General features: G+C 72.0%; 50 protein-coding genes and 2 pseudogenes (2 of these 52 running past the window's edge). 26 read left to right on the top strand and 26 right to left on the bottom strand.

Annotated features, from left to right (window positions below):
• Both ACQEWB_RS03605 and ACQEWB_RS03600 read left to right on the top strand, forming a co-directional pair.
• Positions 1-800 carry the 3' portion of a ketol-acid reductoisomerase gene (locus ACQEWB_RS03605; protein ID WP_432826937.1) on the top strand. The gene continues 670 nt to the left of window position 1, outside the view, so only the last 800 of its 1470 coding nucleotides appear in the window; its start codon lies beyond the left edge, outside the window; the stop codon is at positions 798-800.
• 47 nt (positions 801-847) lie between these two features.
• A complete protein-coding gene (locus ACQEWB_RS03600) occupies positions 848-1375 on the top strand; it encodes an SMI1/KNR4 family protein (RefSeq protein ID WP_432826935.1) in 528 nt (175 codons plus the stop codon).
• A gap of 13 nt (positions 1376-1388) precedes the next feature.
• On the opposite strand, the gene ACQEWB_RS03595 is transcribed toward ACQEWB_RS03600, so the two are convergent.
• The 4 genes from ACQEWB_RS03595 to ACQEWB_RS03580 are packed head-to-tail and all read right to left on the bottom strand — an operon-like array spanning position 1389 to position 3869.
• Positions 1389-2297: a phosphotriesterase family protein gene (locus ACQEWB_RS03595; RefSeq protein WP_432826933.1), complete on the bottom strand. Its 909-nt coding sequence runs from the start codon at positions 2295-2297 to the stop codon at positions 1389-1391.
• Positions 2294-2878, bottom strand: a complete 585-nt coding sequence (locus tag ACQEWB_RS03590) for a DUF4865 family protein (RefSeq protein WP_432826931.1) — start codon at positions 2876-2878, stop codon at positions 2294-2296. The genes ACQEWB_RS03595 and ACQEWB_RS03590 overlap by 4 nt, the downstream gene beginning before the upstream one ends.
• A gap of 11 nt (positions 2879-2889) precedes the next feature.
• On the bottom strand, positions 2890-3285 hold the full coding sequence (locus ACQEWB_RS03585) for a (R)-mandelonitrile lyase (RefSeq protein WP_432826930.1): 396 nt from the start codon (positions 3283-3285) through the stop codon (positions 2890-2892).
• A gap of 11 nt (positions 3286-3296) precedes the next feature.
• Positions 3297-3869, bottom strand: a complete 573-nt coding sequence (locus tag ACQEWB_RS03580) for a TetR/AcrR family transcriptional regulator (protein ID WP_432826928.1) — start codon at positions 3867-3869, stop codon at positions 3297-3299.
• A gap of 161 nt (positions 3870-4030) precedes the next feature.
• On the opposite strand from ACQEWB_RS03580, the gene ACQEWB_RS03575 reads away from it, so the two are divergent.
• The 3 genes and pseudogenes from ACQEWB_RS03575 to ACQEWB_RS03565 all read left to right on the top strand — a co-directional run bounded on the left by ACQEWB_RS03575 (position 4031) and on the right by ACQEWB_RS03565 (position 7624).
• Complete coding sequence (locus ACQEWB_RS03575) at positions 4031-4324, top strand: SHOCT domain-containing protein (RefSeq protein WP_432826926.1); 294 nt, start codon at positions 4031-4033, stop codon at positions 4322-4324.
• The gene (locus tag ACQEWB_RS03570; RefSeq protein ID WP_432826924.1) at positions 4321-5067 is read left to right on the top strand and encodes an ABC transporter ATP-binding protein; all 747 of its coding nucleotides are present in this window, start codon (positions 4321-4323) and stop codon (positions 5065-5067) included. Before ACQEWB_RS03575 ends, ACQEWB_RS03570 begins: the two co-directional genes overlap by 4 nt.
• A pseudogene (locus tag ACQEWB_RS03565) lies at positions 5064-7624 on the top strand (ABC transporter permease). The gene ACQEWB_RS03570 and the pseudogene ACQEWB_RS03565 overlap by 4 nt, the downstream one beginning before the upstream one ends.
• Before the next feature lie 71 nt (positions 7625-7695).
• Here ACQEWB_RS03565 and ACQEWB_RS03560 read toward each other — a convergent pair.
• The gene (locus ACQEWB_RS03560) at positions 7696-8226 is read right to left on the bottom strand and encodes an ATP-binding protein (RefSeq protein ID WP_432826922.1); all 531 of its coding nucleotides are present in this window, start codon (positions 8224-8226) and stop codon (positions 7696-7698) included.
• 228 nt (positions 8227-8454) lie between these two features.
• Complete coding sequence (locus ACQEWB_RS03555) at positions 8455-8778, bottom strand: hypothetical protein (RefSeq protein ID WP_432826920.1); 324 nt, start codon at positions 8776-8778, stop codon at positions 8455-8457.
• A gap of 332 nt (positions 8779-9110) precedes the next feature.
• Between ACQEWB_RS03555 and ACQEWB_RS03550 the strand changes: the two genes are divergently transcribed.
• Positions 9111-10235: a PLP-dependent cysteine synthase family protein gene (locus ACQEWB_RS03550; RefSeq protein ID WP_432826918.1), complete on the top strand. Its 1125-nt coding sequence runs from the start codon at positions 9111-9113 to the stop codon at positions 10233-10235.
• A 21-nt stretch (positions 10236-10256) separates the two neighbouring features.
• On the opposite strand, the gene ACQEWB_RS03545 is transcribed toward ACQEWB_RS03550, so the two are convergent.
• Positions 10257-10736 (bottom strand): SRPBCC family protein, encoded by a 480-nt coding sequence (locus tag ACQEWB_RS03545; protein WP_432826916.1) that lies wholly within the window; start codon positions 10734-10736, stop codon positions 10257-10259.
• A gap of 93 nt (positions 10737-10829) precedes the next feature.
• On the bottom strand, positions 10830-11648 hold the full coding sequence (locus tag ACQEWB_RS03540; RefSeq protein ID WP_432826914.1) for a DeoR/GlpR family DNA-binding transcription regulator: 819 nt from the start codon (positions 11646-11648) through the stop codon (positions 10830-10832).
• 290 nt (positions 11649-11938) lie between these two features.
• Here ACQEWB_RS03540 and ACQEWB_RS03535 point away from each other — a divergent pair, with 290 nt between their 5' ends.
• A complete protein-coding gene (locus ACQEWB_RS03535; protein ID WP_432826912.1) occupies positions 11939-14299 on the top strand; it encodes a hypothetical protein in 2361 nt (786 codons plus the stop codon).
• On the opposite strand, the gene ACQEWB_RS03530 is transcribed toward ACQEWB_RS03535, so the two are convergent.
• The 4 genes from ACQEWB_RS03530 to ACQEWB_RS03515 all read right to left on the bottom strand — a co-directional run bounded on the left by ACQEWB_RS03530 (position 14269) and on the right by ACQEWB_RS03515 (position 18897).
• Positions 14269-16707 carry a right-handed parallel beta-helix repeat-containing protein gene (locus tag ACQEWB_RS03530; protein ID WP_432826910.1) on the bottom strand — a complete coding sequence of 813 codons (2439 nt, stop codon included), beginning with the start codon at positions 16705-16707 and terminating at the stop codon, positions 14269-14271. The genes ACQEWB_RS03535 and ACQEWB_RS03530 overlap by 31 nt on opposite strands.
• Before the next feature lie 108 nt (positions 16708-16815).
• Positions 16816-17421, bottom strand: coding sequence for an Rv1733c family protein (locus ACQEWB_RS03525; protein WP_432826908.1), 606 nt, complete (start codon positions 17419-17421; stop codon positions 16816-16818).
• Positions 17422-17588: 167 nt separating this feature from the next.
• Positions 17589-18416 carry an MOSC domain-containing protein gene (locus ACQEWB_RS03520; protein WP_432826906.1) on the bottom strand — a complete coding sequence of 276 codons (828 nt, stop codon included), beginning with the start codon at positions 18414-18416 and terminating at the stop codon, positions 17589-17591.
• Between the two features lie 43 nt (positions 18417-18459).
• Entirely contained in the window at positions 18460-18897 is a 438-nt protein-coding gene (locus ACQEWB_RS03515; protein WP_432826904.1) for a DUF6643 family protein, read from the bottom strand.
• A 300-nt stretch (positions 18898-19197) separates the two neighbouring features.
• On the opposite strand from ACQEWB_RS03515, the gene ACQEWB_RS03510 reads away from it, so the two are divergent.
• A complete protein-coding gene (locus ACQEWB_RS03510; RefSeq protein ID WP_432843627.1) occupies positions 19198-20517 on the top strand; it encodes a TerD family protein in 1320 nt (439 codons plus the stop codon).
• 4 nt (positions 20518-20521) lie between these two features.
• Here the strand turns inward: ACQEWB_RS03510 and ACQEWB_RS03505 are convergent, their stop codons facing one another.
• Entirely contained in the window at positions 20522-21697 is a 1176-nt protein-coding gene (locus ACQEWB_RS03505) for a glycosyltransferase (RefSeq protein WP_432826902.1), read from the bottom strand.
• 57 nt (positions 21698-21754) lie between these two features.
• On the opposite strand from ACQEWB_RS03505, the gene ACQEWB_RS03500 reads away from it, so the two are divergent.
• Together ACQEWB_RS03500 and ACQEWB_RS03495 are read left to right on the top strand one after the other, a co-directional pair.
• Entirely contained in the window at positions 21755-22540 is a 786-nt protein-coding gene (locus ACQEWB_RS03500; RefSeq protein WP_432826900.1) for a glutamate racemase, read from the top strand.
• A 106-nt stretch (positions 22541-22646) separates the two neighbouring features.
• Positions 22647-23192, top strand: a complete 546-nt coding sequence (locus ACQEWB_RS03495) for a hypothetical protein (protein WP_432826898.1) — start codon at positions 22647-22649, stop codon at positions 23190-23192.
• A gap of 9 nt (positions 23193-23201) precedes the next feature.
• Here ACQEWB_RS03495 and ACQEWB_RS03490 read toward each other — a convergent pair whose 3' ends face one another.
• Positions 23202-24269 carry an O-antigen ligase family protein gene (locus ACQEWB_RS03490; protein WP_432826896.1) on the bottom strand — a complete coding sequence of 356 codons (1068 nt, stop codon included), beginning with the start codon at positions 24267-24269 and terminating at the stop codon, positions 23202-23204.
• Between the two features lie 245 nt (positions 24270-24514).
• Between ACQEWB_RS03490 and lnt the strand changes: the two genes are divergently transcribed.
• From lnt to ACQEWB_RS03470, 4 genes are all read left to right on the top strand, one after another.
• Positions 24515-26125: an apolipoprotein N-acyltransferase gene (gene lnt, locus ACQEWB_RS03485; protein ID WP_432826894.1), complete on the top strand. Its 1611-nt coding sequence runs from the start codon at positions 24515-24517 to the stop codon at positions 26123-26125.
• A gap of 68 nt (positions 26126-26193) precedes the next feature.
• Positions 26194-26673 (top strand): NUDIX hydrolase, encoded by a 480-nt coding sequence (locus tag ACQEWB_RS03480; protein WP_432826892.1) that lies wholly within the window; start codon positions 26194-26196, stop codon positions 26671-26673.
• 54 nt (positions 26674-26727) lie between these two features.
• The gene (locus tag ACQEWB_RS03475) at positions 26728-27528 is read left to right on the top strand and encodes a 3-hydroxybutyrate dehydrogenase (RefSeq protein WP_432826890.1); all 801 of its coding nucleotides are present in this window, start codon (positions 26728-26730) and stop codon (positions 27526-27528) included.
• Positions 27529-27604: 76 nt separating this feature from the next.
• Positions 27605-29656, top strand: coding sequence for a helix-turn-helix domain-containing protein (locus ACQEWB_RS03470; RefSeq protein ID WP_432826888.1), 2052 nt, complete (start codon positions 27605-27607; stop codon positions 29654-29656).
• A 40-nt stretch (positions 29657-29696) separates the two neighbouring features.
• Here the strand turns inward: ACQEWB_RS03470 and ACQEWB_RS03465 are convergent, their stop codons facing one another.
• Positions 29697-31085: an MFS transporter gene (locus ACQEWB_RS03465; RefSeq protein ID WP_432826886.1), complete on the bottom strand. Its 1389-nt coding sequence runs from the start codon at positions 31083-31085 to the stop codon at positions 29697-29699.
• A 229-nt stretch (positions 31086-31314) separates the two neighbouring features.
• Here ACQEWB_RS03465 and ACQEWB_RS03460 point away from each other — a divergent pair, with 229 nt between their 5' ends.
• A complete protein-coding gene (locus ACQEWB_RS03460; RefSeq protein ID WP_432826884.1) occupies positions 31315-33036 on the top strand; it encodes a hypothetical protein in 1722 nt (573 codons plus the stop codon).
• A 62-nt stretch (positions 33037-33098) separates the two neighbouring features.
• On the opposite strand, the gene ACQEWB_RS03455 is transcribed toward ACQEWB_RS03460, so the two are convergent.
• The 8 genes and pseudogenes from ACQEWB_RS03455 to ACQEWB_RS03420 all read right to left on the bottom strand — a co-directional run bounded on the left by ACQEWB_RS03455 (position 33099) and on the right by ACQEWB_RS03420 (position 46593).
• A complete protein-coding gene (locus ACQEWB_RS03455; RefSeq protein ID WP_432826882.1) occupies positions 33099-33740 on the bottom strand; it encodes a cutinase family protein in 642 nt (213 codons plus the stop codon).
• 81 nt (positions 33741-33821) lie between these two features.
• Positions 33822-35069: a PucR family transcriptional regulator gene (locus ACQEWB_RS03450; protein ID WP_432826880.1), complete on the bottom strand. Its 1248-nt coding sequence runs from the start codon at positions 35067-35069 to the stop codon at positions 33822-33824.
• Positions 35070-35191: 122 nt separating this feature from the next.
• Positions 35192-36136 (bottom strand): alpha/beta hydrolase, encoded by a 945-nt coding sequence (locus ACQEWB_RS03445; protein WP_432826878.1) that lies wholly within the window; start codon positions 36134-36136, stop codon positions 35192-35194.
• A gap of 455 nt (positions 36137-36591) precedes the next feature.
• Positions 36592-40017: pseudogene (locus ACQEWB_RS03440) on the bottom strand (acyltransferase domain-containing protein); the annotation flags it as partial.
• An 83-nt stretch (positions 40018-40100) separates the two neighbouring features.
• Positions 40101-41819 (bottom strand): fatty acyl-AMP ligase, encoded by a 1719-nt coding sequence (locus ACQEWB_RS03435; RefSeq protein WP_432826876.1) that lies wholly within the window; start codon positions 41817-41819, stop codon positions 40101-40103.
• A 63-nt stretch (positions 41820-41882) separates the two neighbouring features.
• Complete coding sequence (locus ACQEWB_RS03430) at positions 41883-43457, bottom strand: acyl-CoA carboxylase subunit beta (protein ID WP_432826874.1); 1575 nt, start codon at positions 43455-43457, stop codon at positions 41883-41885.
• Between the two features lie 126 nt (positions 43458-43583).
• Positions 43584-45035 carry a purine-cytosine permease family protein gene (locus tag ACQEWB_RS03425; RefSeq protein WP_432826872.1) on the bottom strand — a complete coding sequence of 484 codons (1452 nt, stop codon included), beginning with the start codon at positions 45033-45035 and terminating at the stop codon, positions 43584-43586.
• Positions 45036-45138: 103 nt separating this feature from the next.
• Positions 45139-46593, bottom strand: coding sequence for a glyceraldehyde-3-phosphate dehydrogenase (locus ACQEWB_RS03420; RefSeq protein ID WP_432826870.1), 1455 nt, complete (start codon positions 46591-46593; stop codon positions 45139-45141).
• A 182-nt stretch (positions 46594-46775) separates the two neighbouring features.
• On the opposite strand from ACQEWB_RS03420, the gene gndA reads away from it, so the two are divergent.
• Both gndA and ACQEWB_RS03410 read left to right on the top strand, forming a co-directional pair.
• Positions 46776-48215, top strand: coding sequence for an NADP-dependent phosphogluconate dehydrogenase (gene gndA / locus ACQEWB_RS03415; protein ID WP_432826868.1), 1440 nt, complete (start codon positions 46776-46778; stop codon positions 48213-48215).
• Between the two features lie 47 nt (positions 48216-48262).
• Positions 48263-48745 carry a hypothetical protein gene (locus tag ACQEWB_RS03410; protein WP_432826866.1) on the top strand — a complete coding sequence of 161 codons (483 nt, stop codon included), beginning with the start codon at positions 48263-48265 and terminating at the stop codon, positions 48743-48745.
• On the opposite strand, the gene ACQEWB_RS03405 is transcribed toward ACQEWB_RS03410, so the two are convergent.
• Positions 48697-48942, bottom strand: a complete 246-nt coding sequence (locus ACQEWB_RS03405) for a PLDc N-terminal domain-containing protein (protein WP_432826864.1) — start codon at positions 48940-48942, stop codon at positions 48697-48699. The genes ACQEWB_RS03410 and ACQEWB_RS03405 overlap by 49 nt on opposite strands.
• A gap of 165 nt (positions 48943-49107) precedes the next feature.
• Between ACQEWB_RS03405 and ACQEWB_RS03400 the strand changes: the two genes are divergently transcribed.
• From ACQEWB_RS03400 to ACQEWB_RS03365, 8 genes are all read left to right on the top strand, one after another.
• Positions 49108-50571, top strand: a complete 1464-nt coding sequence (locus ACQEWB_RS03400; protein WP_432826862.1) for a purine-cytosine permease family protein — start codon at positions 49108-49110, stop codon at positions 50569-50571.
• Complete coding sequence (locus tag ACQEWB_RS03395) at positions 50568-51116, top strand: cysteine hydrolase family protein (protein ID WP_432826860.1); 549 nt, start codon at positions 50568-50570, stop codon at positions 51114-51116. The genes ACQEWB_RS03400 and ACQEWB_RS03395 overlap by 4 nt, the downstream gene beginning before the upstream one ends.
• Positions 51113-51520: a GntR family transcriptional regulator gene (locus ACQEWB_RS03390; RefSeq protein ID WP_432826858.1), complete on the top strand. Its 408-nt coding sequence runs from the start codon at positions 51113-51115 to the stop codon at positions 51518-51520. Before ACQEWB_RS03395 ends, ACQEWB_RS03390 begins: the two co-directional genes overlap by 4 nt.
• Positions 51412-51819, top strand: a complete 408-nt coding sequence (locus ACQEWB_RS03385) for a UTRA domain-containing protein (RefSeq protein ID WP_432826856.1) — start codon at positions 51412-51414, stop codon at positions 51817-51819. Before ACQEWB_RS03390 ends, ACQEWB_RS03385 begins: the two co-directional genes overlap by 109 nt.
• Positions 51820-51916: 97 nt before the next feature.
• The gene (locus ACQEWB_RS03380; protein WP_432826854.1) at positions 51917-53158 is read left to right on the top strand and encodes an acyl-CoA dehydrogenase family protein; all 1242 of its coding nucleotides are present in this window, start codon (positions 51917-51919) and stop codon (positions 53156-53158) included.
• Between the two features lie 127 nt (positions 53159-53285).
• Positions 53286-53684: an SseB family protein gene (locus tag ACQEWB_RS03375; RefSeq protein ID WP_432826853.1), complete on the top strand. Its 399-nt coding sequence runs from the start codon at positions 53286-53288 to the stop codon at positions 53682-53684.
• Positions 53685-54138: 454 nt separating this feature from the next.
• Positions 54139-54576, top strand: coding sequence for a VOC family protein (locus ACQEWB_RS03370; protein WP_432826851.1), 438 nt, complete (start codon positions 54139-54141; stop codon positions 54574-54576).
• Between the two features lie 90 nt (positions 54577-54666).
• On the top strand, positions 54667-55080 hold the full coding sequence (locus ACQEWB_RS03365; RefSeq protein WP_432826849.1) for a nitroreductase family deazaflavin-dependent oxidoreductase: 414 nt from the start codon (positions 54667-54669) through the stop codon (positions 55078-55080).
• A gap of 31 nt (positions 55081-55111) precedes the next feature.
• On the opposite strand, the gene ACQEWB_RS03360 is transcribed toward ACQEWB_RS03365, so the two are convergent.
• A complete protein-coding gene (locus tag ACQEWB_RS03360) occupies positions 55112-56026 on the bottom strand; it encodes an oxidoreductase (RefSeq protein ID WP_432826847.1) in 915 nt (304 codons plus the stop codon).
• Positions 56027-56125: 99 nt separating this feature from the next.
• Between ACQEWB_RS03360 and ACQEWB_RS03355 the strand changes: the two genes are divergently transcribed.
• On the top strand, positions 56126-56725 hold the full coding sequence (locus ACQEWB_RS03355; protein ID WP_432826845.1) for a TetR/AcrR family transcriptional regulator: 600 nt from the start codon (positions 56126-56128) through the stop codon (positions 56723-56725).
• Positions 56726-56738: 13 nt separating this feature from the next.
• Here the strand turns inward: ACQEWB_RS03355 and ACQEWB_RS03350 are convergent, their stop codons facing one another.
• Positions 56739-56792 carry the 3' portion of a MarR family winged helix-turn-helix transcriptional regulator gene (locus ACQEWB_RS03350; RefSeq protein WP_432826843.1) on the bottom strand. The gene runs 336 nt beyond the window's last position, so the window shows 54 of its 390 coding nt (coding positions 337-390); its start codon lies beyond the right edge, outside the window; the stop codon is at positions 56739-56741.

The raw sequence follows: 56792 nt of genomic DNA, 5'->3' as shown, positions 1-56792 counted from the left end.
TCGACAGCGAGTACCTCTCCGACATCGTCGGCGAACGCGCCATCCTGCTCGGTGCCGTCCACGGCATCGTCGAGAGCCTCTGCACGCGCTTCCGCCTCGGCGGGGACGACGAGGTCACGGCGTACGAGCGGTCCTGCGAGAACATCACCGGGCCGATCGCCCGCACCGTCTCGCGCTCGGGGCTGCGCGCGGTGCGCGAGGGCCTCGACGCGGCCGGCCGGGACGTCTTCGACCGGGCGTACACGGCCACGTACGGGCCCGCGCGCGAGATCGTCGCCGAGATCTACGACGAGGTGGCCGACGGCACCGAACTGCGCAGCGTCATCCTTGCCGAACGGCGCCTGGGCGACCGGCCGATGAGCGAGATCGGAGGCTCGCCGATGTGGGCCGTCAGTGACCGTGCGCACGGTCGGCGCGGCGAACACGAGTTGCCCGTCGACCCGTTCACCGCCGGCGTGTTCATCGCCACCATGACCGCGCAGATCGACGAGTTCGCCGAGCGCGGCCACCCCTGGTCGGAGATCGTCAACGAGTCCGTCATCGAAGCCGTCGACTCGCTGCTGCCCTACATGCACGCCCGCGACGTCGCCTACATGGTCGACAACTGCTCCCGCACCGCCCGCCTCGGCACCCGCCGCTGGGGCCCGCGCTTCCAGGCGGCGTACGAGCAGATCGCGTACCCGGCCGCCGAACACCCGGCGGACGAGGCCCTGTTGACGGCCTTCGACACCCACCCCGTGCACGAGGCCCTGGCCGCGGCGGCGAAACTGCGTCCCTCCGTGGACATCTCCGTCGCCTGAGACGGTCCCCCAAGGCCGTTGTCAGTGGCGGGCGCTAGCCTGCGGGCATGATCGAGACGACCGGCGACGACCGCACCTTCCCGCCCGCTCTGGCCGAGGTGGCCCGAGTGGAGTTCGAGTACGACGAGGACGGGGGCGTCGACTTCGAACCCTACGAGGCCTTCGACTCCGCCGAGGAGACCACCGACTGGCTGCGCAACTGGACCGGCAACCACGAACTGGACGGCGACGCCTACCGGGTGTTCGCACAGGACGGCACCGGCGGTCTCGTCGCGCTCTGGATGGCCCGGCCGGGGCGACCGCTCGCCGAGCAGCCCGTGGTGTTCCTGGGCTCGGAGGGCGAGCGCGGCGTCGTGGCCGGGAGCCTCTCCGACTTCCTGTGGGTGCTGGCCGACGGCGTCGGGCCGCTGGAGATCGTGGAGTTCGAGCAGTTCGAGGGTCGCCCGAACACGGCACTGACCGACCTCGCCCAGCGGCACGCCACCACCCCGCGCCGCACCGCCCGCGAGATCGTCACCGAGGCACAGACCGAGTTCCCGGCCTTCTCCGACGACATCGACGCGCTCTGCCGCTGAACATCCGGCCGTCTCACCGCCAGTCGGCGGCGAACGCCCGGCCGGGGTTCTCGGTGAGGACACGGTCCATCAGCTCCTCACTCAGCTCCAGCACGAGCCGCGGGCGGATGCGGCGCAGCAGATACGGCATCCCGGGTCCGCCGTCGACCGAACGGGCCCCGGCGACCACGGTGTCTCCGCCGAGCAGCAGCCGGTGTCCGTAACCCGCCTCGGCCAGTGCACGCACGGCGTCCGGCATCCGCCAGTCGGTGGCGTGGTTGGCCCGCGACGGGCCGTCGAACGCCAGATAGGCACCCGCCTCGGCGGCCTGCCGCTGGACCACCAGGTCGGGGGAGCGGTTGAGATGCCCGAGCACCACCCGCCGCGGTTCCACCCCCAACCGGCCGCACAGCAGGTCGAGTACGTCGAGCGCGCCCGTCCCCAGCTCCAGATGGACGGCGATGGTCGCGCCCGTCGCATGATGGGCCTCGGCCGCGGCGGTCATCGTCCAACGGGCGTGCGCGTCCAGGGCGTGGAAGCCGCCCGCGACCTTGATCAGCCCGGCCCGGACCCCCGACGTCCCGATTCCTTCGGTGAGCTCCGAGACGAACACCTCGGCGAGCTTGCCGCGCACCTCTTCGAGCAACTCCGCGGTGTAGTGGGCCGCTTGGTGCAGCCCGGTCGCGCAGACGAGATGCACTCCGGAGGTCCGGGACAGGGCGGGCAGATCGGCGGCCCGTCGTCCCATCCCGTACGGCGTCCACTGGACGACACTCCCGCCGCCCACCGCACGGAACGCGGCCAGCTCCGCCCGCGCGGCCGACGCGTCGTTCAGCTCCTGCCCGGGCAACTGCGGGCTGCGGATGAAGAGATGGTCGTGCGCGTCGCACACACCCAGCTCCTCCGACCGAACATCCCCCAGCACCGTACGGACGGCGCTCACCACTGCCGACCCCGCGGCAGCCGGCCCAGCCCCGGCGCGGACAGGTGCAGCACCTGGAACACATCCCCCTCGGCCTTCGGCGCGTCCTGCTCCCAGAGCGAGAAGTGCACCAGCTCCCAGCGGCTCGTGTCCACGGCGGCCGCGGCGAGCACGGCACCGTCGGCACCGGCCAGCCGCTCGGTCTCGCCCACCACCCCGGCCATGACGTCGGCCAACTCCACGCCGTCCGGGACGGGTTCGCGTCGCCGCACCGCGAACCGCGCCGAACCGCCGACGGCGCCGCCCTCCTCGTAAGCCAGTCCCGTCCACTGCCGTACCGCCGGCCGCCCGAAGTCGTTGCTGAGCCTCTGGAAGGCGCCTCCCCAAAGAAAGGTGTTCATGCCCTCCATGGTGTTCCAGAGGTAGAACGGCGCGTACTGGTTCACCGGCGACCCGAACCGCCCGCGCTCGCGCAGCAGATACGCCTTGACGCCGAGGCCCTCCCAGTCGTCCAGCAGATGCCCGACGCGGGCGACCCGCTCGCGGACGACGGTCGTGTCGTAGTCGGCGGGCAGGGTCAGCTCGTACTGCATGGCGTGCATCCGATGCCTCCTCAGGCGGGATAGTCCTCGGCGCCGACGTGCGCGTCCCACTCGGCGGTGGTGCCGTCCTCGGCGGCCTCGACGACCGCGAGATGCGTCATGAAGGTGCGCGGCCCGGCGCCGTGCCAGTGCCACTCGCCCGGCTCGATCCACACCGTGTCGCCGGCCCGGATCGCCTCCACGGCACCGCCCTTGCGCTGCACCAGCCCCTCGCCCTCCGTGACGTACAGCACCTGGCCGTGCGGATGCCGGTGCCAGGCGGTGTGCCCGCCGGGCGCGAAGTGGACGTTGAACATGCGCAGCCTGGACGGCGCCGGGGGCGCGGCCATCTCGTCCAGCCACACCTGCCCGGTGAAGTTCTCCGCCGGGCCCTGCCGGGTGTCGGGGCGCTTCCTGGTGATGTGCATCTACGGGGCTCCTAACGTGGGGCAAGCAGGGAGAGCAGTCCGCGGACACCGGCGTCGAAGGCGGCGGGGGAGCCGGAGGCGCGCGCGAGGACGTAACCGCCCTGCACGGTCGCCAGAACAGTCGCGGCGATCTCCTCACCGTCCAGCAAGGGCGCGAACTGGCCCTGCTCCTTGCCCTCTTCGACGATCCCGGCGATCAACTCGCGGATCGCGTCGAGCGTCTCGTCGACCGGTGCACGCAGCTCGTCGCTCGCGATGACGTCCGGGTCCATCGTCAGCCGGCCGACCGGGCAGCCGCGCAGTACGTCGCGCTCGCGCAGCAGATACGCCTCGATGCGTTCGTACGGCGTCCCCGGCCCGGTGAGTACTCCCTCGGCGGTGGCCCGCAACTCCTCGGCCGTACGCCGGATCGCCGCCAGCGCGAGTTCGGGCTTGCCCTTGAAGTGGTGGTACATGCTGCCCTGCCCGGCACCCGCCCGCTCCAGGATCGCCTTGGGGCTGGTGCCCACGTAACCGCGCTCCCACAGCAGCTCACGGGTGGACTCGATGAGTCGGTCGGAAGTGCTCATGAACCAACTGTACATACTAGTAGTTACAGAAGTCGAGCCCCTGAGGAGCAGCCCAGACGACCCCGCGTACTCCCCGCGCGGTACGCGCACTGCCGCTGGCCGTACGACGCCCCGGACCCCTCCCCGGCGCGAGTCTCGAACCATCACCACCGGACCCGACTCAGGAGATGACCGAGATGCAGACCCTCGCAGACTGGAACGGCGGCCCCGGCCCGTGGATCCTCTTCTTCCCGCTGATCTGGGCGGCCGTCGTGATCGGCGTCGCGACCGTGCTGCGGCGCACCGTCCGGCGCGGCCGCCGCGGACCGTGGCGCGCCATGGACGACCCCCGCCCGTCCGGCGACTCGCCCCTCGCCGTGCTCGGCCGCCGCTTCGCCTCCGGCGAGATCGACGAGGACGAGTACTGGCGCCGGCTCTCCGTCCTGGACGAGCAGTTCGGCCGCACCGTGGGCAAGGGCGGTGCGGCATGACCGCCACCACCGTGCGGACGGCCGCGCGGGTCGTCGACGCCGTGAAGGTGTACGGCCGAGGCGACACCGAGGTGAGGGCCCTGGACGGGGTGAGCGTCGACTTCCCGGTCGGCCGCTTCACCGCGATCATGGGGCCCTCGGGCTCCGGCAAGTCCACCCTGATGCACTGCGCGGCCGGCCTCGACACGCTCACCTCGGGGACCGCCGCCATCGGCGACACCGACCTGGGTGCCCTCGACGACCGCCGCCTCACCCTGCTGCGCCGGGACCGGGTCGGCTTCGTCTTCCAGGCCTTCAACCTGGTGCCGACCCTCACCGTCGCCGAGAACATCACGCTGCCCCTCGACCTCGCGGGCGGCAAGGGTGAGCCGGAGTGGCTCGACGCCCTGGTCGACGTCGTTGGCCTGCGCGACCGTCTGCACCACCGCCCCTCCGAACTCTCCGGCGGCCAGCAGCAACGCGTCGCCGTGGCAAGGGCGTTCGCCGGGCAGCCGGACGTCGTCTTCGCCGACGAGCCCACCGGCAACCTCGACTCGCGCTCCGGCGAGGAGGTCCTCGGCCTGCTCGGCCGCGCCGTGCGCCAGACGTCCCGCACGGTCGTCATGGTCACCCACGACCCGGTGGCCGCCGCCCACGCGGACGAGGTCGTCTTCCTGGCCGACGGGCGCCTGGTCGACCGGATGGCATCCCCGACCGCCGACCGGGTCCTGGACCGCATGAAAGCCTTCGAGGTGCCCTCATGAACGCCGCCGTACGCCTGAGCGTGTCCTCCCTGCGCGCCCACAAGCGCCGCTTCGCCGGTACGTTCCTCGCGGTCTTCCTCGGCGTGGCGTTCCTGGCCGGCACCCTCGTCATGGGCGACACCCTGCGTGCGAGCTTCGACACCATGTTCGGCAACGCGACCAGCGGCACCGATGCCGTCGTCCGCAGCGCCGACACCATCACCGCGCCGGGCGAGAGCCAGGGCGTACGCCAGCCGGTCCCCACGGCCCTCGCCGGCACCCTCGACAAGGTGCCGGGCGTCGCCGCCGCCGAGCCCGACATCGAGGGCGCCGGCCAACTCGTCGGCAAGAACGGCAAGCCGATCGGCGGCCAGGGCCCGCCCACCCTCGCCGGCAACTGGATCACCGACCCCGAGCTCAACCCGTATCGACTCGCCGAGGGCCGGGCCCCGCAGAAGTCCGGTGAGGTCGTCGTCAACCGGGGCGCGGCCAAGAAGGGCGACCTCCAGCTCGGCGACACCACGACCCTGCGCACGCCCGACCCGGTCAAGGTGACGGTCGTCGGCCTCGCGACCTTCGGCGGCGAGGACGGCATGGCCCAGGTGACCTTCACCGGCATGACCCGCGCCGACGCCGAGAAGTACCTCACGGCACGCCCCGGCGAGGCGGCGAGCATCAAGGTGCGGGCAGGCCCCGGCGTCGGCCAGAAGGAACTCGTCGACCGCCTGACCCCCGTACTCCCCAAGGGAGTCGAAGCCATCACCGGCCAGGAGTCGGCCCAGGAGAACACCGACATGATCTCCAGCCAGTTCCTGAGCATCTTCACCACCCTCCTCCTGGTCTTCTCCGGCATCGCCCTCCTGGTCGCCACCTTCTCCATCCACAACACCTTCGCGATCGTCGTGGCCCAACGGACCCGCGAGAACGCCCTGTTGCGCGCCCTCGGCGCCTCCCGCCGCCAGGTCACCGCGACGACCCTCGTCGAGGCCACCGCCGTGGCCGTGACCGCCTCCGCGGCGGGCCTGGCGGGCGGCATCGGCATCGCGGCCGGCCTGCAGGCACTCTTCCCGGCGATCGGATTCCCGTTCCCCGGCGGCGACTTGGTGGTCAGTGCCCTGTCGATGGCACTCCCGCTGGCCGTAGGCATCGTGGTCTGCCTTGGCTCGGCCCTCCTCCCCGCCGTACGCGCAGGCCGCACCGCCCCCCTGGCGGCCCTCCGCGAAACGGCCGTGGACACCTCCGCCGCCTCCCGCCCCCGCGCGGTCACCGGCATGGGCATCGCGGCCCTCGCCGTCGCGACGACACTCAGCGGCGTCCTGGTCTCACCGTCCCTGTGGATGGCGGCACTTGGCGCCGGGCTGGCACTGGTGGCGTTCGTGGTCCTCGGCCCGGTCGCCTCCACGACCGCGGTACGCGTCCTCGGCGGCCCCCTCGACAAACTCCGCGGCGTCACCGGCGGGCTGGCCCGGCGCAACGCCCTGCGCAGCCCCAAGCGAACCGCCGCCACGGCGAGCGCCCTGATGATCGGCGTGGCCGTCGTCTCGCTCTTCACCGTCTTCGGCGCCTCCCTGAAGGCGACGATGGACCAGACGGTCTCCCGTTCCTTCGCGGGGGACGTGGCAGTGAGCACCCCGTCCTTCGGAGCGGGCGGCAGCGGCCTGAGCCCCCGTCTCGCCGGAGCGATCCAACGACTGCCCGAGGTCGACACGGCAGTGGGCCTCGGCCGCGGAGTCGCCGAAGTCGACGGCAAGGGCGGGCGTTGACGGTCACCGACCCCGTCGCCCTGGACCGCACCTTCGACCTCGGCAAGGTCGACGGCTCACTGCGCGACCTCGGCACGGACGGCATCGCGATCACCCGCACCGAGGCGGCGAAACAACACCTCGCCACCGGCTCCGAAGCCCGCCTCACCTTCACCGACGGCAAGCAGCGGACCTTCACGGTCCGTGCGATCTACGGACAGTCCGAACTCGCCGGCGACTACGTCATCACCCGCGCGGCCTGGGCCCCGCACCGTACGCAGGACTCCGACACCCTGGTCGCGGTCTCCTTCAAGGACGGCGTCGACACGGCCACGGGCAAGGCGGCGGTGCAGAAGGTCGCGGCGCAGTACGGCAACCCCGAAGTCCAGACCCGGGACGAGTACGCGCAGTCCTCGGCCGGCGGCATCGACATGATGCTGACCCTGATCTACGCGCTCCTCGCGCTCGCGGTCCTGATCGCGCTCCTCGGCATCGCCAACACCCTGACCCTGGCGGTCCACGAACGCACCCGCGAACTGGGCCTGTTGCGCGCGGTGGGCCAGACCCGCCCCCAACTGCGCGCCATGGTCCGCTGGGAGTCGATCCTGGTCGCCGCCTTCGGCACCACAGGCGGCCTGGGCCTGGGCGCCTTCCTGGGCTGGGTCCTGGTCAAGGCCTCGGACGGCGCCGGCGACACGGCCTTCGCCTTCGCGATCCCACCGGTACAACTCCTGATCGTCGCCCTGGTGGGAGTGACCGCCGGCGCCCTCGCGGGCCTACGCCCGGCAAGTCGAGCGGCCCGCCTGGACGTACTGCGGGCGATCGCCACGGAGTGAGCAACCGGATGGTCGACGCGGGTCAGGACGCCCCCGAGGACGACCGATCCGTCAGTACCGTCACCGCCCGGTCAGCCTGCGACGGCCGACCGGGCGGGAGCGTGCGCGGACCTGTGGGCGTCGACCCCGTGGTCGACGTCCACGAAGCGATGCGCGGGCTTCTCCGTCGTCCGGCGCAGCGGCCGGGCCGGCGGTGCGGTGGCCGGCGAGGTCGCCGGCAGGGTGAACCACACGACCTTCCCCGACTCCCCGTCCGGCCGTACCCCCCAGCTCTCGCTCACCGCGGCCACCATGGCGAGCCCACGGCCGCTGGTCGCCGAGGTCTCCACGTCCCGCACCTCGGGGAGGCGGGGGTCGTGGTCGTGCACCGAGACCGTGAGCCGGTCCAGCAGGAGCTCGATCTCCACGGTGCACGTCTTGTCGGGCTGGGCGTGCCGGTGGACGTTGGTCAACAACTCCGTCACACCGAGCGCCGCCCGGTCTATGAGGGGGTCCAGATGCCAGTAGCGCAACTGCGCTGAAAGGATTCTGCGGACCTGGCCGATCCGCGACGGCAGGGCTTGGAGCTCCACCGTGCAGTGCCTGCTCGGGTGACTGATCACTGCTGCGACTCCCCGACTTGAGGTCCGGAAGAACACGGAGTTCGGATCCAGCGGCGTGCCGGTCGGAAAACGGGCGCCTGCTGTCGTGCCCGGCGGGCTGGTTCGCAGCGTTATCGCCGGTAAACCCAGAGTGACGTGGGACCAGCGTGACCCAGGGGGTCCGGCACCGCAACTCGCAGTCGCTCGCGTCGGCCCCGGATCGGCCCGCCCCGCCGTCCGCGACGCCCCTCAGCCGCCGCGCCCCGCGGCCTTCCGCACGGCCTCGATGAACCGGCGCGCCGCCGGCGGCCCCGGCTCACCCGGCGCCGGGTCGTGCTCGCCCAGGGTCAGCGTGTACCGCTTGCCGTTGAGGTCCGCCAACGCCCGGTCCTCCGGCGCGAACCAGGGCTTCGACGCGCGCACCGCCTGCACCGGCGCGCTGTCGATCTCGGTGCCGTAACTGGTGAGCAACGCAAGCCTGCCGTCACTGATCCGGACCTGCCCGGCCCGGGTGAGCGAACGCAGTCGTTTCCCGATCCGGACACCCTTCGCCGTGAACTCCGGCTCCGCCATGCCGCCCCGCCCCCTCGTGCGCTTCCGGTGCGCCGGGCCGTGCTCCCACCTGGGGTCGTCGTCCGGCGCGTCTCGTGATCCAGTGTGCGCCCCCGTGTCGGTGCAGTCTGCCCGCCCCCGGCGTCGAGCACCAGTACGCATGCCACCCGGAGCGCGGCCGCCCGAAGCACTCCGCGAATGCGCCCCCACGCTCCTGCGCACCCCGTCCCCAGGCCCCGCTTTGAGTCGCTCAAAGTGGTGTTTATGCAGGTGAGAAGCGTGCGCTTGGTGTTTATGATCGGTGCTACGGCCGCGCCTGCCGACGACTGCGGCCCATCGTGAGGAGCACCGCCGTGAGCACTTCCCAGCAGACCCCGACCGGCGTGACCCTCGACGTCGACCACACCGACGCCACGTACCGCGACTGGCTGAAAGAGGCCGTCCGCAAGGTCCAGGCCGACGCCAACCGCTCGGCCGACACCCACCTGCTCCGCTTCCCGCTGCCCGAGAAATGGGGCATCGACCTGTACCTCAAGGACGAGTCGACCCACCCGACCGGCAGCCTCAAGCACCGCCTCGCGCGCTCGCTCTTCCTCTACGGACTGTGCAACGGCTGGATCCGGCCGGGCCGCCCGGTGATCGAGGCGTCCAGCGGCTCGACGGCCGTCTCCGAGGCGTACTTCGCGAAGCTGATCGGTGTGCCCTTCATCGCCGTCATGCCGCGCACGACGAGCGCCGAGAAGTGCCGTCTCATCGAGTTCCACGGCGGCCAGTGCCACTTCGTGGACGACTCGCGGAAGATGTACGAGGAGTCGGCCCGCCTCGCGGTGGAGACCGGCGGCCACTACATGGACCAGTTCACCTACGCGGAACGGGCCACGGACTGGCGCGGGAACAACAACATCGCCGAATCCGTCTTCCGTCAGCTGGAGTTGGAAAGGTTCCCGGAGCCCGCGTGGATCGTGGCCACGGCCGGCACCGGCGGCACCTCGGCGACCATCGCCCGCTACGTCCACTACACCCAGCGCGACACCCGCATCTGTGTGGCCGACCCGGAGAACTCCTGTTTCTTCGAGGGCTGGACCACCGGCGATCCGGACGTCACCTGCGACTGCGGCTCCCGTATCGAGGGCATCGGCCGGCCCCGCATGGAACCCAGCTTCGTTCCGGGCGCGATCGACCGGATGATGAAGGTCCCCGACGCGGCCAGCGTCGCGGCCGTCCGGGCACTGGAACAGGCCATCGGCCGCAAGGCGGGCGGCTCGACCGGCACCGGGCTGTGGAGCGCGCTGAAGATCGTCGCCGAGATGGTGGCCGAGGGACGGCAGGGGAGCGTGGTGACGCTGCTCTGCGACCCGGGCGACCGCTACCTCGACAAGTACTACTCGGACGCGTGGCTGGCCGAGCAGGGTCTGGACATCGAGCCGTACACGACGGCGATCGAGACCCTCCTGGAGACGGGCATCTGGCCCTGCTGAACCGCCGCTCCCGCCATGGAGCTACTGCCGCTGTCCCGCCAGCCGCCGGTCCAGCGTGACCACCGCGTCCCGGAAGGCCCGCCCGAGCCCCGCCCGCGCCGCCTTCACGGCGAGCCGGAACGGTGCCGTCCCGTCCGCGGCGAACGTCCACCGCACGCGCGTGCCGGTCCCGGCCGGGATGAGCCGCCACTCCTCGGCGAGGGCGCGGGCGCCCGGCGCGTTGGTCTCGTCGACCCGGTAGGCGTAGACCTCCGCTTCCTTGGCCGCGATGACCGTCTCCAGGAAGTGCCCGCCGCCCTTGAGCCGGATGTCGCGCCCGGCACCGTCGTCCACCGGCCGGGCCCGCGTCACGGCGGCGAACCACTCCGCCCAGCCGGGAACGTCGTCGTTGAGGGCGTGGAAGACCGCGGCGGGTGGCGCGGCGATCTCCTGCGCGAAGACCAGCCGTACGGGCGCGATGTCGATGAAGTCGAGTCCGACGGGACGCAGACGGTGGGCCATGGACGTGAACCCCCTTGACGGAGAAGGGTGGTTGACCGGGGCAACGTCACGATAACTGGCGACCCGTCAGATGTCAGCACCGCCTCCCCGCGCTCAGTCCTCCGGCTCGCCCGCCACCATCAGCCGGCGCAGATGCTCCGAGATCTCCGACCGCGCGTCCTTCGGCAGACCCGCATCGGTGACCAGCGTGTCGACCTGCTCCAGCGCGGCGAACGAACTCAGGCCCACCACACCCCACTTGGTGTGGTCGGCGACCACCACGACCCGCCGCGCGGACTGCACCAGACGCCGGTTGGTCTCGGCCTCCGCGAGGTTCGGCGTGGACAGACCGGCCTCGACCGATATGCCGTGCACACCGAGGAACAGCACGTCGAAGTGGAGCGCTCCGATCGCCTGGTCGGCCACCGGCCCCACCAGCGAGTCGGACGGCGTGCGCACCCCGCCGGTCAGCACGACCGTGGCCGCGCCCTGCCGGGGGCCGGAGTTGCGCTGGGCCGCGTGGAACACGTCGGCCACCCGCACCGAGTTGGTCACGACGGTCAGATCGGGCACGTCGATCAGCTGGTGCGCCAGCGCGTACGTCGTCGTACCGCCCGAGAGCGCGATCGCGGTGCCCGGCGCGACCAACTGGGCCGCGGAGCGCGCGATGTCCTCCTTGGCCGTCAGCTCCAGGCCCGACTTGGCCTCGAAGCCCGGCTCGTGGGTGCTCGCCTCGACCACCGGGACCGCACCGCCGTGCACCTTCTCCAGCACGCCCTGGCGGGCCAGCGCGTCGAGATCGCGGCGCACGGTCATGTCCGACACGCCGAGCTTGCGGGTCAGCTCGTTGACGCGGACCCCGCCCCGGCGCCGCACCTCGTCCAGGATCAGGGCGCGCCGCTGCTCCGCGAGGAGGTTCTGATTCTCACTCACGTACGCTCCGGTCCTTTCGCCTCAAGCAGTCCGACAGGCCGCCGCACCCTCTCCGACATGGAGATTCTCCGCCGGCCCCGGTGCGCGGACGTCCCATCCTCGCACGGGTCGGTGCAGGTTACGCCACCGACGGTCACCACGCGCTCATGTCACGTACACCTCATGCGTTCCCCGCTTGTCACACGTCTCGGGGAGATTCCGTGAGGAGAGGTGTACACCACCGCGCCGGCGGAGATCCTTGAGCCCGCACGGGCACGAGCGGAGCAGGCGTCACGGGGGAAGTGCGAACAGTGGAACGTGTGCAGGAACCGGCCTCGACCGACCGGCCCGCCGCAGGTCCGGACGGATCCGGAACCGCCCTGGAACTCCTGGTCCACGGCGTGGGCGGCACCACGCCCGAGGCGATGCTCGACGATCCGCGCACGGTGCGGGTCACCGGCGACGAGACGGCCGCGGTCTTCCGGCGCTCCGAGGACGTCGACGCGGAGTCCAGGCCGCAGGACTACCAGGACAAGCCGGTGCAGGAGGCGTACGTCTGGTGCAACCTCACCTCCGGCAACAGCGCCCGCGCCCTCTGGCTCCTGCTGCTGCCGTTCATGGTCGTCAACCTCGCCCACTGGATGCGCCCCACCGCCCGTGGCCGCAGCCGCACGGTCCGCTTCTACGGGCTGCTGGTGCGGCTCGCCGGGCTGACCCTGACGGTGCTGCTGGTCGCGGCCGCCTGTGAGGTCGCCCTCGACCTGGCGGCCTGGCAGTGCGCGGGCACGCACGCGTGCGCCGACCGGCACTCCTGGCTGGGCTTCCTCTCGCCCCGGGTGACGCAGGACGGCTGGTGGAGCCAGCCGGGCCGCCGGCTCGCCGTCGCCGCCCTGGTGCCGACCGCCCTCACCACCCTGCTCTGGTACCTGTCCCGCCGTACCTGGAGCGCCTACGAGTCCCAGCGGCCGCTCTCCCACGAGCCCGAGCCCGACGAGGACACCGCCCGCACCTCGCTCGGCCGCCCCGGCTTCTGGTACGGCCGTCGCCTGGTCGCCCGGCTGCGCGCCGCGCACACCGCCGCCGGCCTGCTCACGGTCGCAGCGGCCGTCGCCTCCTCCGCGGCCCGCTTCGACCACCGGCCGGGCGGCCCCGCCGTACTCGACACCCTGAGCCGGCTCCTCTACGCGGCACTCGCCGCCACCGCCGCCGTCGTGCTGTGGGTGGTCTGCCGCCGGGGACGCACCGAGAACCGCCTCGACCAGGAACTCGACCAGCACCTCGTACGACGCCTGCCGCTCGCCGCCCTCGCCCTGCTGCTGTTCGCCGCCGTCTACGCCGGCTGGGAGCGACCGGGGTGGGAATCCACGGGCCGGCTGGCCGGCGGCGGCACCACCTTCGGCGGCCTCGCCCTGGTCCAGGGCCTGCTCGTGATCACCCTGGCCGTGGTCGCCCGCGTGCTGTACCGCACCCATCCCGACCCGCGCGCGGCGATGCGCGGCCTGGCCGGTCCCGCCGTCGCCATGCTGGCCTGCGCGCTCGGCGGCGTGATGTCCGGCGGCGTCTCGCAGCGGGTCTCCGACTGGCTGGACGGCACCGGCACGTCCATCGCCGGCCCGCCCGTCGTGCTGACCTGGCAGTCGTCGGTGATCCCCGTGCTGCTCCTGGCCCTGCTCGGGCTGTGCGCCCTCCTCGGACGGGGAGCCTGGCGGCTGCGCCGCACCGAGCTGGCCGAGGTGCAGCTCGACTACCCCGGCGAACCCGAGGACACCGCCCGCACCCGCGCCATCGCCACCACCCGCGCCCTGGCCACGCTCACCGACCGCGCACCGCTCCTCGTCGCGGTCACCTCGGTCGCGACCCTGGTCCTGGGAGCCGGCGCCCTGATCGGCGCGAAGTCCACCGAGGAGGCACCCGCGAGGGCCGCCGACCACGCCCACGCCTTGGTGCACGGCGCCGCCCAGACCGCGCAGGCCCTCGGCTCCTGGCTGATCGGCCTCGGCTTCATCCTCTTCGTCACCTGGGGCCGGCGCGCCTACAAGGACGCCTCCGCCCGGCGCACCATCGGCATCCTGTGGGACGTCGGCACCTTCTGGCCGCGCGCCGCCCACCCCTTCGCCCCGCCCTGCTACGCCGAGCGCGCGGTGCCCGACCTCACCTGGCGGATGGCCACCTGGACCCGCGCCACCGGCGGCCGCCTTGTCATCTCCGGACACTCCCAGGGCAGCGTCCTGGCCGCCGCCGCAGCCTGGCAGCTGAAGCCGTCCGTCCGCAAGCGGGTCGCCCTGCTGACCTACGGCTCCCCGCTGGAACGCCTCTACGGCCGCTGGTTCCCGGCCCACTTCGGCCCGGCCGCGCTCAGCTCGCTGCACCACGAGGTGGACTGCTGGCGCAACCTCTACCGGGCGACCGACCCGATAGGCGGCCCCGTCCGGCTGCCCGGCGACTGCGGCCCCGAGGTGGACCGTGGCCCGCTGAAGGACCCGCTCGCCTACGGCCGCACCACCCTGCACCCGCTGCCCGCACCGATCCTCGGCCACTCCGACTACCAGGCCGACCCCGCCTTCGCCGAGGAACGCGAACGGCTCCTGGCCCGACTGCGGCCCGAGGTCCCGGGACCTCGGCCTCAGGAGGAGGGGACGGATCAGGGCGCGTCGGGCAGGTCCTCGGCGTAGAGGAGGGTCAGGTCGTCCGTGCTGGGCTCGTCGACCTGGGCGACCCGGCCGGCGTGCCGCTCCACCATCGCCTCGAAGGTCTGGCGGGCGGTACGGCCGTTGCCGAACGCAGGGCCCTTCGGGATCGCCGTGAAGTACTTCAGCAGCGCCTCGGCCGTCCCGTCGGCCAGCCGGTACTCGTGCTCCTCGGCCTGCTGCTCGACGATCCGAAGGAGCTCGTCCGGGTTGTAGTCGCTGAAGGTGATGGTCCGTGAGAAGCGGGACGCCACACCGGGGTTGATCGAAAGGAAGCGCTCCATCTCGGCCGTGTAGCCCGCGACGATCACCACCACCGCGTCCCGGTGGTCCTCCATCAGCTTCACCAGCGTGTCGATGGCCTCCTTGCCGAAGTCCCGGCCAGAGTCCTCCGGCGACAGCGCGTACGCCTCGTCGATGAACAGCACCCCGCCGCGCGCCTTGTGGAAAGCCTCCTGGGTACGGATCGCCGTCGAACCGATGTGCTCGCCGACCAGGTCGACGCGGGACACCTCGACGAGATGCCCCTTCTCCAGGACCCCGAGGGAGGCCAGGATCTCGCCGTACAGGCGGGCCACGGTGGTCTTGCCGGTGCCGGGGGAGCCGGTGAACACCAGGTGCCGCTTGACCGAGGCCGCCTTCAAGCCCGCCTGCTGGCGGCGCCGGCCCACCTCGATCATGTCGGTCAGGGCCCGCACCTCGCGCTTGACGCTGTCCAGGCCGACCAGCGCGTCGAGTTCACCGAGCACGGCCTTCGAGGTCCGCGAGGGCCCCTCCGGCTCGGCCGGGGAGACCAGGGGCTCCTGCTCGGTCGTGCGCTGGCCGGGGATCGCGCCCAGCAGGCCGGGGGACTGGCTCGCCGTCTGGACGGCGGTCTCCCGGGCCTCGGGCGGCCGTACGCCGCCGCTCTCGTCGCTGGTGCAGTCCTCGACGACGGGGCCCGTGCCGGGCGCCGCGTCCGCGCCGCCCTCCGCGAACTCGTAACCGCCGCGCGCGCACCGCTCGGTACGGCACTTCCTGAGCGTCGTACGGCAGCCGTCGATCACATGGAAGCCGTAGCCGCCACTCCCGGACACCCGGCAGTTCAGGAAGCTGCCGCGGCCGCCCGCCGACACGTAGAAGCCGGCCTCGGCGGGAGAGTCGACCTGGCACCGCTCGATGGTCGGGTCGGCGCCCTTGGTGACGATCACGCCGGTCTGGGTGCCGTCCACCGTGCAGTTGTTGAGGGTGCCACCGCTGCCGTGGTCCCGGAACCAGGCGCCCGTCGCCGCGTCCCGGATACGGCAGTCGTCGAGCTGGGCCGTGGCCCCGTCGCTCACCGACACCGCCGTGTTGCGCACCTGGGTCAGATCGCTGTCGACGACGTCCGCGCGCGAGCCGCGGTCCAGCACGAACAGGGCGTCCGGCACGTCGTGCACCCGGCAGGACTCCAGCACCGCGGTGGCGCCGTCGCTGACCCACACCGCGGGATAGTCGCCGGTGCTGTCGAAGATCTCGCACTGGTTGGCGTCCACGCGCGTGCCCGGGTCCCACACCGACAGGCCGTTGCGCCCGAACTGACGCACCGTCGTGCGGGTCAGCGTGAGCACCGAGCGGGAACGCAGATCGACCGCGTTCTCCGGGATGTCGTGGATACGGCAGTCCGCCAGCGTCAGCACCGCGTCCGTGTCGAGCGTGACGCCGTCCGCCGTGGTGCGGTGCACATCGCAGTCCGTGAGGTGCGCGGTGGCCCGGCCGGTGATCTGGACGCCGCTGCCTCGCACCTCGTACACCTCGCAACCCACCGCCTCCAGCGCCGAGTTCTCACCCGTCGCCGTCAGCCCCGACCCCGCGGCGTGGTGGACACGGCAGCGCTCCAGACGGGGGTGCGCCCCGCCGCGGACGGCGACGCCCGCTTGGCCGGCGGCCACCACCTCGCACTCCTCGAACACCCCGCCCCCGCCGTCGAGTACGGCGATCCCGACCCCTGCGGGATTGTCGACGGTGCACCGGCGCACGGTCGGACGCGCACCGCCACGCACCTCGATCCCGGCCGCGGACCGCGTGACGATCCGCACGTCCAGCAGCTCCGGGGTGCCCTCCTCGACCAGCAGCGCGGGCGCGGCCGAGTCCTGGCCCTCCACGTGCAGGTCCTGCACCACGGCGGAGGCCCGGACGGTCAGCGGCACCCCGTCCAGAGGCGCGATCCGCACCGAGCCGGGGGAGCCCTCGGGGCCGCGCAGCGTCACCGACCGCTGGAGCACGAGGTTCTCCCGGTAGGTGCCGGGAGCGACCGTGAGGACGTCGCCGTCGGCCGCGGCCTCCAGGGCGGCGGCGAGCGACGTGTACTCACCCGTGCGGCGCCGCCACCGCGAGGTGCCGGTGTGCGTCACCTGGACCGTGCCCTGTGCCATGGCGCTGCTGTGCCCCCACCTCGTAGTACGCGGGTTTGTCGCCGAATGCCTCGGCCGGTCCACCGTAGCGTGCGCGCAGGTGGTGGGATGACCAGAGTCCGAAGGCCGTCAGCTGCCGGTGCCGGTCCTGCCCCAGTCCGGGCCCGCCTTGTCCCAGGCCTGGTCCCAACGGGCGTACCGACGACGGACCATGCGCCAGACGATCATCCGCCGGGCGCCCTCGACGAAGCCCGCAGTGATCATGGCCGCGCCGAGGCCGGCCAGCACCGCGTGTGTCGTCGCCGTCGCGGAGTCCAGCGGGCGGGCCACCAGCCGGCCGTGCGCGTCGGTCCATATTCGGAAGTGGTCGCCGTGGTGCGGGGACTTGAGGTCCGCCAGGGCCGTGCCGTGCCGGGTGGTGCCGTCCGGCGCCGTCCAGTCGGCGAGGACACGGCTGCGCAGGTCTCTGGACGAGGAGGTCTCGGGGTCGGTGTCCAGCGGGGAGCGGTCCAGCTTGCGCACCACCGTCGCTGTCACCACATGGCGGGCGGCGCGCTGGTCCCGTACCGACTGCTGGAGCGCGTCCTGGGCGACACCGCCGACGAGGGAGCCGATCACGGGCGCGGCGACCAGGATGAGCAGCAGGGCCACCAGGGCCACCCAGGCCTCGACCAGATCGCTCGCGCGGCGCAGCGGATTGTGCCGCCAGCGCCAGAGTCCGCCGATTGCTCGCACCGTCCCGCACCCCCTTCCCGCTCCGTGATAACCCCGCCCGGAGTCGTTCACCCGCGGGCCCGGTCAAAGAGAGAGCGAAATCACCTGCGACCGGGACCTCTCATGAACCTCTTACGGAAACCCAACGCGCGGGCCCCCGGCCCTGGTTCCCGCCCCCGTGGAACCGCTCAGTCGTGGATCGTCACCGGATCCCCGGCCCGTATCGAACCGCCGGTCAGAGGCACCAGGTTCTGGCCGAAGACCAGCTTGCCGCCGATCCGTCGGTGCCGCCCCAGCGAGAACAGGGGCTCCTTGCCCCGGGCGGCGGTGCTCTGGTCGGTGGTGGTCACCACGCACCGCCCGCAGGTCTTCGCGACCCGGAAGACGACGTCACCGATCGCGATCCGGGACCAGTCGTCCTCGGCCCAGGCGGCGGTGCCCGACACGACCACGTTCGGCCGGAACCGGTTCATCGGCAGAGGGCCGTCGGCCGGGTGATCGCCCTGCGCGATCAGGGAGTTGAGGGCGTCGAGGGAGGCCGTGGTGGTGACCAGCAGCGGGTAGCCGTCGGCGAAGGACACCGTCTCGCCGGGGCGTGCGAACTCCGGGTCGACAGGGCGCCGGGTGGCCGGATCGTCCATGTGTACGAGGCGGGTGCCGGCGCCGAGGTACTCGCTGCACCAGACGTGCGCCGCCTCGTCCTCGGCGAGGACGCCCTCGACCTTGTCACGGAAGATCTCCACCGGCACTGTGCCCACCGGCCGCGGAACCGGCACGGTCAGCGGGTCCATTCCGGGCCCGGACAGCCGAACGCCGCCGCCGGGCAGGAGCTCGGCGGCGGCCAGCGCGAGGCGGGGCTGCTGACGTTGTGTGACGACCCTTCCCCCGTCGTCGATCAGCACCCAGCGTCGGTCTCCGGCCAGCCCCCAGGGCTCCACGACGGCCTCCCGGAGCGTGAGGCCCCGGAACGCCTTGACCGGATGGACGTGGATCGACTGCAGCAGTTGGCTCCCCATACGGCCATCGTGCCAGGCCGCACCGACAACCGGGCGGGACCGCTCAGTAGCCGCGGTACTGCTGCTGGTTGTACGGATCCTGGTACGGGGCGGCCGGACCGGGGCGCGGAGCCGCGGGGCGCATCGCCTCGTAACCCGTGCCGGCGGCCATCGGACGCTGCGGCTGAGGCTGCTGCGGACCGGGGTAACCGCGCGGCGCGCCGGCCTGCTGCGGGATGTACGCGGCGGGCGCCTGCTGCAGCGGAGACGGTTGCTGCGCCTGCGGGTAGCCACCGTAGGAGGGCTGGGAGGGACCCGCCGGGAGGGCGGGCAGAGCCGACGGCAGCGCGGGCAGGTTGCTGGCCGGCATGTCGTAGGCGGCGGGGACCCGGATCGGGGCGATCTGCGGGGTGCCCCGCTCGGCGACGAGCCTGTCGTAGATCGGGGTGTCCGGGAAGGCGGAGTAGTAGCCACCGCCATAAGTGGAGCGGGGGGAGGTCATGGCACATAAGTTAAGCCCACGATGTGCTGGTTGGGGAGACCGATAAGAGGGTTGTTTTCCGTGTCGGCAGTGACGCGGGATCCCCAATGCGAGCGAACTCGGCAAAATAGGGCGGCGATCGATGCCACGATCCTGTAAAAGCCGAGTTCCGGGCGGGTTACCGGCGGGTCGGTCGGCCGTCCCGCTGTGCCCTTCATGGGAGTTCGCTGTCCCCGGGGAATAGGTTGGACGGGTAAGCATGTGGAAGGGCCGCCGGGACGCGGACGGGCGCCGAGACTCCTGATGGGGGCGGACATGTCAATGTCGAAAGGGTCGAATACTCCGGTGCCGACGACGGCACTGCGGGTCGAATTGGGCTGGCGCTCCGGACCGGGCGTGCCCGACGCGGACGCCTCGGCCCTTCTCCTGGTGGGCGGCAAGGTCCGCTCCGACGCCGACTTCGTCTTCTACAACCAGCCGGTGCACTCCTCCGGCGCGGTCCGGCACGAAGGCAAGCGGCAGGACGGCGGACGCACCGTCGACACCCTCCTCGTCGACCTCGCGCGCGTGGAGCCCGCGATCGAGACCGTGGTCCTCGCCGCCTCCGCGGACGGCGGTACCTTCGGGCAGGTCCCGGACCTCTACATCGAGGTCCGGGAGGCCGCACAGAACGCCGAGGTCGCCCGCTTCGACAGTGCGGGCGCGAGCGTGGAAACCGCTTTCGTGCTGGGCGAGTTCTACCGTCGCCAGGGTGCCTGGAAGTTCCGTGCCGTCGGCCAGGGCTACAGCAGCGGACTCGAAGGCCTGGCCACGGACTTCGGCATCGCGGTGGACGAGCCCCAGCATGCCGCCCCGCCGCAGCCGGCCGCCCCGGCGCCGACGATGCCCCCACCCGCCGCTCCGCCCATGGCCACGCCCCCGCCCGTCGCCCCGCCCGTGACGATGCCGCCACCGGCCGGACCCCCCGTGCCCCTGCCACCCCCGCCGCCGCCCACCGCGCCGGTCCGCCTGAGCAAGGTGACGCTCACCAAGGCGGCCCCAGCGGTCTCCCTCACCAAGCAGGGCGGCACCTCGGGCGCGATGCGCGTCAACCTCAACTGGCAGGTGCGCAAGCAGTTCGCGGGCTGGGGCAGCAAGCGGGGCCGCGCGGTCGCCTCGCACAACGACCTCGACCTCGACCTGTGCGCCCTGTACGAACTCGGCGACGGCAGCAAGGGAGTCATCCAGGCCCTGGGCAACGCGTTCGGCTCCCTGCAGCGTCCGCCGTACATCCACCTCGACGGCGACGACCGCACCGGTGCCGTCGCTAGCGGCGAGAACCTCACCATCAACCTCGACCACAAGCAGGACTTCCGGCGGATCCTCGTCTTCGTGACCATCTACGAGGGCGCACGCTCCTTCGCCGACCTGCACGCCACGGTCACCCTCCAGCCGCAGTTCGGCGCCGCGATCGACTTCTCGCTCGACGAGTGCACGGTCCCGTCCACCGTCTGCGCGCTCGCCCTGATCACCAACACGGGCAACGACCTGGTCGTCCAGCGTGAGGCCCGCTACCTCGTTCCCGAACGCGGGGTGAGCCCGCAGCGGACCATCGACTACGCCTACGGCTGGGGCATGAACTGGACGCCGGGCCGCAAGTGAGCCGTCAGCCCTCGTCGGGCATGGCGTCCGGGCGCGCGTAGGTGCGGCCTTTCCAGGCCGCACCGCGACCCCGGTAGTGCTGCACCGCGGAGTCGACCGTCATGAGGAGGTAGAGGAACGCGGTGAACGGAAGCAGGGGAGCGAGCCACAGCGGCTGCCGGTAGTAGCGGAGCATCGGGATGTACGTCCCCGTCATCACCAGCCACGCGAGCCCGCCGAGCCCCGCGACCGCCGCGTTCCCGGCAGCCAGGCCGGCCACCAGGGACACCGGCGGCACCAGGTAGACCAGCAGCAGTCCGAGGACCGTACCGAGCAGCAGCAGCGGGTTGTGCCGCAGCTGGGCGTACGCGCTGCGCGACACCATCCGCCACAGGTCGTGCAGCCGCGGATACGGCCGCACGCTGTCCACCCGCTCCGCCAGCCCCAGCCAGATATGACCTCCACCGCCCTTCACCGCACGCGCGAGCGCCACGTCGTCGATGACGGCGTGCCGGATGGCGTCCGGGATCCCCGCCCGCTCGGCGGTCTCCGTACGCAGCAGGACGCAGCCGCCCGCCGCCGCGGCCGTCCGAGAACCCTTCCTGCCGATCCGGCGGAAGGGGTAGAGCTGAGCGAAGAAGTAGACGAAGGCCGGCACGACGAGCCGCTCCCACAGGCTCTCCACCCGCAGCCGGGCCATCTGCGAGACGACGTCGAAGCCTCCGGTGCGCGCCGCCGCGACCAACTCGCGCAGGCTGTCCGGCTCGTGCGCGATGTCCGCGTCCGTCAGCAGCAGGAACTCCGGCTCACGCGCGCGTGCCAGACCGATGCCGTGCCGCACGGCCCACAGCTTGCCCGTCCAGCCGGCCGGCGGCTCGCCGGGGGAGGCGACGGTCAGCGACAGCCCGCCCCGCTCGCGGGCCAGTTCGCGAGCCAGCTCCCCGGTCCCGTCCGAACTGCCGTCGTCGACGAGGAAGATCTCCGCGCGCCCCGGATAGTCCTGCGCGAGGAGGGACGGCAGGCTCGCAGGCAGTACGGCGGCCTCGTCGCGCGCGGGGACGACGACGCACACCGAGGGCCAGTCGCCGGGATCCGCGCGCCGCGGCAGCCGCACGTCCGTGCGCCAGAAGAAGCCCTGACACAGCAGCAGCCACAGCCAGGCGGCGACGGATACGGCGGCGATCCACACGATGGCGCTCACTCGCGCAGTGTCCCCCACCGGACCGGCCCGCAAGGGCCCATCGTCTATCGTGGCCGGGTGAAGATCGCGCTCATGGACTCCGGAATCGGCCTGTTGGCGGCCACCGCCGCGGTACGGCGTCTGCGACCCGACGCAGATCTCGTACTCTCCCTGGACCCGGACGGCATGCCCTGGGGACCCAGGACCCCCGAGGACATCGTCGCGCGCGCCCTAGCCGTCGCCGAGGCCGCCGCCGCGCACCGCCCCGGCGCGCTGATCGTCGGCTGCAACACCGCCACCGTGCATGCCCTGCACGCCCTGCGCGCCCGCCTGGAGCCGGACCTGCCGGTCATCGGCACCGTCCCGGCGATCAAGCCCGCCGCGGCCGGCGGCGGCCCCATCGCCATCTGGGCCACCCCCGCCACCACAGGCAGCCCCTACCAGCGCAACCTGATCGCCGAGTTCGCCGACGGAGTGGCGGTCACCGAGGTGCCCTGCCACGGGCTCGCCGAGGCCGTGGAGCACGCCGACGAGGCGGCCATCGCCGCCGCCGTCGCCGCGGCGGCCGCGCTGACGCCCGACGAGGTAACGACCGTCGTCCTGGGCTGCACCCATTACGAACTCGTCGCCGACCGCATCCGCACCGCCGTGCAGCAGCCCGGCTCGCCGCCGCTCGTCCTGCACGGGTCCGCCGGCGCGGTGGCCGCCCAGGCGCTGCGCCGCCTCGGTGCGCAGCCCGCCCCCGAAGCCGCTGCCACCGGGACGCTGACCGTTCTGCTCAGCGGACGCGAGGGCGGCCTCCCGGCGCGTGCGCTGGCGTACGAGGAAGGCCGGCTCCTGGAGGCGGTCAGCCCCGCCCGGTGACCGCCGGTCACGGAACGGACGCCCTCGGTCCACCGGTTCCCCGGTCGGCGGAGTCACTCTGCGCGACCCGGTACCACCGCACCGAAACCTGAGTAACCTCAAGGGTATGAGGGACCACCCCCACGGCGAGAGCGCCCAGCACCCCGAGGTCTGGACCGGACGTGCCACCAACCGGGCCCAGTGGCTGCTGGCGCTCGGCGGAGCCGCGTTCATGGCCCTCGGCATCGAGCTCGCCGTCGACTCGGCGTGGGGCTCCGGCATCGCCCCGCTCGTGATGGCCGTCGTGGGCTGCATCGCGGCCGGGCTGCTGGTCCTTTTCGGCACCCTCGCGTTCGTGCACGTCGATCTGAAGCTCGACCGGGACTCCGTCGAGGTGCGCTGCGGCCACATCGGCGTGCCGCGCCGCCGGATCCCCCTCGACCATGTCGCCGGGGCCGAGTTCGCCCCGCACGTCACGCCCCGCCAGTGGGGCGGCTGGGGCTACCGCTGGCGGCCCGAGAAGGGCACCGCGGTCGTCGTACGACGTGGTGAGGGCGTGGTCCTGCGCCTGTGGGACGGCCACACCTTCACGATCACCGTGGACAACGCGGAGGCCGCCGTACGGGTCATCAGGGACCGGCTGCGCCCGGGGTCGCGCGGCGCGGCGCTCTGACCACCGGCTTCACGGGGTCAGCCGGTCACCACGCGCGCGTACGTCCGTCTTCTGGAGTGGTGCGTCGTCGGTGAAAGGGCGGGCGGTGGCCATGCCCGCCAGGAGTCCCGCGCCGACCGACACCGCGGTGAAGCTCAGCGCGTTGCCGACCGAGGCGATCGACGCCAGGGCCGTCAGCGCCGCGCCCGCCGTGAGCACGACCGGTGTGGGCCGCGGTGAGCGCCACAGCGTGTACAGCACCCAGCAGAAGGCCGCGCCGAGCAGGACCACTCCGGCGATGCCCTGTTCGGCCGCCTGCTGAAGGAGCGCCGAGTGCGGCTTGCCGTCCGAGAGCAGCGTGCGGGTCGCCGTCGTGCTCAGCTCCCCGAAGCGCTCCGGGCCCACGCCCAGGGCCGCGTTGTGCCGCGCCAGGTGCAGGGCGTCCCGCCACAGCTGGATGCGGTGCTGGGTGAGCGGGCCCTCCAGGGACGTCGTCAGCCCGTCGGGCAGGCTGTTCCCGGCCATCCCCCAGGTCAGGCCGGCCACCACGGCCGCGGCCAGGGCCAGGCCGACCAGCCCCAGGCCGCGGCGGTCCATCCGGCCCGCGGCGAGCGTACACAGCAGGACGGCGGTGCACGTGACGAATCCGCTGGTCGAGCCGAGCAGCGCCGCGGCCACCGTGATCGCGACGGCCAGCGCGCCCAGCCCGAACCGCAGGGCGGCCCCCTCGGCGGCCCAGGCGGCGCAGCCGGCCGCGCCGACGCACAGGGTGAGCAGGGCGGCCGTGGCCCCGGCATGCCCGAGCGGTGTCACGATCTGCGGCCCCGGCGCGAGATGCGGCACGGCCACCACCAGGCCGAGCCCGGCCAGCGCCCCGGCACAGGGCGCGGCGACCGGCAGCAGCGCGCCGCAGATCCGCCCCGCGGCATAGCCGGCCGCAACGGCCAGCACCGCGAGCAGCACCCCTTCCGGACGGCCCTCGTGCACGGTCGCCGTGATCAGCGACCAGGTGGCACAAGCACCGAGCACCACCACGCCCGTGATGTCCGAAACGTTTCGTCTCTCGCCGTCCTCCCCAGGACCGGCGTCAGACGTCATCCGTGTGGAACCCACCCCGCCCCCCGAACCCGACCGAAGCCCCCCGACCTCGCACGACCCGGCCGTCAGGGCCGAGAACCGGCCGGACGACTGTGGCTGGGCACACCGTAACGGCTGATGGACGTTTTGTGGATGAGTTGGGCCGAGTTGCGCAGGAACGATGCGGCGGCTGGGCCGTGCGGCACCCCGTGCTGCCATCCGGACCGAGCTGTCCGGGCCAAGGTCACCCGCCGTACACTCCCGGAGTGACCGTCACCGCAACTTCCGTGGACGAGTCGGACCAGTTGCAGCCGCCGAACGCGCCCGTGTCGCGCGCCGCGCGTCTGGTACGCCTCGTTCCGGCCCTCGCCGCCGCCCTCTCCGGAGTGCTGCTCTACGTCAGTTTCCCGCCGCGCACCGCATGGTGGCTGGCCCTGCCGGCCTTCGCCGTCTTCGGCTGGGTGCTGCGCGGGCGCAGCTGGAAGGCGGGCCTCGGCCTCGGCTATCTCTTCGGCCTCGGCTTCCTGCTGCCGCTGCTGGTGTGGACCGGCGTGGAGGTCGGCTCCGGACCCTGGCTCGCGCTGGCGTCGATCGAGGCGATCTTCGTCGCGCTGGTCGGCGCAGGTGTCGCAGCGGTGTCCAGACTGCCCGGGTGGCCGGTGTGGGCGGCCGCGGTGTGGATCGCGGGCGAGGCGGCACGCGCGCGCGTGCCGTTCAACGGCTTCCCCTGGGGCAAGATCGCCTTCGGCCAGGCCGACGGCGTCTTCCTGCCGCTCGCCGCGGTGGGCGGCACCCCGGTGCTCGGCTTCGCGGTCGTGTTGTGCGGATTCGGCCTCTACGAGGTCGTACGACTGCTCGTCGAAGGCCGGCGGACGCGGGCCGTCCAGCGGTCGGCGGCGGCCGTGGCCCTCCTGAGTGTGGCGGTGCCCGTCGTGGGCGCGGTCGCCGCGCGCGGCCTGGTCAGCGACAAGCCCGAGGACGGTTACGCCACCGTCGCGGTCATCCAGGGCAACGTGCCCCGCGCCGGGCTGGAGTTCAACGAACAGCGGCGGGCCGTGCTCGACTACCACGCGCGCGAGACGAAGCGCCTGGCCGCCGAGGTCAAGGCCGGGAAGATCGCCAAGCCTGACTTCGTGCTGTGGCCGGAGAACTCCTCCGACGTCGACCCCTTCGCCAACGCGGACGCGTACGCCGTCATCGACAGCGCCGCCAAGGCGATCGGTGTGCCCATCTCGGTCGGCGGCGTCGTCGAGCGGGACGGCAAGCTCTGGAACGAGCAGATCCTGTGGGACCCCGAGAAGGGCCCGACGGACACCTACGACAAGCGGCAGATCCAGCCCTTCGGCGAGTACCTGCCGCTGCGCGGCCTCATCGGCGCGATCAACAGCAACTGGACGGCGATGGTCCGCCAGGACTTCAGCCGGGGCACCAAGCCGGGCGTCTTCACCATGGACAAGGCCAAGGTCGGCCTGGTCACCTGCTACGAGGCCGCCTTCGACTGGGCCGTGCGCTCCGAGGTCACCGACGGCGCCCAGATGATCTCCGTGCCCAGCAACAACGCCACCTTCGACCGCAGCGAGATGACCTACCAGCAACTCGCCATGTCCCGGGTACGCGCCGTCGAGCACAGCCGGACCGTCACCGTGCCGGTCACCAGCGGCGTGAGCGCGATCATCATGCCCGACGGGAAGATCACCCAGAAGACCGGCATGTTCGTCGCCGCCCACCTGGTCCAGAAGGTGCCGCTGCGGTCGTCCGAGACGCCGGCCACCCGGCTGGGCATCCTGCCGGAGATGGCCCTGGTGCTGGTCGCCGCGGGCGGCCTCGGCTGGGCAATCGGCACCGGTGTGCGCGGGCGGCGCGCCCGGAACGTGTAGCCGTACGCCCGGCGCACGCACCGTGAAGTGCGCCGGGCCGAGAGCACCGGCCGTCTAGGGTCGGTGCCATGCCGACTCCTGACTTCATCCGTGAGATCCGGGCCTCCGCGGGCCACCAGCTGCTCTGGCTCCCCGGCGTCAGCGCCGTCGTCTTCGACGACGAGGGCAGAGTGCTGCTGGGCCAGCGCGCGGACAACCACCGGTGGGCGCTGATCTCCGGGATCCCGGACCCGGGCGAGCAGCCGGCGGCGGGCATCGTGCGGGAGGTCCACGAGGAGACGGGCGTGCATGTCGTCGTCGAGCGGATGGTCGCCGTGCGGTCCGGCCGGGCGGTCACCTACCCCAACGGGGACACCTGCCAGTTCATGGACCTCTGCTTCCGCTGCCGCGCCGTCGGCGGCGAGGCGCGGGTGAACGACGACGAGTCCCTGGCGGTCGGCTGGTTCGCGCTGGACGCGCTGCCCCAGATGACCGACTACCACCACTTCCGGATCAAGCAGGCGCTCACCGATGAACCCACATGGTTCGAGCCCATGAGCACGGAATGAAGTATGGGTGGTGACCACATGTGGGGCGGCGGGGGCGCTGCCTAGGGTCGTGCCATGACCCCGCCCAGCCCCGCTCCGGCCCCCCACGCCCCCTTCCTCGACCTCGGCGGCCGCACCGCGCTCGTCACCGGCGCCGCCGGTGGCATCGGCCGCGCCTGTGCGCTGCGGCTCGCGGCCGCCGGGGCCAAGGTGAGAGCGGTCGACCGGGACGCGCAGGGCCTGGAGGCCCTCGCCGAGCAGGCCCAGGGGCTCGCGGGCACCGTCGAACCGCACGTGCTCGACCTTACCGACCTCGACGCCGCCGAACTGGCCGCAGCGGGCACCGACGTCCTCGTCAACAACGCGGGGCTGCAACTGGTGCGCCCCATCGAGGAGTTCCCGCCCGAGGTCTTCCACACCGTGCTGACGGTGATGCTGGAGGCGCCCTTCCGGCTCGTGCGCGGCGCGCTGCCGCACATGTACGGCCAGCAGTGGGGCCGTATCGTCAACGTCTCGTCCGTGCACGGACTGCGCGCCTCCGCCTACAAGTCCGCCTACGTGGCCGCCAAACACGGCCTGGAGGGCCTGTCCAAGACCGCCGCGCTTGAAGGCGCCGCCCACGGCGTCACCTCGAACTGCGTGAACCCCGGCTATGTGCGCACCCCCCTGGTCGAGCGGCAGATCGCCGACCAGGCCCGGGCCCACGGCATCCCCGAGGAGCGCGTCGTGACCGAGGTGCTCCTGCAGGACAGCGCCCTCAAACGCCTGATCGAACCGGAGGAGGTCGCCGAGGCCGTGGCGTATCTGTGCAGTCCCCGGGCTTCCTTCGTCACCGGCACCTCCCTCGTCCTCGACGGCGGCTGGACCGCGCACTGAGCAGGGCGGCAGCCGTGCGGCGAGGAGTTTTCCACAGGGCTGACGGGTCGGACGCGAGATGGGGAATCCTGTGAGCATGTCTCGCGATCACCTGCAGTCCGCCGAGCGCGCCGAAGCCGGAGCGCCGCTCACCGGCGCGGAGACGCCGTTCCTGGAGCTGCTGGCCCGGGGCGCGTCCGTCGACGCCTACGAGCAGCCGGTGCTGCTGGCCCGCGCCGAGGGGCGGTCCGCCGCGGTGCTCGACGGGCTCGAGCACGCCAAGCTGCTCGCGTTGCGGGTGCGCGCGGAGCTGGAGGGGCGGCGCCGGCGCGAGGCCGAGCTGTCGGCGCTCTTCGAGACGGCCCACGACCTGGCCGGCCTGCGGGACCTGGACGCCGTACTACAGGCGATCGTGCAGCGCGCCCGGTCGCTGCTGGGCACCGACGTTGCCTACCTCAGCCTGAACGACCCGGGGCGAGGCGACACCTACATGCGGGTGACCGAGGGCTCGGTCGCCGCCCGCTTCCAGCAGCTGCGGCTCGGCATGGGGGAGGGGCTCGGTGGTCTCGTCGCCCAGACAGCCCGGCCCTATGTCACCGACGACTACTTCAAGGACGAGCGCTTCCAGCACACCCACGCCATCGACTCGGGGGTGCGTGACGAAGGGCTGGTCGCGATCCTCGGCGTGCCCCTGATGCTGGGCCACCATGTGATCGGGGTGCTCTTCGCGGCCGACCGGCGGGCCAGGGTCTTCGAGCGGGAGCAGATCGCGCTGCTGGGCTCGTTCGCCGCGCTGGCCGCGGCCGCCATCGACACCGCGAACCTCCTCACCGAGACCCGCTCGGCCCTCGCGGGCCTGGAGCGGGCCAACGAGATCATCCGGGACCGCAGCGGCGTCATCGAGCGCGCCTCCGACGTGCACGACCGGCTCGCCGAACTCGTCCTGCGCGGCGGCGGGGTGCACGACGTGGCCGCCGCCGTCTCCCAAGTCCTCGACGGCACGGTCGAGTTCACCGAGGCTGCCACCGCGCCGACCACGGCCCTGGAGGCATCCCGGGCCGAAGGCCACGCCGTACCCCACGCGGACGACTGGATCGCCGCCGTGACCGTCGGCGGCGAACTGCTCGGCGCGCTCGTCCTGCGCGGCCACCCCGGCCTCGACCCCGTCGACCAACGCACCCTGGAACGCGCCGCGATGGTCACCTCACTGCTGCTCCTCGCCAGACGCTCGGCCGCCGAGGCCGAACAGCGCGTCCGCGGCGAGCTGCTCGACGACCTCCTCGACGCCCGCGACCGCGATCCTCGCCTGCTGCGTGAGCGCGCCGCCCGGCTGCACGCCGACCTCGACGCCACCCATGTCGTGCTCGCCGCCCGTCTGGACGGTGGCGCCGCCGAGGCCGCCCGCCGCGTCAGTGGGAATGTCGAGCCCGGCCGCCACACCAGGGCCGCCGCTGAGCCGGCCCGGCACGCAGGCGTCACCGCCGACGCCGCGCATGTCGACGGCGCCACCGCCGCCGACCAGGAGGCAGGCGCGCGGCGGCGCCTGTGGTCGGCCGCCTCGCACCTCGCCGCGACCCGGCAGGGCCTCGCCGCGGCACGCGACGGCGGCACGGTCCTGCTGCTGCCGCTGACCGCCGGCGACACCGCCACCGCCCTGGCCCGCCGCACCGCCCGGGACCTCGGCACGGCCGTCCACGAAGCGGTCACCGTCGGCGCCTCCGCCCCCGTCCGGGACCTCGCCGTCCAACCCGATGCCGTGGCCGCCGCCTACGCGGAGGGCCGCCGCTGCCTGGACGCCCTGCGGCTGCTCGGCCGCTCCGGCGACGGCGCCGCCGCCGAGGACTTCGGCTTCCTCGGCCTGCTGCTCGCCGGAGACCGGGACATCGCCGGCTTCGTGGACCGCACGATCGGTGAGGTCGTCGCCTACGACGAACGGCGCGGCACCGACCTGGTGCACACCCTCGACGCCTACTTCACCTGCGGCATGAGCCCGGCCCGCACCAAGGACGCGCTGCACGTCCACGTCAACACGGTCGCCCAGCGGCTGGAGCGCGTCGGCCGCCTTCTCGGCGAGGACTGGCAGAGCCCGGCCCGCACCCTGGAGATCCAACTCGCCCTGCGGCTGCACAAGTTGTCGGCACAGCGCTGACCCCCGCACGCGCTCGTACGGGGGCCGGTGCTGTGCGCTGTCAGACGGTACGGGCGTCCGCCGTCCGGGCAGGCGCGGTCTCCTCGCCCGCGGTGGCCTCGACGTCGGCCAGGTCCCGGTGACGCGTCTCGTCGGCCAGGCCGACGGCGATCACCGTCAGGACGGCGGCGGCGATGACGTACAGGGCGATCGGCGTCGAGCTGTCGTAGTCGGCCAGCAGGGCGGTGGCGATCAGGGGCGCCGGAGCGCCCGCGGCGACCGAGGCGAACTGGGCGCCGATCGACGCGCCGGAGTAGCGCATGCGGGTCGCGAACATCTCGGAGAAGAAGGCGGCCTGGGGCGCGTACATCGCGCCGTGCAGCACCAGGCCCACGGTGACGGCGAGGATCAGGTTGCCGAAGCCGCCGGTGTCGATGAGGGAGAAGAACGGGAACATCCACAGGCCGACGCCGACCGCGCCCAGCAGATAGACCGGACGCCGTCCGACCCGGTCCGACAGGGCGCCCCAGGCGGGGATGACCGCGAAGTGCACGGCCGACGCGATGAGCACGGCATTGAGCGCGGTCTGCTTGGAGACGCCGACCGACGTGGTGGCGTATACGAGGATGAAAGCGGTGATGACGTAGTAGCTGATGTTCTCCGCCATGCGCGCGCCCATCGCGACCAGGATGTCCCGCCAGTGGTGACGCAGCACGGAGACGAGCGGCAGCTTCTCGGCCTCGGCGCCCTTGGCCGCCTTGCGGGCCTCGGCCTGCGCCCGCGCCTGCTTGAAGACGGGCGATTCATCGACGGACAGTCGAATCCACAGACCTACGACCACCAGCACACCCGACAGCAGGAACGGGATCCGCCAGCCCCACGCGCCGAAGGCACTGTCCGAGAGCACCGCAGTCAGCAGGGACAGCACACCGGTCGCCAGCAACTGCCCTGCGGGCGCGCCCGTCTGCGGCCACGAGGCCCAGAATCCGCGCCGCCGCGCGTCCCCGTGCTCCGACACCAGCAGTACGGCGCCGCCCCACTCGCCGCCGAGGGCGAAGCCCTGCACCAGGCGCAGGGTGGTGAGCAGCACCGGTGCCGCGGTGCCGACCGTCGCGTGCGTGGGCAGCAGGCCGATCGCGAACGTCGCTCCGCCCATCAGCAGCAGACTCAGCACCAGCAGTTTCTTGCGCCCGAGCCGGTCGCCGTAGTGCCCGAACACCAGAGCGCCGAAGGGACGGGCGGCGAAACCGACGGCGTAGGTGAGGAACGAGAGGAGGGTGCCGACCAGCGGGTCGGAGTCCGGGAAGAACAGCTTGTTGAAGACGAGCGCGGCGGCGGAACCGTAGAGGAAGAAGTCGTACCACTCGATCGTGGTGCCGATCAGGCTGGCGGCGACGATGCGCTTGAGGGCGGCGGGGGACGGTGGAGCGGATGCTGCTGCGGAGGCCATGTGCGCCACTTCCTCGGGTGCTGTGGGGACGGGTACGTTTCGGCACACCGTAGGAACGCGCACGTCGGGCGCACATGTGGCGGGACTACATAGTTCGGGGGCGGGCTGTGCGTTCCTCGCCCACCCTTGCTCCGCCGACATCCACTGCTGGTGACAAACGCGTCACCAGGTGCTGAGTCTTTGTGAGCACCGTCCGATCGCACGGCCCACCCGGCCCTACCGTCCGGCTATGAACACGAGCCGCAGCAGAGGACGAACCCCGAAAGCCCTGCGTACCGCCGCGCTGGCGGTGCTGCTGACCGCCGGGACGCTCACCGTGGCCGTCCCGGAGGCCCAGGGAGACAGCGCGCGGGCCGAGACGCCGGTGGGTGCGGCCGGTGGAGTCACCGAATCGGTGGTGCGCGTGAAGGTGCCGCTGCCGGCGTCCTTCGGGGCGCGTCCGGCGGCGTGCGACTGGCTGTCGTATCTGCGCTACCGCTCCTCCGACGGGCCGGCCGCCTCGGCCGACGCGGACAGGATCCTGGTCGCCCAGCCGGGGATCCTGGAGGGCGCCGGTGCCTTCGACAGCGTCGCCCGCAACACCGTGGCCCGCGCGGCCGAACAGGGCGTGCACATCGAGTTCTGGGCCCTGGACCGGCGCTCCAACTGCCTGGAGGACCACACCGGCGTCGACTCCGGCGACCAGCACACGGCCGTCGACTACTACTACCGCGGCAAGCAGGTGGCCGGCCGCACCTTCGCCGGTTTCGTCGGCAACGACCAGCTGGGCTGGATGGCGAAGCTCGGCATCCAGCAGACCGTGCGCGACCAGTACGACCTGCTCACCGCCGAACTGCCCGACCAGGGCCTGCGCAAGCGGAAGGTGCTGTGCGGCGGGCACTCGCTCGGCGGTGTCGTCACCGGCTACTTCGCGACCGCCGACTTCGACGGCGACCCGGCCACCACCGCCGACGCCGGATACAACCAGTGCGCCGGCTACTTCGCCCTCGACACCACCGTCTCCACCTCGCTCGCGGACCTCAGCGGCAGCATCCCGGACGACACCAACCTGCCGGACGTGGGCCTCGGTTACGGCGTGGTCCAGGCCGGTCTCGACAGCGGAGTGCTCCCGCGCTCGCTGTCCGCACCCGTCCTGCTCAACCCCGAGACCATGACCCTGCTGGCGATCGCCGGAGTGGGCGCCGTTCAGAACGTGAACGGCGAGTCCGACCTGCCGAGTTATCTGCCCGCCAACACCAACATCGAGGCGACGAACCGTTTCCTGTTCTCCAAGGACGCCGCCACCTTCCTCACCGGCACACCCGCGGTGAAGGACTTCCGGCTCACCAACGCGGCGGTTCTCGGCGCGCTGCTGGACGACAACTCCGTACCGCTCGCCTTCCTGCAGAGCAGCGTCGGCTTCTTCGACGGCGGGCCGATCACCGACAAGAACTTCCCTGCCACAAACGGCAGTTCAGGGCAGCCGGCACTGTTCGGCATCCGGTACAAGGCCATTCCGGCCGAGCCCCACGGTCCGCTCTACACATGGCGGAATTACGACCGTGTCGGGGCCGCCGATGATCCTGGATACCGGTCGTCCGACGGCACGCCTTTCACCAACGCGGGCGAAGAGGTCACCGACATCGAGGAGTTGGCGCGCAGCCTCGCCCGGCAGCCGTTGGACTTCACCGAGCAGTACTTCCCGACGAAGCTGGTCACCGACATCGAACTCGCCACCTCGCCCCAGGTGAAGCAACTCGTCGTGCATCCCGACGGGTTGACCGCGAACCCGACACTCACCGTCCTCGCGGGAGACGGCCTGCTGGCCGGACGCATCCCCGCCGATCTGCATCCCGTGGTCGCCGACGGCTACCAGCACCTGGACGTCCTCACCGCCGCTCCGGTGCAGAACAACGGGCAGCCGGAGCCCGTCTCGACCAACCTCGCCCGCTTCGCCCGCGCCCCTCAGTAGTGACCGCGGGCGGACGAGCCGAGGGCCCGGGAGGATCTCTCCCGGGCCCTCGGCGTCGGTCGTCAGACCTTGGTCGCGGCGAAGTCGGCCGCCGCGCCGGCGTCCGAGGTGTAGCTCAGGTGGGCCAGGACGTCGTCACCGCCGTTCTCGCAGATGGGGTCGCCCTGGGCGCAGAAGTCGATGGTGCGGCTCTGGTAGGCGCCGGTGACGCTCTTGCCCAGCGCCCGGATCGGGTTGCCGAACAGGAGCACCGCGGCGACCCTCGGCGCGAGCGCGTCGGGAATGGTGGCCACGATCGGGCTGCCGACCACCGCGCCGTCGCTGCTGATACCGATGGAATTGTCGACGACATTCGCGCCCTGCGAATAGCCGACGAGAATGAAGCGCTGGTTCGGACAGGCGGCCGCCTGGCTGTTGACGTGGTTCACCAGGTCCGAGTTTCCCTGTGCGGCCGAGGTGAGGGAGAGGTCGGCCGGGTAGTTCACCTTGTAGCTGGAGAGATTCCGGCCCGTGAGTTTCTGCTGGAGCGCGGAATACACCGGGTCGCCGACGATCGCGCCCAGCGTGCCGGGTTCGAAGGTGCCGCGCGCCGCGACGACGTCGATGTCCGAGCAGGTCGCGGCCGTTGCGGCCGGTGCGGAGAGGGTGGTGAGTCCGGCGCCGCCGACGAGGGAGAGCGTGGCGAGGCACAAGCGGATACGCATGGGGATCCTTTGCGGGTCGGGCGCGTTTGCGCGTCTACGGAAAAGGACGTCCCGAACGTATTCGCGTTCCGTGGAAGGGTGTTATTGACGGGAATTCAGAAACTCGACGGATTTTGTTGCGTCCATACGTAGTTCCTCCGCCCGCAGCGCCAGAATCAGATCCAGGCGGGTGGCGGGGTCGTGCAGGGCATCGCCGAAGAGCTTCTCCAGTTGGCGCAGCCGGTAGCGGACCGTCTGCGGGTGGATGTGGAGGCGGACGGCGACGTCGGGGACGTTGCTGCCACTCAGCAGCCAGGCCAGCAGGGTCTCCGCGAGACGGACGCGCTGGCCGTCGGAGACCCCGTCGAGGGGTGCCAGGGCGCGCGCCTCCAGCTGGGCGAGCAGGGGCTCGTCACCGTGCAGCAGCAGGGTCGACAGGTGCTGGTCGCACCGTACGACTCCCTGCCGGGGCAGGACCCCGCGCCCCATCAGTCCCAGCGCCAGCGAGGCCAGGCGCAGCGACTGCCCGGCCTCGACCAGCGGCACCGTCGGCCCGATCGCCGCCGGCCGGCCGCGCAGGGCCAGGGCGAAGGCCCGCCCGGCGAAACGGCCCGAGCCGTCCGGATCGGGCACCAGCATCCGCGGCGGCCGCGACTCCATGTCCACCAGTGCCCCGGCACCCGCCAACGGCCGTTCCTCCTCGCGCTGTTCGGCCCCGGCGGCGAGCACGACGACGGCGACGTGACGCGGCACCGTCCATCGCGCGCCGTGCGCCAGATCGTGCACCGCCTCCATCGACACCGGCCCCTCGCCGAGCAGCAGGTCGAGCAGCCGCCGGCGCCGCCGCTCCAACTGCTCCGTGGTGTGCGGCCGCGCCTGGGTGTATCCCGCGGCGGCCGCCTCGGCGACCTCGTGCACGGTCCGGAAAGCCAGCTCGCCCAGCGCCGCCACCACCGCCGAGTCCAAGCCGAGCTCCTCGGCCGTCTGCCCCATCAGCCGCCAGGCCTGCAGCCCGCCGATCCGCAGCGCCGACTGCAGCACCTCCAGGCTGCGGCCCTCCAGGGCCACGCCACGCCCGAGCGCGTGGTACGTCGCCGCGATCGCGTCGCCCCGGCCGCGCGGGTCGGCGATGTGGTCGACGAACAGGGTCAGCGCCTGCTCCACGCCGGCCCGCAGGTTCCTGGCGTAGGCCCCGTCGGGCGGTCCCGCGTACTCGGGGACCTGCCGGCGCACCTCCTCCGCCACCACGTCGGCGACGGCTCCGAGTTGCGCGCGGAGTAAGTCGGCCAGGTCGGGCGGCACCGAGGGCGCCGGACCGGCCGCTGCGTCGTGGGGGGTGGGGACGGCCATCGAGGACACTCCTTTCACCCGGAACGGGCTCACCCGCGGACCGTTGTCCGTGGGGCGAGGGGCAAGTCCCGTGTTGGACGCTCGCCCCCTGCGCTCCGTTCCGTGCCCCGACGGCACCGACATCACTCCGGCACCCCCAGCGCACCGGCGAGCATCGGCCAGGACGTGGCGAACTCCTGTTTCCAGTACGCCCAGCTGTGTCCTCCGCCCGAGTAGAAGTGCTCGGTGACCGCGATGCCGAGCCGGTCGAGGGCGTTCGCGAAACTGTGCGCCTGCGGCCACAGCGCGCTCTCCAGCGCCTCGGGCAGCCAGTCACCGGTGCCCCCGGCCACACCGCTGCCGCTCGACACGTACAGAGGTGTGCCGCGCAACCCCGCGGCACGGGCCCGCGGGTTGAAGTTCTGCCAGGTGAGGAGATTCAGGATCGGGTTGCCCCACAGCGACAGGGGCGCCAGGTTCTCCCGGGCCACGATGGCGTCGACGATCGTCGGCACACCGAGGAACGTGGTGTCGAGGATGCCGCTGTACGAGGCGGCGGCCGCGAACGCGCCCGGATGCCGGGCCGCGTGCGCCATGGCGCCGTACCCGCCGGTGGAGACCCCCGCGACGACCCGCACCCCGGAAGCGCGATAGCTGCCGGCGAGCAGCGCCGGGACCTCCGTGACCTGGAAGGTCTCGTAGTCCGGGCCACTGGCCCAGGCCGTGGGAATGCCGGTCGGACCCGCGTCCGGCATCGCCACGATCAGGTCCCGGCCCGCGGTGAAGGCCTCGATGTCCGTCTCCCGGGTCCAGGACGTGTAGTCGTCGTGGGCGCCGTGCAGGAGGTACAGGACGGGGTAGGTCTTCGTCGGGTGTGCGTCGAAGTCCGACGGCAGGATCAGCCGCACGGGCGCGCTGCGGCCCAGGGCGGTGGAGGACACGGACACGTCGAAGGTGCGGGCGCTGATCTGGGTCGCGGCCCGTGCGGTGCCGGCCGCGGCTCCGAAGAGCGCGGCCAGACCGGCCGTCGCCGCGGCCTTGGTGACGGTGCGCCGGGAGAGTCCGGCGGCGCGTGGGCGGTGGGGCATGGCGGCTCCTCGGGTTCCGGTTCAGCGGGTCTGCTCGGCGAGGTCGAACTCCCGCCGGAGCAGGGCGGCGAGCTCGTCGACCTGCGGAGGGTCGAGGAGCGAGAGGTGATGCCCGGGGCGGGTACGACGGTCAGCCGCGGGCACACCTCGTCCCAGCCGAGCGCCTCGTCGTCCCGTTCGTACGCCGGGTCGCGCACGGTGTGCGGCGCGGTCTCCCCGGCCCGGAAGAGCACCACCCGCCCGTCGTACGGCCGCGGCCGGTGCGCCTCGCCGATCCGCAGGTCGAGATACGAGGAGCGCTGGTGCTCCAGCGCCGCGGCCGGCACCTCGGCGGCCGCGCGCAGGGCGCCCAGCACGGTGTCGATGCGCTCGCCGTCGTCGTCCATCGCGACGAGTTCGTCGTACGGCAGCTCCAGCCGGACCCCGTAGGCGTCGGCTACGTGCGCGGCGAAGCCGGTCAGGTGGGCGCGGATGCGTTCGTCCGGGGCGCGGTCCTCCAGCGGCCGTACGGAGTCGAGGAGCACCACGAGCGCCACCTCCCGCCCGGCGGCGGTCAGTTGTCGTGCGGTCTCCTGAGCGACGAAGCCGCCGAAGGACCAACCACCCAGCAGGCAGGGCCCGTTCGGGTGTCTGGCGGTGATTGCCTCCGCGTAGCGTCGCGCCTTCTCGGTGACCGTTTCGGCCTCGTCCATCCGCTCCAGGCCGAACACGGGGCGGTCGTCGCCGAGACGTTCGACGAGGGCCCGGTACACGTCGGTCGTGCCGCCGGCCGCGTGGGCGAGGAAGAGCGGTGGCCGCGAGCCGCCCTGGCGCAAGGTCCGCAGCGGCCGGAACTCCGCGGCGGAAAGCGCCTGTTGTACGCGGTCGGCCATGGCGCCGATGCTCGTGGCGCCGAGCAATTCGCGCAGCGGCAGCTCGATCCGGAACTCGCGCTCCAGCGCGGTCCGGATGCGGACGGCCATCAGGGAGTCCAGGCCGAGGTCGGCCAAGGCGGTGGCGGGGGTGAGGCGCGTCGGCGGATGGCCGGTGACGGCGGCGATGTGGTGGCACAGGCGGGCGGCGACCGAATCGTCCTCCGGCGCCACGGTCTTCGGCGCGGGCGGGGCCGCCGCGCTGCCGTCCGTCCACCAGTACCGCACATGCCGCCAGCGTGGCGCGGGCAGATCGACGACCCGGCCGGGCGGCAGCGGCAGCCGCTGACCCGCCGTGTACAGCGCGCCCAACTGGGCCAGGAACGCGGCGGATCCGTCGCCGTCGCGCCGCAGGGTGCCGACGGCGAAAGCCCCCGGCGCGGTGTCCGTGACAGCCCGGAGCAGGACCGGGTGGGGTGAGATCTCGACGAACGCGGTGTGTCCGTCGGCCGAGGCCGCCGCGACAGCCCGGTCCAGCCGCACGGGCCGGCGCAGGTTCGCCACCCAGTGGCCGGCACCGAAGCCCGATTCGCCGCGCGGGTCGTCCAGGACGGTGGAGTACACGGGGACGCGGGGCGGTCTGCCCTGGACGTCGGCCAGGGCATCGGCCAACTCGGCCAGCAGCGGGTCGACTTGAGGTGAGTGACCGGCCCCGACGACCCGCATGGCGCGAGCCGTCCGTCCGGCACGCTCCAGCCGTCGCACCAGCCGGGAGACCGCGGCCTGCTCGCCGGTGACGACCTTCTGACCGGGGGAGGAGTGCACGGCTACATGCACGTCGGGGAAGTCCCGTGCCAAGGAGGACAGTTCGCTGTCGTCCAGGTCCACGACCGCCATCGCGCCACCCCGGAGCCGACTCAACAGTCGTGCCCGTACCGCCACGATCCTGGCTGCGTCCGACAGGTCCAGGGCTCCCGCGCACACCGCGGCGGCCACCTCTCCCATGGAGTGGCCGATCACGGCGGCGGGCTCGACGCCGTACGAACGCCACAGTTCACTCAGTGCCACCTGGAGCCCGAACAGCACGGGTTGGGCGACCTCCAGTCGGTTCAGGTCACCGCCGGAGGTGAGGTGCTCGTGGAGGGACAGCCCGCATTCCGGGGCGAGTTGGGCGTCGGTCTTCTCCACCGCGGCGGCGAAGGCGGGTTCCTCGGCGAGCAGGCGGCGTCCCATGCCGACCCATTGGCTGCCGTACCCGGAGAACACCCACACCGGTCCGCGCCCGACGCGGTCCCGGTCGTCGGTCACCACCTCGGGATGGGCGAGGCCCTTCGCCAACGCGCCCAGACCGTCGACGAGTTCGGCACGGTCGCGGGCGACCACGGCGGCCCGCACGGGGCCGCGACCGGTCCGCCCGGCGAGCGTACGCGCCACCTCGGCCAGGGGCGTGCGGTCGCCCTCTGGTGTCCCGAGCCAGTCCGCGAGCCGGGACGCGGTGTCCCGGAGCCGCCCTCCGTCGACGTCGGACAGCAGGTGCAGCCGGGCCGTCGGCTCCTGCGGTGACGGGGGCGGGGCGGGCCGCCATTCCTCCAGTACCGCATGGGCGTTGGTGCCACCGAAGCCGAAACCGGAGACCCCTGCCAGTGCCGTGCCGCCGTAGCGGGGCCACGGCTCGGGCTCGGTCGCCACCCGCAGCCGTTCGTCGTCGAGCGCACTGCCGTCTGAGCAGTGCAGGGACGGCGGGATGATGTCGTGGTGCAGGGCGAGCACCGTCTTGACCAGCCCGGCGACGCCCGCCGCCGACTCCAGATGGCCCAGGTTGCCCTTGACCGAGCCGAGCAGCAGCGGCTGGTCGGGGTCGCGGTCCGCGCCGAGGACCGCGCCCAGCGCGCCCGCCTCGATCGGGTCGCCGAGGGGGGTGCCGGTGCCGTGCGCCTCGACGTGGTCGACGTGCGCCGGGTCGGCACCGGCTCGCGCGTACGCGGTCGACAACAGGGCCTGCTGGGCTGCGGGGTTGGGCGCCAGAAGGCCGTTGGAGCGGCCGTCGGAATTGACTGCCGTGGCACGGATGACGGCCAGCACCCGGTCGCCGTCCCGCTCGGCGTCGGACAGCCGCTTGAGGAGGACGGCCGCGCAGCCCTCGCCGCGCCCGATGCCGTCGGCCGCTTTGGAGAACGGTTTGCAGCGGCCGTCGGCGGCGAGGGCTCCCGCCCGCTGGAAGGCGACCGTGACGGTGGGGGAGAGGAGCAGGTTGACGCCGGCGGCGATTGCCAGGTCGCTCTCGCCCGTGCGCAGGGAGACGCACGCGTGGTGCACGGCGACCAGCGAGGAGGAGCACGCCGTGTCGACGGTCAGACTCGGCCCGCGGGTGTCCAGGACATACGCCAGCCGACCCGCGGCGACGCTGAGCGCCGCCCCCGCCGGAGCCCAGGGATCGACCGACTCGGCGTCCGCGCCGGTGAGTTGGCCGTATTCGGCGGTCGAGACTCCGACGTAGACGCCGGTGTTGCTGCCGGCCAGGGACGCGGCCGGGACGGCGGCATGGTCGAGCGTCTCGTGGACGACCTCAAGGAGGATCCGCTGCTGCGGGTCCATCACGGCGGCCTCGCGCGGGGTGATGCGGAAGAAGTCCGCGTCGAAGCCGGCGATGTCGTCGAGGTATCCGCCGTAAGGGAGTGCGTCGGAGGGCGGAAAGGCGGTGAAGTCGCGCCAGCGGTCCTCCGGGACCCGCCGGATCGCGTCGACGCCCTCGCCCAGCAGCCGCCAGAAGTCGTCGGGGCCGTGCACACCGCCGGGCAGCCGACAGCCGACCCCGATGACCGCGACCGGTTCGCCGGAGATGACCTGTACCGTCACCGGCGGCTGGCCCGGCGTCTCCGTACCGCAGACCCGCGTGACGAGCGCCTCCCCGGTGGGCGCCTCCCACACCAGCGTCGCCGGCAGTTCACGGCCCACCAGTTGGGACAGCTCCCCGGCCAGCACCACGGCGTCCCGTGAGGACATGCCCAGGTCCGCCAACGGCCGGTCCATCGGCGCGAGTTGCCCGGGCGTCCCGCTCCAGGCGGCCACCCGCTCCGCGATCAGCCGACGCACCGCGTGCTCGTCGCTGGCTCTCACCGCGCACGCTCCGCCGCAGCGTAGTGGCCTGCCAGATACCGCTCCCGCGTCCGCGCCCGTGACACCTTCCCGCTGGACGTCCGGGGCACGGCGCCCGGCTCCACCAGCACCACATCGGCCAGCCGCAGCCCGTGCCGGGCGGAGACGGCGGCGCGCACGGCACGGACCAACTCCGGTACGTCGATGTCCGGAAGTCGGGTGCCGCGGGAGTGCTCGGCCACGACGACCACCCGTTCGCCCGAGCCGCCCGGGACGCCGAAGGCGGCGAGCCGGTCGGGCCGTATCGACCGATGGGCGTCCTGCGCGGTGGCCTCCACGTCCTGCGGATAGTGGTTCCGGCCGTCCACGACGATGAGGTCCTTGAGCCGTCCGGTGACGACCAACTGCCCTTCCAGCACCGTCCCGAGGTCTCCCGTGCGCAGCCACCCGCCGGGGCCGAAGACGCGACCGGTGAGTTCCTCCTGGTTCCAGTAGCCGCGGCCGACGTTGGGACCCCGCACCTGGATCTCGCCGACCTCCCCCTCGGAGAGCTCGGCACCCGACACCGGGTCCGCGATACGAACCCGCTGGCTCGCCGGAGTCCCGCAGCCCGCCAGCAGCACGGCTCTGGGGTCGTCGGGCCGTGCGGGCAGCGCCTTCCCGGCGGCGAGCGCGTCCCGGTCGAGGGCGACGCGGTGCAGCGGCTCGCCGGGCCGGGCGGCGCTGACGAAGACGGTCGCCTCGGCGAGCCCGTACGACGGACAGTGCACCTCGGGTACCAGCCCCTGACCGGCGAACGCGGCGTGGAAACGGTCGGCCGTGCCGGGACGGACCGGCTCGCTGCCGTTGATGAGCGCGGCGATGCCACCCAGCCGCAGGTCCGCCTTCTGCGCTTCGGTGACGGCGGAGGCACAGTAGTCGTAGGCGAAGTTGGGAGCCGCACTCAGCGCGCGCGGATGTGTCCCCAACAGCCGTAGCCAGCGCACCGGTTCGTGCAGGAACGCCACCGGATCCATCAGCACCGACGGCAGGCCGCGCACCACCGGGGCGGCGACGCTCAGCACCAGACCCATGTCGTGGTACAGCGGCAACCAGCCGACGCAGGTGACCGGATGGGCGTCGGCGCCGTAAGCGGCAAGCGCCTGGCGGGCGTTGGCGACGACGTTGGCGTGAGTGATCTCGACGCCCGCCGGGGTGCGGGTCGAGCCAGAGGTGTACTGGAGATAGGCGACGGCGTCAGGGGCCACCGGCCGCCCGTCGCCCACGGCCGCGTCCGGCACCTCGTCGGCCACCACGATCCGTACCGTCGTGCCCGAGCAGAAGTCGCGGACCTCGTCGGCGACTTGACGTGTCGTCACCACGACGGCCGGGTTCGCGTCGGCCAGCACCGCCGAGAGCCGGTCGCCCTGCCCGGGCAGACCCGGTGGATACAGCGGTACGGCGACCAGTCCGGCCGCGAGTGCCCCGAGGAAGGCGGTGACGTACTCCATGCCCTGCGGGCACAGCAGCGCGACCCGCGCCCCGGGCTCGGTGTCCTCGGCGAGCCGGGCGGCCAGGGCGCGGACGCGCAGGTCCAGGCGGCGCCAGGTCAGCGTGCGGTGGACGCCCCGCGAACCCGGCGCGGGATGGTCGACGAAGGTGAACGCCCGGCGGTCGGGGGTGGCCCCGGCCCAGTGCCGCAGGAACTCCGGCAGACTCCGGTGGGCGGGCGCTAGCGGGGGGCGGCGGCTCTCCACGGGTTGGCTCCTCAGGTCACGTAACGGGCTTGCGGGGCACGGTGGTTGGAGCAGTCGGCGGGATCACAGGGGGATGTTGCCGTGGCGGCGCTCCGGCATCGGGGCGCGCTTGCCGCGCAGCGTCCGCAGCGCGCGGCAGACCTGCTCGCGGGTCTCGCGAGGGGCGATGACGGCGTCGACGTAGCCGCGCTCGGCGGCGAGATACGGGGTGCCGTGGGTGCTCTCGTACGCGGCGACCAGCCGTTCGCGCAGAGCCACCGGATCGGCCGCGGCGGCGAGTTCCCGCCGGTGCAGGATGCCCACCGCGCCCTCGGCGCCCATCACGGCGATACGGGCGGTGGGCCAGGCGAGGTTGACGTCGGCGCCGAGATGCTTGGAACCCATCACCGCGTATCCGCCGCCGTACGCCTTTCGGACCACGACGGTGACCTTCGGGACGGTCGCCTCGGCGTACGCGTACAGCAGTTTGGCCCCGCGCCGGATGATCCCGGCCTGCTCCTGGCGGACGCCGGACAGATAGCCCGGTACGTCGGCGAAGGTCAGCAGCGGGATGCCGAACGCGTCGCAGAACCGTACGAAACGCGCGGCCTTCTCGGAGGCGTCGATGTCCAACACCCCGGCCGAGCACAGGGGTTGGTTGGCCACCACCCCCACCGAACGGCCCTCGACGCGGGCCAGCGCACAGATGATGTTCGGCGCGAACAGCTCCTGGATCTGCAGGAGTTCACCGTCGTCGACGACCGTGTGCAGGATGTCCCGCATGTCGTAGGCCTGTTGGAGCCGGTCCGGCACGAGCTCGTCCAGCCGGGCGCCGTCGTGGGCGGGGGCCGGGGCGTACTCCGGCGGCCGTTCGAGGTTGTTGGCGGGCAGATACGACAGCAGGTCCCGTACGGTGTCCATGGCATCCTCCTCGTCGGTGGCGAGGAAGTGGGCGTTGCCGCTCAGGGTGTTGCTGGTGCGGGCGCCGCCCAGCTCCTCGGCGTCGGTGCGTTCGCCGGTGACCGCCTCGATGACCTCGGGCCCGGTGACGAACATGTGCGAGGCGCCGTCGACCATCACGGTGAGGTCCGTGATGGCCGGCGAGTAGGCGGCGCCGCCCGCGCAGGGGCCCAGGACGACCGAGACCTGCGGGATCACGCCGGACGCCTTGACGTTGCGGCGGACCAGTTCGGCGTAGAGGGCGAGCGAGGAGACGCCCTCCTGGATGCGGGCCCCGCCGCCGTCGTTGAGCCCGACGACCGGGCAGCCGATCTTCAGGGCGAGGTCCATCAGGGCGACCGTCTTCTCCCCGAAGGCCTCGCCCATGCTGCCGCCGAAGACCGTGGAGTCCTGGGCGAAGACGCAGACGGTACGGCCGTCGACGGTGCCGTGCCCGGTGATCACCCCGTCCCCGTACGGGCGCCGGGCGCCGTCCCCGACGGGCCGGGCCCGCACGAACAGACCGGTCTCCGTGAAGGAGCCCGGGTCCAGCAGCCGTTCGATCCGCTCCCGCGCGCCGAACTGCCCACGCCGTCTCGTGCCGCCCGGAGCCACGGCACGAACTCGGCGTTCCTCAAGGCCTGCGAGGCGCTCGGCGGTGCGGTCCGGTACCTGCGCGACCGTCCCCTGGGGACGGGATGTCGTCGCCTCTCGCGTCACAACCACCTCCGAAATGGCTTTCGAATATGGCAGTGGTCGAGAGGCGTATTGAGATGTTCGGCGTTCTCTTTGCGGGAGTTGAGTCCTGTGGAAGCGCTGTTAGTCCGGCTGTGACAACGAGGTGGCTCACGGCTCCCGGTGCTCGTGTGCCGCCTGCTCCAGTTCCGCCGCCTCCGCCTCGGCCAGCCGTGCCTCGGCCTCCACGTCGATCGACCGGGTCAGCCACCAGTACAGCGCTGCGGAGACCGGGAGGCCGACGAACAGGGAGATGTCGGCTCCGTCGAGGGCGTCGGCGACGGGGCCCGTGTAGAGGGTGCCCACGGAGAAGAAGGGGACCATGACGGCGAAGCCGACCAGGTAGGCGATGATGCCGTGCCAGCCCCAACGGCCGTAGATACCGCGCGGGTTGAAGATCTCCGCGATGGCGTAGTGGCCGCGGCGGACCACGTAGTAGTCCATCAGGTTGACCGCGGTCCACGGGATGAAGAGGTAGAGGACCAGCAGCAGGAAGTTGTTGAAGTTCTCCAGGAAGTTGGAGGTCGCGGCGAGGGCGCCGACCAGGGAGAGCGCCGCGGTGAGGCCGATCGTCACCAGGCGGACCGAGAGCGTCGGGCGCACCCTCTTGATCGAGTCGACCGCACTGATCAACGTGAGTGAGCCGCCGTACATGTTGAGCGCTGTCACGGAGACCAGGCCCAGGACGGCGAAGAGGAGCACGATCGCTCCGAAGCCGTTGAACACCTTGTCGCCCGCCGCGTTGATCGACTTGATCGTGTCGAAGTCCTTGCCCGCCCAGGCGGCGAGGAGCGAGCCGAGGACCATCAGCCAGATGCCGCCGAGGGCCGAGCCGAAGTAGGTCCAGTAGAAGGTCTTGCGGACCGTCACGCCGGGCGGCAGGTAGCGGGAGTAGTCGGAGACGTAGATCGCCCAGCTGATCTGGTAGCCGGCGACCACGCCGAACTGGGCCAGGAACGGGGTGGCCTTGAAGGCGCCGAGGTCGAAGGAGCCCGCCGGGTAGTGCAGGGTGATCAGGACGCCGACGGTGAAGATGCCGAAGACGACCAGGAAGGTGTACGTCAGGAACTGCTCGGCCTTGTGGATCACGTCGTACCCGACCAGTGCGATGACCAGGGCGATCACCGTCACCACGGCCACCCACAGCTTGACGCCTCCGTGCACCGTGGTGTGCAGGGCCTCACCGGCGAGGATGGTGTTGAAGACGTTGAAGCCCGCGTACTGGACGTAGGCGAAGAGCCACACCAGCAGGGCTCCTACGTAGCCGAACTGGGGTCTGGACTGGATCATCTGCGGCAGGCCCAGCTGCGGGCCCTGGGCCGAGTGGAAGGCCATGAAGAAGGTGCCGAGGACCGTGCCCGCGACGATCGCGATCAGCGACCAGATGAGGTTGCCGCCCTCGGTGATGCTGATCAGGCCGACGGCGAGCGTGGCGATCTGGGCGTTCGACATGAACCACAGCGGGCCGAGGTGCCACAGTTTGCCGTGGCGTTCGTCCAGGGGCACGTAGTCGATGGAGCGGATCTCCAGACCCGACACGCGCGGTTCCGGCGTTGTGGTCACGGCGCCTCCAGAGTGTTGATCCACCCCTCTGGCCGGATTCATTCCCTGGAATTGTCTGGTCAAAGGTCATATTGCCGACCCTTGACCAGACAGTCCGCCCTGGTCAGACCGCCGGGCTCGGGAAGGTCGGGTACTCCACCCCGGAGACGTGCTGGACGACCCGGATGACCTGGCAGGAGTAGCCGAACTCGTTGTCGTACCAGAGGTAGAGGATCGCGTTGTCGCCCTCCACCTTGGTGGCGCCGGCGTCGACGATCGAGGCGTGGCGGGAGCCGATGAAGTCGCTGGAGACCGCGTCGGGGGCGGTCGTGAAGTCGATCTGGCGCCGCAGCGGCGAGGTCAGCGAGACATCGCGCAGGTAGTCCAGGACCTCCTCGCGGGACGTCTCGCGGGACAGCTGGAGGTTGAGGATCGCGATCGAGACGTCCGGCACCGGGACCCGGATCGAGCTGCCCGTGATGCGCGCCTTGAAGTCGGGCATCGCCTTGGCCACGGCGGAGGCGGCGCCGGTCTCGGTGATGACCATGTTGAGCGGCGCCGAACGGCCACGGCGGTCGGCCTTGTGGTAGTTGTCCAGCAGGTTCTGGTCGTTGGTGAACGAGTGGACCGTCTCCACGTGGCCGCGCTCCACGCCGAACTCGTCGTCCATCGCCTTCAGCGGCGGCACGATCGCGTTGGTGGTGCAGGACGCGCAGGACAGGATCTGCTCGTCCGGCTTGATCGTGTCGTGGTTGACGCCGTGCACGATGTTCGGGACGTCGCCCTTGCCCGGCGCGGTCAGCACGACCTTGTCGATGCCGGGGCGCAGGTGCTCGGAGAGGCCCTCGCGGTCGCGCCACTTGCCGGTGTTGTCGATCAGGATGGCGTTGCTGATGCCGTACGCCGTGTAGTCGATCTCGGACGGGTCGTTGGCGTAGATCACCTTGATCGCGTTGCCGTTGGCGTAGATCGTGTTGCTCGTCTCGTCAACAGTGATCGTGCCCTGGAACTGGCCGTGGATCGAGTCCCGGCGCAGCAGCGAGGCGCGCTTGACGAGATCTTCGGCGGAGCGGCCGCCGCCGCCGCGTACGACGATCGCGCGCAGGCGCAGACCGTTGCCGGAGCCGGCCTTCTCGACCAGCAGGCGCGCGACGAGGCGGCCGATGCGGCCGAAGCCGTAGAGGACGACGTCGCGGCCCTCGCCGCGCTCGATCTTGTTGGCGCCGGTGGCACCCGCGACGGCGTCGGCGGTGAACGCCTCGACCGTCAGCCCCCGGTCGTCGCTCTTGTAGGTCGCGGCGAGCCTGCCGATGTCGATCTGGGACGGGCCCAGGTCGAGCGCGGTCAGGGCCTTGAGGAACGGCAGGGTCTCGGTGACCGAGAGCTCCTCGCCGGCGATCTGCCGGGCGAAGCGGTGGGTCTTGAGAATGCTCACCACCGACTTGTTCACCAGGGAGCGGCTGTGCAGCAGGACGGTGACGTCCTGCTCGCGGTGCAGCTTTCCGATGATCGGGATCATCGACTCCGCGGTTTCCTCACGGGTCTTCCAGTTGGTGAACGAGTCGTCGTTGACAGTCACAGATCCATCTTTCGAGCTAGGCGGCGCTCATATGTTAAACCCTGGTTGATCGATCGTTTGAGCGGGGTTCGTCACATGCTTCGCCGCCGGAATCGAGACGATCGGGCCGCCGGTGCGTACCTGAGGGTCACGGGGTCGCCCGCCCCGTGACCGTCACCGCACTCGATCGAGGGACGAACACCATGAACGCAACCGCAGCCATCGGCGTGACCGGCCTGGGTGTGATGGGCCGCAACCTGGCGCGGAACTTCGCCCGCCGCGGCTACACCGTCGCCGTACACAACCGCACGGTGGGCCGCACCCGAGCGCTCATGGAGGTGTACGGCGACGAGGGCACGTTCGTGCCCGGTGAGACGGCCGAGGAGTTCGTGGCCGCCCTCGAACGCCCCCGGCGCCTGATGATCATGGTGCAGGCAGGTGCCGCCACCGACGCCGTCATCGAGGAGTTCGCCGCGCTCCTGGAGCCCGGGGACATGATCATCGACGGCGGCAACGCCCACTTCGCCGACACCCGCCGCCGCGAGGCCGCCCTGCGTGAGCGCGGTATCCACTTCGTCGGCGCCGGTGTCTCCGGCGGCGAGGAGGGCGCCCTTGAGGGACCGTCGATCATGGTCGGCGGCTCCGCGGAGTCCTACGAGACCCTCGGTCCGATGTTCGAGACCATCAGCGCCAAGGTCGACGGCGAGCCCTGCGCCGCCCACATCGGGGGCGACGGCGCCGGGCACTTCGTGAAGATGGTCCACAACGGCATCGAGTACGCCGACATGCAGCTCATCTCGGAGGCGTACGACCTGCTGCGGCAGGTCGGCGGATACACCCCGGCCGAGATCGCGGACGTCTTCCGGCGCTGGAACGAGGGGCGGCTCGGCTCCTACCTCGTCGAGATCACCGCCGAGGTGCTGGCCCACACCGACCCGGAGACCGGCGCGCCGTTCGTCGACATCGTCCAGGACGCCGCCGGGCAGAAGGGCACCGGTCGCTGGACCGTGCAGACCGCCCTCGACCTCGCCTCGCCGGTCACCGCCATCGCCCAGGCCACCTTCGCCCGCGCCGCCTCCGGCCAGAGCGAACTGCGTGCCGCCTACGCCGGATTGCCCGGTGGCACCCGGCCCCTGCTCAGCCGTACCGAGGCCGAACGCTTCGCCTCCCAGGTCGAGCACGCCCTGTACGCGTCGAAGGTCATCGCCTACGACCAGGGTCTGAAGATGATCCAGGACGCGGCCGCCGAGTACGGCTGGAAGATCGACCTCGGCGGCGTCGCCAAGATCTGGCGCGGCGGCTGCATCATCCGCGCCTCCTTCCTCGACCGCATCCGCGCCGCGTACGCCGCCGACCGCGAACTGGTCAGCCTGCTCGGCGAGATGGAGTTCGCCATGGAGATCACGGACGCGCAGGTGCCCTGGCGGGAGACCGTCGCCTCGGCCGCCCGGCGCGGGATCCCCGTGCCTGCCTTCTCCGCCGCGCTCGCGCACTACGACACCCTGCGTGCAGGGCGCCTCCCCGCGGCCCTCCTCCAGGGCCAGCGCGACTACTTCGGCGCCCACACCTACCGCCGTACCGACCGGGCAGGCGCCTTCCACACCCACTGGGCCGCGCCCGACCGCCCGGAGACCCCCGCCTGACCCACACCGGGCGTGACCATCCACCGGAACCGGTCGTTCCCGAGGGCATGATCCACATCAAGCGCGGACTCGCCACGGCCGCCGCGGCGCTCGCCGCCCTGGCGGCCCTGACCGCACCCGCCGCCCACGCCACCGACAACGTCCCCTGCCACAGCCCCACCAGGAAGAACCTCACCGACCCCGGCACCGGCCGGGTGTGGCCGGGGACGGAGGTGAAGTACTGCAACCTCACCCGCGGCCGCGTCCCGGTCCACGCGACGCGCTCGCCGGGCGCCCCCGTCGTCGGCTACCTCGAACAGGGCGGCGCCGCCAACTGGTTCGTCACCGAGATGAAGGGCGAGACCTTCCGGGACGGGTCCGCCGAGAACTACTGGTGGGGCTCCACCATGGCGGACAACGGCCGCTGGGGCTGGGTCCCCGAGGTGTACTTCGCGGGCGGCGACAACAACGAGGACGACGCCGGCCTGCTGATGCCCGGCGGCTACACCTGCGCGAACGTCTGCGCGCCGCTGCCGTTCTGGGCGCGCTGAGGCGCGGGCCGGCGCCGCTTGCCGAGGTAGAGCCAGGCCAGGCCGCCCAGTACGGGCGCCACGAACATCAGCACGAGCCAGACGGCCTTGGGCAGCAGCCGGACCCGTGACGCGGGGGTCCGCGCACAGTCGACGAAGTTGTGCAGACACAGCACGACGACCAAGGCGTAGAGGGCACAGACGGCGAGTGCGGACATGGCTCCGGTTCCTTCCTGATGGGTCCCGGTCTCCGTACGGGGGAGACCGGGATCTGCTCCGTTCACCCCCTCATCGGACGACACCGCCTCACCGGTTCACGGTCTTGACGACCTACCGGGTGCCACCTAGCGTCGACTGAACACGTCTAGACAGGTAGGTCGACGATGGCAGACTCCCTCCAGGTGGAGACGCACGGGCTCGACGTCATCGGCGACGCCGAGCGCAAGGGCACTCCGCGGACGCTGTTCTGGCCCTGGTTCGGGGCCAACGTCTCGATTCTCGGCCTGAGTTACGGCGCCTTCGCGCTCGGCTTCGGGATCTCCTTCTGGCAGGCGCTGGTCGCCGGTGTCATCGGCATCGTCTTCTCCTTCCTGCTGTGCGGATTCATCGCCGTCGCGGGGAAGCGCGGCTCCGCGCCGACGATGGTCCTCAGCCGCGCCGCGTACGGGGTGCGCGGCAACCGGCTGCCCTCGGTGATCTCCTGGGTGCTGACCGTCGGCTGGGAGACCGTGCTGTGCGCGCTCGCCACCATGGCCACCGCGACCGTGTTCGGGCGGCTCGGCTGGGGCGGCGGCACCGAGACCAAGGTGGTCGCGCTCGTCCTGGTCGGCGCGCTCACCGTCGTGGGCGGAGTGATGGGCTTCGACCTGATCATGCGGTTGCAGACCGTGATCACGGTCGTCACCGGCGTGCTCACCGTCGTCTACATCGCCCTGGTCGCCGACCACATCCACTGGAGCACAGTCAGCGCTCTGCCCGCGGGCTCCGCCCAGGAGTTCATCGGCGCCCTGGTCTTCATGATGACCGGCTTCGGCCTCGGCTGGGTCAACGCCGCCGCCGACTACTCCCGCTATCTGCCGCGTACTTCGTCGAGCAAGGGAGTCATCGGCTGGACCACCTTCGGCGCCTCGGTGGCACCGCTCCTGCTCCTCGTCTTCGGCCTGCTGCTGGCCGGCTCCTCCACCAAGCTCAACACCGCCGTCGCCGCCGACCCCATCGGCGCCCTCACCACGATCCTGCCCACCTGGTTCCTGGTCCCGTTCGCCGTGGTCGCGGTGCTCGGCCTGGTCGGCGGCGCGGTCCTCGACATCTACTCCTCCGGCCTGGCCCTCCTTTCGGCGGGCCTGCGGATCCCGCGCTACCTGGCCGCCTTCGTCGACGGCGTCCTGATGATCGCGGGCTCGATCTACATCGTCTTCTTCGCCGACGACTTCCTCGGCCAGTTCATGGGCTTCCTCACCACTCTCGGCGTCCCGATCGCCGCCTGGTGCGGCATCATGCTCGCCGACCTCGCCCTGCGCCGCCGCGACTACGACGAGGGCGACCTCTACCGCCCGGCCGGCCGCTACGGCGACGCCCAGCCCACCCCGCTTCTGCTCACCGTCGCCGCCACCGCCCTCGGCTGGGGCCTGGTCACCAACTCGGCGGCCAGCTGGCTGACTTGGCAGGGCTATCTGCTCGACCCCTTCGGCCTCGGCGGCAAGTCGGGCGCCTGGGCGTACGCCAACCTCGGCGTCCTCGCCGCCCTCGCGCTCGGCTTCCTCGGCACCCTCGCCCTGAGCCGGGACCGCGTCCAGGCCCAGGAGGCGCAGGCCCCGAGCCCGGTGGACGCCGAGGCGGCCGTATGACCACCGGCCTGCTCGCCGTCATCGACATGCAGCGCGTCTTCGCCGAGCCCGACAGCCCCTGGGCCGCGCCCCGTTACACCGAGGCCGCGGCAGGAGTACGACGCCTGCTGCCGGCCTACGGCGAACGCGTCGCCTTCACCCGCTTCCTGGCCCCCGCGAAACCGGACGGCGCCTGGCGCGCCTACTACGACCAATGGCCCTTCGCCCTCCAGCCGCCGGACGCCCGACTGTGGGAACTCACCGACGAGTTCACCGACCACGAGGGTCATCTCGTCGACGCCCCGACCTTCGGCAAGTGGACCCCGGAACTCGCCCGGCACATCGGCCCCGAAGGCCGTCTGGTCCTGGCCGGCGTCAGCACCGACTGCTGCGTCCTGTCCACCGCCCTCGCCGCCGCCGACGCCGGCATCGAGGTTCTGGTGGCCGCGGACGCCTGCGCGGGCGCCGACGACGACTCGCACGCCAAGGCGTTGCACGTCATGGACCTGTACCGGCCGCTGATCCGCGTGACCACCGTCGCCGGACTCCTCGGGGAGGCCGGGTGAGCGGAGTGCCTCTCAAGCACCAGCGCATCACCGAGGTGCTCGCGAAGGAGATCCGCAGCGGCCGGCGCCCGGCGGGGGAGCAACTGCCCGGCGAGCACGCGTTGGCCCAGCGGTTCGGAGTCAGCCGTACGACGGTCCGCGCGGCGCTCGCCGAACTGTGCGAGGCCGGTCTGATCGCCACCCGCACCGGCAAGGGCTCGTACGTCCTCTTCGTCGGCCGTTCGCCGGACGACAGCCTCGGCTGGGCCCGCGCCACTGCCCCCGGGGCATCGACGCGGAGCTGCGGACGCTGGCCGTGCGCGAGGTTCGTGCGACCGAGCTGGCCGAGCAACTCGCCGTGGACGATGGTGAGTTCGTGTGCGTGGAGCGGACCCGGGAGCTGGTCGCCGACGGCACGGTGGTGACGTACGAACGCAGCTTTCTGCCACCCGTGCCCGGCATACGGGAGCTGCCGGAACGCGGGCTGGCGGGGGAGTCGCTCGCAGAAGTGATGCTGCGGGCGGGGCTGCGTCCCGACCATGGCGAGCAGCGGCTGATCGGGCGGCGGATCGACGCGCGGGAGGCGGAGCTGCTGCGGCGGACGCCGGGCGACTGGTTCCTCGACACGCGGCGCACCAGCCGGGCGGCGGACGGCAGCTTCGTGGAGCATGTCGTCAGCCTGCTCGACCCCGACCACTTCCAGCTGACGCTCGAGTTCGGCTGACGGTTGGCGATTTCGGGTCGGTACCCCGGGCTCGTCGGCGTGTTCAATCACTCGTATCGCGTCACGAACCGGACGGCCCCAGACGTCAGGAGGCACCGTGCCCGCCCCACCCGAACCCGCCCTGACCGAAGACGAGATCGTCCGGCGCGCCGTGGCGCTCAGGCCCGTACTGCTCGAACGGCAGCCGGAGACCGAGCAGTTGACGCACTATCCGAAGGAGACCCACGAGGACTTCCTGCGGGCGGGGTTCTACCGGATCCTGCAGCCGCGGCGGTACGGCGGGTACGAGTTCGGGCTGCCCGTCTTCTATCGGGTGGTGACCGAGACCGCCCGCGGTTGCCCGTCCACCGGGTGGGCGCTCTCGCTGACCGCCGCCCACGTGCTCCAAGTGGCCACGCTCTTCGAGGAGAAGGCGCAGGACGAGATCTTCGGAGCCGACGGGGAGTTCCGGGCCGCGTCGACCGTGGTGCCGGTCGGCGTCGCGAGGCCGGACGGGGACGGGCACGTCGTGCTCGACGGCACCTGGCCGTACTCCTCCGGCGCGCCGTACTCGACCCACTACGTCGGTCAGACCCTGCGCGCACCCACCACCCCCGGCGACCCGCCCGGACCGCCGGTGCTGTTCGTCGCCCCGCGCTCGGCGTGGACGGTGCTGGACGACTGGCACGGGGTGCTGGGGCTGCGCGGAAGCGGGTCCAACAGCATTCACCTGGAGCAGGCGCGGATCCCCTCGTACCTCACCCGCGAGGCGTTCCTGCTCGACCTGCCCGTGGAGGGCGGCAGCGTGGGCTCGGAGCTGCATGGCAACCCGATGTACGCGGGGCGTGCGCCGAGCTTCTTCCACGGGGAACTCGCCGCCATCATGATCGGCATCGCGTACGCCGCCGCCGACGAGTACGCCCGGATCGTCGCCGCCCGCCCCCTCACCCTGGAACCCGACCGCACCCGCGCCGACCTGCACGACTACCAGCGGCACCTCGGCGAGGCGCTCGGCACGATCCACCTGGCCGAAGCCGCGTTGCGGCAGACCGCCGAGGACTGGATGGAGGTCTGCCGGCGCAATGTCCGCGGCGAGGCGCCCTTCACCACCGTCGAGGACAACCGGCTCGCGCTGACGTTCCTGAACGCCGGCCGCCTCGCCTGGGACGTCCTCCAGGGCACCCTCTTCCGCACGGCCGGCTCCCGGCACGCCCGCGACGGCGAGCGGATGCAGCGTTACTTCCGGGACGCGGCCACGTACTGGACGCACGTCGGCCCCAGCATGGCCGAGCCGCTGACCCGCCGCGTCGGCTGCGACCGCCTGGGTCTGCCCTCGGACCACATCGCCCTGATTCCGTAGCCTCCCGGGGGACCTTTGTGCGAGCGAAGGAATGCCCCGCTTCCGATCGGGTACGCGAGCAGGGCCGTGCCCGGAGCGATCTTGCCGTCGGGCGGGGCGTACCACCGTCGCTACCAGGGGAACTGCCATGGACACACCTGCCCACCGCAACACCACCACCCCGGCCCGGCAGGCGCTGGACGCGCTGGCCGTGAACACCGAGGACTCGACGGCGCTGGACACGCTCGCCGGCAGCGAGGTGCTCGTTCCCGTGCCCGACGACGCTGACCAGGACGGCGTCGATCCCGCCGCCGTGGCGCTACCCGTACTGGAGCAGCCCGGCGGGGACCCGGTCGTGCCGGTGTTCACCTCCGAGGTGGAGCTGGCGGAGCTGCTGCCGTACATCTCCCGCTACCGTCTGGTACCGCTGGGCGCGCTCGCCGCGCAGTGGCCGGCCGACGATCTGTCGCTCACCATCGACGCGGGGTCGGACCACCCGCTGACGCTGACCTCCGAGGGGGTACGCACCCTGCTGGCACGGCCGTAGCACGGGGCGAAGCGGGCCCGGCCACCGATCACGGCAGGGGAGCGGCCGGGCCCGGGCAGGGTGCGGGCGGTCTCCCGCTCCCGCACCCGGGCTCACGCACGGCACGAGGACGAACGGCGCCGACCCCGTTCATCCTCGGACGCCCGCGGTCGCCGTGCCAGACGATACGGCCGCGGGGGCCTCCGCGTCGCTCCCTGAAGCGCGGAGACTGTCCGCAAAACGCGGCGGATCGAGGCATTCACACGGCGCGCAGGGGCTGCGAGGGCGACTTCCCGCGCTGCAGCCGTACCTCGTTGACGTACGCCATCGGCAACATGCCGACGTGCTTGCGGAACGCCTCCCCCGAGGAGCACCTCGGTGGTGCAGTCCAGCTGCGTGCCCGCGCTCAGCATGGCACCGGCGGGGGCCGATCACGCGGGGGACGGGATCTTGCCACGCGTGTACGGTGAATCGGATGGAGCAGCGCATCACTCTGATCACGCTGGGTGTTTCCGATCTCGCCCGTTCCAAGGCCTTCTACGAGGCGCTGGGCTGGCGCGGCCAGGAGGTCGCGGAGACCGTCTTCTTCCAGGCCGGCGGCCTCGGGTTCGTCCTGTGGGGCCGCGACGAGCTCGCGCGGGACTGCGGTCTGGAGCCCACGCCGCCCGGCGGTTTCGGCGGAATCGCGCTGGCGCACAACGTCCGATCCGAGGCCGAGGTCGACGCGCTGCTCGCTGTCGTGGAGCAGGCCGGCGGGACCGTCACCAAGCCCGCCGCCGTCAACGCCATCGGCTTCTACTCCAGTGCCTTCACCGACCCCGACGGATACGCCTGGGAGGTCGCCCACAACCCGGGCTTCCCGTTGGCCGAGGACGGCTCGGTCACCATTCCCGACTTCGGTGACCTGGGGTAGTCCGGCATCCCGCTCCAGCGCCTGCGCAAGGGCCTGGTGAACCGTCCGTTCCCGGTGGAGTATCCACAGGAACCGACGAGGAGGCACCTCATGAAGGACCGCACCTACCTCAAACCGCCCTGGATGCAGCGGAACGTCGGAAACCGGCTCGCGCCACTGTTCGGACGGTCCGTCGTGTCCCGGCTCTCGGTGCGCGGCCGCACCAGCGGGCAGTGGCGCACGGTACCCGTCGCCGTACTGGAGCACGAGGGCTCGCGCTACCTCGTCTCCTACCGCGGCCTGAGCGACTGGGCGCTCAACCTCCAGGCATCGCCCGAGTGCCGGGTGACCGCCCACGGCCGCACCGAGGACCTGATGGCGGAGGAGGTCCCCCAGGCCGACCGGCCGCCGATCATGGCGGCGTACCGCGACAAATACGGCTCCATGCCGACCGTCTCAGCGGTGCTGACCGCGCTGCCGGACCCCGCCGACCATCCGGTCTTCCGCCTGCACGCCCGGAGTTGAGCGCGCGGCACGGGGCCGGGGTGCCGGTTCCTCACGCCGCGGTGACCGCTGCCCGCTGCGGGAAGGTGACGCCGGTCAGCTCCTCGGAGAGCGTCCACAGACGGCGTGCGGCGGCCGGGTCGCTCGCTGCGGGGGAGCGGCCGACCAGGGTCGGGGCGCCGCGCATCTCGCCGAGGCCGTCGGGGCCGACATAGCTGGCGCCGGGGAGGTCCTGGACCGCGGCGAAGAGGGTCGGCAGGGCGCCGGCCTTGTTGTCCTGGGCCATGAAACGGTTGCCGACCCGCATCAACGCACGCCGCAGCGCACTGCCGTCATGGCTCTGCAGGTTCGTGGCGGCATAGCCCGGGTGGGCTGCCGTGGCCCGCACGGACGAGCCCGCCTCGGTCAGCCGGCGCTGGAGTTCCAGCGTGAACAGCAGGTTGGCCAGCTTGGACTGGCCGTACGCCTTCATCGGGGCGTACTCGCCGGTGAGGTTGGGGTTGTCGAAGTGGATGTACGGGCCGCCGATCTTGTGCGCGCCGGACGACACGGTCACCACCCGGCCGGTGATGTGCGGCAGCAGCAGGTTCGTCAGGGCGAAGTGGCCCAGGTGATTGGTGCCGAACTGGGTCTCGAAGCCGTCCTTCGTGGCGGACTCCGGGATGTTCATCACGCCGGCGTTGTTGATGAGCAGGTCGAGGCCGCCCTGCCAGCTCGCGGCGAACTCCCGTACGGACGCGAGGTCGGCCAGGTCGAGGCGGCGTACTTCCACGCTCCCGTTCACCCCGGCCGCCGCTGCCTCGCCGCGCTTCGGGTCCCGGACCGCGAGCACGACGTGCGCGCCCGCGCCGGCCAGCGCCTCCACGGTCGCGATGCCGAGTCCGCTGTTGGCGCCGGTGACGACGACGGTGCGGCCGGTCTGGTCGGGGAGGTCGGACACGTTCCACTTGCTGGGTGCAGTAGTCATGACGCCAATGTAGGCGCCGCCAACAATGCTGTCAATGACAACAATGATGACGGCGCCAACAATGTAGGCGCCAAACACATCCCCGATACACTGGCGCCCATGTACACCCGCCCTCGCAGCTACCACCACGGAGACCTGCGCGCCGCACTGCTGACCCGCGCCGAGGAGACGCTCCGGGAGAAGGGGCCCGCAGCGCTGTCGCTGCGGGAGCTCGCCCGCGATCTCGGCGTCAGTCATGCCGCGCCGAGCCGCCACTTCAAGGACAAGCAGGCGCTGCTCGACGCCCTGGCGCTGACCGGGTTCGACCGGCTGGCGGCGGCCATGCAGGCGTCGCAGGAGGGGGTCGGGGAGTCGTTCGCGGAGCGCGTCGACGCCATGGTCCGCGCCTATGTGGGATTCGCGCTCGGCAACGCCGTACTGCTGGACCTGATGTACACGATCAAGCACGACCCGGAGGCGTCCGAGGAGCTGGTCGCGGCCACGGCGCGCTGGTCCGACCACCTCGTGGAGCTGATCGTCGACGGGCAGCGCCGGGGTGAACTGCGGGCCGGGTCACTGGAGTCCGTGGCCGTCCCCGTCTTCGCGACCCTGCACGGTTACGCCGACCTCGCGGCGACCGGCATGCTGCCTCCCGAGACGGACGAGCACGCCCTGGACGACGTGATCGCCTACATCCTGCGCGGATCGGCGCCGGAGTAGAGGGCGTTCGGGCTCACTGGCCCAACATCCGCTCCAGCGCGGCGCGTTGCAGCGGCCGCACCTCGGC

Source organism: Streptomyces sp. CA-249302 (assembly GCF_050936785.1).
Taxonomy (GTDB): Bacteria; Actinomycetota; Actinomycetes; order Streptomycetales; family Streptomycetaceae; genus Streptomyces.
Note: the sequence above shows the minus strand (reverse complement) of the source record. Positions and strands in the feature narration are given on the sequence as shown.

Coding starts and splice junctions, on each gene's coding strand:
- ACQEWB_RS03490 (WP_432826896.1), bottom strand. CDS start 24,269: ATGACGTCTGACGCCGGTCCTGGGGAGGACGGCGAGAGACGAAACGTT.
- ACQEWB_RS03600 (WP_432826935.1), top strand. CDS start 848: ATGATCGAGACGACCGGCGACGACCGCACCTTCCCGCCCGCTCTGGCC.
- ACQEWB_RS03365 (WP_432826849.1), top strand. CDS start 54,667: ATGAAGGACCGCACCTACCTCAAACCGCCCTGGATGCAGCGGAACGTC.
- ACQEWB_RS03465 (WP_432826886.1), bottom strand. CDS start 31,085: ATGGCCTCCGCAGCAGCATCCGCTCCACCGTCCCCCGCCGCCCTCAAG.
- ACQEWB_RS03410 (WP_432826866.1), top strand. CDS start 48,263: ATGATCCACATCAAGCGCGGACTCGCCACGGCCGCCGCGGCGCTCGCC.
- ACQEWB_RS03360 (WP_432826847.1), bottom strand. CDS start 56,026: ATGACTACTGCACCCAGCAAGTGGAACGTGTCCGACCTCCCCGACCAG.
- ACQEWB_RS03470 (WP_432826888.1), top strand. CDS start 27,605: ATGTCTCGCGATCACCTGCAGTCCGCCGAGCGCGCCGAAGCCGGAGCG.
- ACQEWB_RS03405 (WP_432826864.1), bottom strand. CDS start 48,942: ATGTCCGCACTCGCCGTCTGTGCCCTCTACGCCTTGGTCGTCGTGCTG.
- ACQEWB_RS03460 (WP_432826884.1), top strand. CDS start 31,315: ATGAACACGAGCCGCAGCAGAGGACGAACCCCGAAAGCCCTGCGTACC.
- ACQEWB_RS03585 (WP_432826930.1), bottom strand. CDS start 3,285: ATGCACATCACCAGGAAGCGCCCCGACACCCGGCAGGGCCCGGCGGAG.
- ACQEWB_RS03495 (WP_432826898.1), top strand. CDS start 22,647: ATGAGGGACCACCCCCACGGCGAGAGCGCCCAGCACCCCGAGGTCTGG.
- ACQEWB_RS03515 (WP_432826904.1), bottom strand. CDS start 18,897: ATGACCTCCCCCCGCTCCACTTATGGCGGTGGCTACTACTCCGCCTTC.
- ACQEWB_RS03445 (WP_432826878.1), bottom strand. CDS start 36,136: ATGCCCCACCGCCCACGCGCCGCCGGACTCTCCCGGCGCACCGTCACC.
- ACQEWB_RS03510 (WP_432843627.1), top strand. CDS start 19,198: ATGTCGAAAGGGTCGAATACTCCGGTGCCGACGACGGCACTGCGGGTC.
- ACQEWB_RS03355 (WP_432826845.1), top strand. CDS start 56,126: ATGTACACCCGCCCTCGCAGCTACCACCACGGAGACCTGCGCGCCGCA.
- ACQEWB_RS03400 (WP_432826862.1), top strand. CDS start 49,108: ATGGCAGACTCCCTCCAGGTGGAGACGCACGGGCTCGACGTCATCGGC.
- ACQEWB_RS03590 (WP_432826931.1), bottom strand. CDS start 2,878: ATGCACGCCATGCAGTACGAGCTGACCCTGCCCGCCGACTACGACACG.
- ACQEWB_RS03530 (WP_432826910.1), bottom strand. CDS start 16,707: ATGGCACAGGGCACGGTCCAGGTGACGCACACCGGCACCTCGCGGTGG.
- ACQEWB_RS03370 (WP_432826851.1), top strand. CDS start 54,139: ATGGAGCAGCGCATCACTCTGATCACGCTGGGTGTTTCCGATCTCGCC.
- ACQEWB_RS03520 (WP_432826906.1), bottom strand. CDS start 18,416: ATGGGGAGCCAACTGCTGCAGTCGATCCACGTCCATCCGGTCAAGGCG.
- ACQEWB_RS03545 (WP_432826916.1), bottom strand. CDS start 10,736: ATGGCCCACCGTCTGCGTCCCGTCGGACTCGACTTCATCGACATCGCG.
- ACQEWB_RS03475 (WP_432826890.1), top strand. CDS start 26,728: ATGACCCCGCCCAGCCCCGCTCCGGCCCCCCACGCCCCCTTCCTCGAC.
- ACQEWB_RS03375 (WP_432826853.1), top strand. CDS start 53,286: ATGGACACACCTGCCCACCGCAACACCACCACCCCGGCCCGGCAGGCG.
- ACQEWB_RS03455 (WP_432826882.1), bottom strand. CDS start 33,740: ATGCGTATCCGCTTGTGCCTCGCCACGCTCTCCCTCGTCGGCGGCGCC.
- ACQEWB_RS03395 (WP_432826860.1), top strand. CDS start 50,568: ATGACCACCGGCCTGCTCGCCGTCATCGACATGCAGCGCGTCTTCGCC.
- ACQEWB_RS03480 (WP_432826892.1), top strand. CDS start 26,194: ATGCCGACTCCTGACTTCATCCGTGAGATCCGGGCCTCCGCGGGCCAC.
- ACQEWB_RS03580 (WP_432826928.1), bottom strand. CDS start 3,869: ATGTACAGTTGGTTCATGAGCACTTCCGACCGACTCATCGAGTCCACC.
- ACQEWB_RS03450 (WP_432826880.1), bottom strand. CDS start 35,069: ATGGCCGTCCCCACCCCCCACGACGCAGCGGCCGGTCCGGCGCCCTCG.
- gndA (WP_432826868.1), top strand. CDS start 46,776: ATGAACGCAACCGCAGCCATCGGCGTGACCGGCCTGGGTGTGATGGGC.
- ACQEWB_RS03570 (WP_432826924.1), top strand. CDS start 4,321: ATGACCGCCACCACCGTGCGGACGGCCGCGCGGGTCGTCGACGCCGTG.
- ACQEWB_RS03555 (WP_432826920.1), bottom strand. CDS start 8,778: ATGGCGGAGCCGGAGTTCACGGCGAAGGGTGTCCGGATCGGGAAACGA.
- ACQEWB_RS03575 (WP_432826926.1), top strand. CDS start 4,031: ATGCAGACCCTCGCAGACTGGAACGGCGGCCCCGGCCCGTGGATCCTC.